Origin of the sequence: Pyxidicoccus trucidator (assembly GCF_010894435.1) — a bacterium.
In the GTDB taxonomy this organism is placed as follows: domain Bacteria; phylum Myxococcota; class Myxococcia; order Myxococcales; family Myxococcaceae; genus Myxococcus; species Myxococcus trucidator.
On sequence record NZ_JAAIXZ010000004.1, the window covers coordinates 166,353 to 224,023 of the forward strand.

The window sequence follows — 57,671 nt, forward strand, 5'->3', positions numbered from 1 at the left end:
ACACCAGCGCGCCCGCGACTCGTGCCAGTCGAGGGACTCCCGGGCCGGGGCTCCACCTGGAGCGCGTGACGGCTCCGGTCGCTGGAACGGTGACGACCCGGTCCAGCATCCTGCGGCGTATCTTGCGCAGGGCGCGGTGCTCCCAGGCCCGGTCCCGCTGGCGCATCCTCGCCTGATGCAGCGCCGCCTCCTGGCCCGGTGCCACCGGCCCTGGTGCCGCGCCCTCGCTCGTCGTGCGCGAGTCCAGGGCCGGCCCGCGGTACCACTCGAAGAGAGGCGCGTCCCACTCGGGTCCGGCTGCGGCCAGCCCCCGGCGCACCTCCAGAGCCAGCGCGTGGGCGCTCTCCGGTCGCGCCTCGGGAGTGAAGTCGAGCAGCCAGTGCACCCACCGCGCGAGGGGCTCGGGCACGCGGGGATTGAGCGCGTGCACCGTGGATGGACCTGCCTCCTCATCGCTGCCCACCGGTGCTTCGCTTAGTCGCAGGGGCGGGTACTGCTCCACCAGCAGCCGGTAGAAGGTGGCACCCACCGCGTACAGCTCGTCGGCCACCGTGTACTGATACGGCCCGACCAGCGGCTCGCGCTGCGCTTGGAGACACCACAGGATGGCCTGCGGGCTGCGGTAGGGCGACGTACCCGGAGGAAGCCTCGCCGCCGAGGTGAGTGGCGAGGCCTCCGGGTGCCAGCCAGCACCCCAGTCCAGCACCACCAGGCATCCCGCTCCATCCACTCGGACATTGTCGCCCTTGAAGTCACGGTGCAGCACGCGCTCGTGGTGGGCCTCGGCCAGTGCCTGGGCCGCCTGTTCCAGCAGCCCGGCTACCTGTCGCGCCGTGGGGTTGCGCCCCAGGGCCCAGTCATAGAGCGTGTCGCCTCGCACGTACTCCAGCAGCAGATAGGGGTAGCGCACAGGCCCGGTCTGCCAGGTGCCCTCGTCCAACAGGCGCACCACGCCCGAGTGCCGCACCAGGCGGAGCGCCTCCGCCTCGCGTGCGAAGCGCCGGTCGCCCGGAGCGTGGGCCAGCTTCAGCGCGTAGCTCGGGCCCCTGGGCCGCGAGCGCACCTCGTACACCGTGCCGTTGCCGCCACTGCCCACCCGGCGCTCCACGCGCCAGCGCCCCACCCGGGTGCCGGGCGGCAGAGCCCGCGGAGACAGCGCGGAGGACTGCGTCGGGGACTCGTCCGCTTCCACCTGCATCGCCGCTCCCTCCTGGCCTGTGTCCCGCCTACAGCTCCACCCGTGACCAGCGCACGCCCCGGCGGCCAGGCGCGTCCAGCACCTCCAGCGCCCAGGCAGTGGGCGCGCCGTCCACCCGTGCCCTCCACTGCACCACCGCCCGGGCGCTCTGCCCTGGCCGCAGCCGCGCCTCCGCCAACTGCACCGGCGCTTCGAGCACCTCGTTCGTGCGGCGCCCGTCCGCGTCCAGTCGCGTCAGCCGCGCCAGGCCGGGCACCCAGGTCTCCTGCCCTCGCCGGTTCTCCAGCTCCAGGGCGAGGGCCACCCACTCGCCGGAGCGGTAGGTGTCGAGCCTGAGGGCCTTCAGCCCTTGCCCGACGCCCAGGTTGTCCACCCACCGCCAGACGACGCTCCGGTGTCCGATGGCACCGGAGAGGATGGCAGCCGCGAGCCCCTCCTGGGGCACGGGCCTGCGCCCTGTGGCCAGCCGCGACTCCAGCGCCGCGCACTGACTGCGCAGTTCCACCAGCTCCGCCTCCAGTTGCTCCGCCGAGGCTGGCCGCCTGCGCACCTCCACCACCGCGTCCACCTCGTCGCCGTCCGTCGTGAGCTCCAGCACGAGGTGCGCAGGGGCCGCGCCATCCGTGAACCGCACCACCAGCGGAGGCACGCCCTTCTCCGGCATTGCGACGGCCGGCTTGAGCACCAGGTGGTCGGTCTCCAGCTCCAGGCGGGTGAACAGCCCGCGCAGGGCCTCCGGGTCCGCCACCTCCAGCACGACGTCCGAGTCGAAGAGCACCGTCGTCACCACCTGGGGCGCCAGCCGGAGCCGCTGGACGGACTCCGCGGTGCCCGCGCTCACGGACACGCTTCGCTCGACGCGCCTCCACCGCTTCGCGCCCTGCGGCTGCGCCAGGGCCGCCGTACCCAGCAGGAGCACCGCCGCCATCGTCCATGCGCCAGGGGAAAACACGCAGAGGCAATCTCCAGGGGCTCAGCCGGCCTCGGGGCGGGTCTGACTGCCGGCACGGAGGCGGCGGGATTGCTTCGCCATGAGCAGGTGACCCGCGAGCGGCGCACCCTAACATTCCGCTCAAAGTCGGTCTACCCGCGAGGTTCTCAATGAGGGGGACCACCTACCAGTGTGGTACTCCCTTCCGGGTCCGCTGCGAGGACTTGCTCAAGGACTTGCGGGCAAGCGAGCCGGAGGCGCATGCCCGGCGATGACCGGAAGGCAGAGACGCCGCGCACGATGAAGGCCCGACTCGTGACTCGCATTGCCCCGCCGCCCCATCGCGTGTCGAGCACCGGACAGGGTATAGGGTCCGGCTGCCCCACACGTGTCGAGGAGCCGCGGTTATGGAATCGCCCTCTCTGGAACTGGAGCTGTCGCCCGAGGTGCATGCGGGCCAGGCCGTGTACACGCGGTGGACGTTGCGGGTGCTCTATGACGTAGGCGTGCTGGGTTACTCCAACCGCTTCGTCTGGAAGTGCCCCACCGCGACGCAGCTGGAGTGGTACGACACGAACGTGTCCGCCAACCACCTCGACGTGGGCGTGGGCACCGGCTACTACACCGCGCGCTGCCGCTATCCCTCTCCCTCGCCGCGTCTGGCATTGATGGACCTCAATGCCAACAGCCTGGAGCACGCCGCCGGCCGCGCCGCGCGCTACTCGCCAGAGCTGTACCGGCGCAACGTGCTCGACCCCATCGACTTCGATGCTCCGCGCTTCGACTCCATCGGGCTGAACTGCCTGCTGCACTGCCTGCCCGGCTCGATGGACGAGAAGGCCGTCGTCTTCGACCACCTTCGCCTCCTGCTCAACCCTGGCGGCTGCGTCTTCGGTTCCACCCTGCTCCAGGGGGACGTGCCCCGGAGCGCCCAGGCCCGCTTCCTGATGCGCACCTACAACCGCAAGGGCATCTTCTCCAACGAGCAGGACACGCGGGAGTCACTGGAGCGCGCGCTCCGCAAGCGCTTCAAGGAATCCCACGTCACCGTGCAGGGCTGCATGGCCCTCTTCCGCGCTCGCGCCTGAGGCGCTCAGGGCGCCTTGACGCCTGTGGCCTCCACCTCGGCCCAGAGGCTGTCTCCCTCCAGCACGGCGTTGAGCGGGCCTCTCAGCTCGGCGACGCGCAGCAGGACGGCGGCGAGCTGCTCCAGATGGATGGGGCGCAGGTTCCGCAGCATGGGCAGTCGGGTGAAGAGGCGGAGGAGGGGAATCGGCTGGTGGTACTCGCCCTCGAAGGCGGGCGGGCGCAGCACCGTCCAGGGGATGCCGCTCTCTCGCACCAGCCGCTCCGCCTCCGCCTTGGCCTTGAGGTACGCGCCCACCGGCCGGCCCGCGCCCGTGGAGCTGAGCAGCACGAAGTGGTCCACGCTCGCGCGCTTCGCCGCCTCCACGAGCTGCGCCGTGGTGCCGATGTCGCTCGTCACGTAGGTGTCGCCCGCGTCGAAGCGCTTGCGCATGGTGCCGATGAGCTGGAGCACCGTGGTGTACCCGGCCATCGACTCAACCAGGGTCTTGGTGTCGGACAGCTCCACCACCGCCTTGAGCGGCCACTCCCGCGCCAGCTCGCTGTTCGCGCTCTTTGGCCGCACGTGCGCAATCACGGGCACTCCGCGCGCGAGCGCCTGTCGCATCACCGTGCGCCCTGTGGCTCCGGTGGCTCCTGCGACGAACAGGTGACGGGACGGCGTTTCCATGTGGCGCTCCGGTGAGGGGACGGCGGGACGCCGCCTCTTTCATCACACGGAGGGGAGCGTGCCCAGCACGGCGTGCGTCAAGGCTTCAGCTCGTGCCGGGTACAGGACGGGACTCCCGAGCCCCGACAGGCTCAGCGCGCCGCCCGCCCCGCGCCGACCTCCTTCGCGTGCTCCAGGTCTTCGAGAAAGAACGCCTCCATGCTCCGCGCGGCCTCGTCGTCCTCCAGCACGAGCGAGCCCTCTTCCAGCACGTTGAAGGACAGTGGGTCGTAGTTGATGGAGCCCACCAGCACGAGCCGGTCATCCACCAGCATCGTCTTCGCGTGCATCATCGTCGGCTGGTATTCCCAGATGCGCACGCCCGCCTCCAGCAACTCGTCATACGCCGCGCGCTGGGCCACGGTGATGACCCGCTGGTCATTCAAGTCCCCGGGAGCCAGCACCCGCACGTCCACTCCGGCCCGGGCTCGCTCCACCAACTGCTTCAACAGCGCATCGTTCGGCGTGAAGTACGACTGCGCTATCCACAGCCGCTTCTGCGCCGCGCGCACCATGAGCTGGGTGAGCCGCTCGGCGCGCGTCACCTCGGGATTCGCGGTGCTGCCCACGAAGGCGGCCCAGCCCTCGCCCGCGCCGTCCAGTCCAGGCGCCGGCTCGGAGAGTGTGGGGAAGTCGCTCGCGGGCAGCAATTCGCCGTTGGTCTCCTGCCAGTTCTCCGCGAAGGCCTGCTGCATCTGCGCCACCACGGGGCCCCGTACCCACGCGTTGGTGTCTCGCCACTCCTTCTCCTTCAGCCCTTCGCCCAACCACTCGTCCTGGATGGCCAGTCCGCCGGTAATCGCCACCCGGCCGTCGACGATGACCAGCTTGCGGTGGTTGCGCGCCAGGTTCTCGTCCGCGGGCAGCGGGCGGAACAGGTGCGCGCGGCAGCCGGCCGCCTCCAGCCGGGGCTTCAGCTGTGCCTCGAAGGTGGGGCTGCCCAGCGGATCCACCAGCACCCGGCACGCCACGCCGTCACGGGCCCGCTCCGTCAGTACCTTCAGCACCTGGTCCGACGCGCGCCCCGGCCTCCAGATGAACATCACGATGTTGATGGACGTCTTTGCCTGCTTCAGCTCGTCGGTGATGGCCTCGAAGACGGCGCCGTTGTTCGCCCACCGGATGTGATTGCCCGGCACCATCCGCACGCCCACCGTCTGGTAGAGCGCCACCGCGAGCCCCGGGCCGTGCGAGCCCACCGGCCCTGTCAGCTCGAACGGGCGGGACCGCTCCTTCGAGCAGCCGGCCGCGCATCCCGTCAGCACCGCCGCCGCCACCGCCACCGCCGCCCATCGCCGCATGCGCCCGACCCCCAGGCCTGGGAAGTAGGTACCCCCGGGGGGCGCGTCACCCTGTGGGACAGGGACACCGTCAACGGCTGAGCATCCCAACGGCCTGAAGCCACTGCGCCGGGGCCCGGACCGGGGGCGTCACTTCAGGATGCAGGCCGCGAGGACGCGCTGCACCTCGAGGATGTTCGAGTTCTTCCGGAACTGCTTGAGGATGGGCTCACCGCCGCCGGACACCCAGATGCGCAACTCCGCCTCCGCGTCGAACGTGCCGGCCGTCTCGATGGAGAAGCGCGTAATCGACTTGTAGGGCAGCGACAGGTACTCCGCCTTGGAGCCGGTGAGCCCCTGTTTGTCGACGAGGATGAGCCGCTTGTCGGTGAAGACCCACAAGTCCCTCACCACCTTGAAGGCCTTCTCCACGCGCTCGGTGGGGGCGAGGACCTGCCCTACCTCCTCCTGCAGCTTCGCGGCGTCCACTTCGGATGCGGTGCCCAGCATTGCGTCGAGAAGACCCATGGCGTGTTTCCTCCAGGAACGGGCGTGCCTTGCCCACACCGTACCAACCCCCAGGCGGGGCGGCGGAAGAAGGCGCCGCGGCCTGTCACCGGACCGCCAGGCCGCGACCTGTCGCCGGACTGCCCGTGCCAGCGTCCACGGAGGCGCGGCTCCCCGTCGGAGTGGCCCCCTGGCGCCCGGCCGCTCGCATGCCCCCACCGGGAGACTCCGGGGCGGAGTTCCCTGTTGGACTCTTCGGGGCGGGCGTGGAGGCCCGTCAGCCCTCCGTCCAGACTGTCCGGTGGGAGGGCGAGGAGGCGGTGTACGACATCGCGTGGACCTGAGCATGGGAGGACGGGCCGTGGTAGTCACTGGCGCCGCATGTCCACGCCCTCCTCCTCGACGCCCTCGTCCGCAGGCTTCTCGGACACCCAGGTCCAGCTCTCCTCCACGCTCCGCGCCCTGGCGGCGCGGCTGCCGGAGTCACTCACCGTCCGTGAGTTGATGCAGGCCTGTGGCGAGCAGGGGCTGCTGCTCTTCTGCTGCATCCTCACGTTCCCCTTCCTCCTGCCGGTGTCGATTCCGGGCGTGTCCACGGTGTTCGGCGCGCTCATCGTCCTCATCGGCGTGGGCGTGACGTTCAACCGGATGCCGTGGCTGCCGCGGAAGCTGCTGGAGAAGCCGCTCACGCGCGCGAGCCTCGGCCCCGCGCTGGACAAGGGCGCCGACGTCTTCTCCAAGTACGTGGACCGGCTGAGCAAGCCGCGCCTGCTGGCCCTCACCCATGGCTCCAGCACCAACCGCTTCAACGGCTTCATGCTCTTCGCGGCGGGCCTGCTGCTCATGGCGCCGTTCGGCTTCGTGCCGTTCAGCAACACGCTGCCCGCGCTCGCGGCCCTCTTCTTCGCCATCGGCATCCTGCAGCGCGACGGCTACTTCATCCTCATGGGCCACGGCATGACGCTGGGCACCGTCGTCTACTTCACCGCCCTCATCTACGGCGCCATCCAGGGCGGCCGGGGTCTGGCCAGCCTCATCGGCGGCTGAGCCTCCGCCCGGTTGCCAGAGGGGCCGCCACCGGCCCCCGCTCCGGGTGAGATTGTTTCTGAATCAATATGTTTCGCAGGTGTCGTGACGCGCTGGGTCCTTGATTCAACCCGCGCGGTTTCTCGCGTTATCGGTATCATGCGCGGCGGGCGGCCCCCCCATGCGTCAACCTCCTCTCGAACCCCAGCTCCGTCCGGAGGACCCGGTGCGTCGTCCCATGGACGGCGAGGTGGTGGGCGGCCGCTACCGCATCCTCGGCTTCCTCGGGCGGGGCGGAGCGGGCACCGTGTGGCGGGCGCAGGACCTGCTCGCCGGCCCCGTCGCCGTGAAGCGGCTGCACCGGACGCTGGAGGACCTGGCGCGGCTGCCGTCGGGGGCGAGCACCCCTTCCTTCGCCGCGCGCCATGAGATGGCGCTGTCGCTGGCGCACGAGTTCCAGACGCTCGCGTCGGTGCGTCACCCGCACGTCATCAGCGTGCTCGACTACGGCTTCGACGCCGAGCGCCGGCCGTACCTGGCCATGGACCTGCTGGAGGACGCCCAGCACCTGGTGCAGGCCGGCGCGGGCCAGCCGCTGGCCACGCAGGTGGACCTGCTGCTGCAGACGCTGAAGGCGCTCGCGTACCTGCACCGGCGCGGCATCATCCACCGCGACCTCAAGCCCGCCAATGTGCTGGTGGCCCACGGGCAGGTGAAGGTGCTGGACTTCGGGCTCGCGGTGGGTCGCGAGCATGTGCACCGCGCGCAGCCGGGAGGGACACCGGGCTACCTCGCGCCGGAGCTGTTCGAGGACCAGCCGCCCTCGGAGGTGACGGACCTCTTCAGCGTGGGCGCCATGGCGTGCCAGATGATGTTCCACCGGCTGCCGCACGCCGGGAAGGTGGAGGCCCCGCCGGGCTTCCCCCTCGCGCTCAAGGCGCTGCTGGAGCGGCTGGTGTCGCCGGACGCGAGGCTGCGGCCGCGCGGCGCGAACGAGGTGATTGCCGCGCTCTGCGCCGCCACCGGCCAGCCCCTGCCGCAGGAGTCCGCCGCCACGCGCGAGAGCTTCCTCCAGGCCGCGCGCTACGTGGGCCGCGCCCGGGAGCAGGTGCGGCTGTCGGGCGTGCTGGAGGACGCGCGCCGGGGCCACGGCGCCGCGTGGCTGGTGGGCGGGGAGAGTGGCGTCGGCAAGTCGCGGCTCCTGGAGGAGCTGCGCGCGCTGGCGCTGGTGCGGGGCGCGGTGGTGCTGCGCGGCCAGGCGGTGGCCGCCGGCAGCAGCCCGTACCAGGAGTGGCGTCCGGTGGTGCGCTGGCTGTCCATCCTCACGACGCTGGACGAGCGCGAGGCCAGCATCCTCAAGCCGCTGGTGCCGGACCTGGAGGCGCTGCTGGGCCACTCCGTGCCGGACCCGGCCGAGCTGGGCGCGGAGATGGCGCAGGCGCGACTGCTCCAGGTGGTGGAGGACGTCTTCGCGCGGCTGGAGCAGCCCACGGTGGTCATCCTGGAGGACCTGCAGTGGGCGCGCAGCGAGTCGCTGCACCTGCTCTCCCGCCTCGCCATGCGCGCGACGGGGCAGCGGCTGCTCCTGCTGGGCAGCTTCCGCGACGACGAGGCGCCCGCGCTGCCGTCCCAGCTCCCGGGCCTGGAGCTGCTGCGGCTGCCCCGGCTGGACGCGGTGGAGATTTCCATCCTCAGCCAGTCGATGATTGGCGCGCCCGGCGCGAGGCCGCACCTGGTGGAGCTGCTGCGCCGCGAGACGGAGGGCAATCCCTTCTTCCTCGTGGAGGTGGTGCGCGCCCTGGCGGAGGAGGCTGGTGGGCTCGACAGGCTGGGCGACATGTCGCTGCCGGAGCGGGTGGTCGCGGGAGGCGTGCGCCGGCTGGTGCAGCGCCGGTTGGAGAAGGTGCCCGCGCCGCACCGGGATTTGCTCCGCGTGGCCGCCACCCATGGCCGCCATGTGGACGTGGCGCTGCTGCGGAAGGCGGCGCCCAGGGTGGACGTGGAGCGCTGGCTGACGGACTGTGCGGCGGCGGCGGTGCTGGACGTCGCGGACGGCCGCTGGCGCTTCGCGCACGACAAGCTGCGCGAGGGTGTGCTGGAGGAGCTGCCCGCCACGGAGCGTCCCGGGCTGCACCGCCGCGTGGCGGAGGCGCTGGAGGCGTCGCACGGCGGCGGCTCGGAGTGGACAGCGGCGCTCTGCTACCACTGGGGCGCGGCGGGCGACGAGGTGCGCGAGGCGGAGTACGCGCGGCGCGCCGGAGAGGATGCGCTGCGGCTGGGCGCGTGCCGCGAGGCGGTGCCCTTCCTGACCCGTGCGCTGGAGCGGGTGTCCGCGCGGGGGGGAGACCCCATCGCCCTGGGCCACCTGGAGGCGCTGCTGGCCGAGGCCCGCTTCCAGCTCGGGGAGCTGCAGGCGTTCCGCACGCATGCGGAGCAGGCGCTGCGTCACTTCGGCTGGCGGGTGCCGTCCAGCCGCATGGGCTGGGCGCTGGCCACGCTGGGACAGGTGATGCTGCGGCTGGCGCAGAGCGCCCGGCCGGAGGCGTATGACGAGGAGTCGGAGGAGCGGCGTCGGATGCGGCGGGTGGCGGGCCGGTTGCTGATGCGGCTCACCGACGCGTTCATCTACGCGCAGGAGGCGCTGCCGGTGCTCTGGTCCGGCCTGCGCACGCTGAACCTGTGCGAGCCCGCGGGCGCGTCGTCGGAGCTGGCGCGCGGCTACACCAACATGGCGGTGGTGGCGGGCACGGTGCCGGTGCACCCGGTGGCGGAGGCGTGGGTGGACCGCGCGCGGGACGTGGCCGAGCGCGTGGGCAGCCCCGCGGACCTGGCCTACGTGCTGTGCCGCAACGCCGTGTATGGCGCGTACGTGGCGCGGTGGGCGGAGGTGGAGGCGGCGCTGGGGCGCGCCATCAGCATCGTCGACTCGGTGGGTGACTTGCGGTTGGCGGAGGAGTGCCGGGCGCTGCTGACGGTGACGTTCCTCTACCAGGGGAAGTTCTCCCAGGGCCTGCCGCTGATGGCGTGGCTGGAGGGCTCGGCGCGGCGGCGGGGGGCGCTCCAGACGCAGCACTGGGCGCTGCACTACCAGGCGCACATCCACCTGAGGTTGGGCCAGCAGGACAAGGCGCGCGCCGCGCTGGAGGAGACGCTGGCGTGGACGGAGGCGCAGGGCGGCCTCACGGACCGCATCATCGTGGACGCCACGCTGGCGCTGCTGCGGCTGCGCGAGGGCAATGCCCGCGGGGCCCGTGAGGCGGCGGAGAAGGCGCTGGCGAAGCTGTCGGCTGGCAAGCCGGTGGCGCACTTCGTCTACTTCGGCGTCATGGCCGTGGCGGAGGTGCTGCTGACGCTGTGGGAGCGCGACGGCGGGGTGGACGCCACGCTGGAGGGCAGCGCGAAGGCGGCCTGCAAGGCGGTGGACGCGTTCGCGAAGGTGTTCCCCTTCGGGAGGCCGGCGGCCCTGCTGTGGCGCGGGAACGAGGCGTGGGCGTCGGGGGACGCGCCGCGCGCGTGGGAGATGTGGCGACGGTGCATCACCGTGGCGGCGAAGAAGGGCACGACCTACGAGGAGGCGCGGGCGCGGCTCGAGCTGGCGCGGCACCTGCCTCCGGAGGACCCGGCGCGGCGGATGCATCTGCAGCGCGCGGTGGAGCTGTTCACGGAGCTCGGCACCCGGGATGAGCTGGCCTGGACGCGGGCGGAGGCGGTCCGGAGCGCATGACGGGAGTCTTCGTCCGGGAAGTCCCGCTGCTGACCTGTCCGGCCTGTGCCGGCACGCTGGTGTTCCACGGGCAGGAGCGCGACGGCCGCGTCTTCGACGGCGGGCTGCGCTGTGGCGGCTGCGGCGAGGCCTGGAAGGTGGAGCGTGGCCTGGCGCGGCTGTATCGCGAGGACGCGGTGCGCGGCACGGACCGGCTGATGCGCGTCATCTACGACGGGCTGCCGGTGCTGCATGACCCGCTGACGGCGGTGCTGACGCCGCTGCTCCAGTCTGTCACCGAGTCGCGGATGCGGGACAGGTACATGCGCCGGTTGGAGTTGGCGACGCTGACGCCTCGCGAGGACGGGCAGCCGGTGCGGGTGCTGGAGGTGGGGGTGGGCTCGGGGGCGAACCTGCCGCTCATCCGGAGGGAGCTGGCACACGGGCTGGACGTGGAGGTGTGGGGTGTGGACCTGAGCGAGGGGATGTTGAAGCACTGCCGGCGGCGGGTGCGGCGCGCGGCGTACTCGAATGTGCGGCTGATGATGGCGGACGCGCACGCGCTGCCCTTCCCGGATGGAATGTTCGACCGGGTGCTGCACGTGGGAGGGATTGGCGGGTACCGGCAGCCGGCCAGGGCGCTGGCGGAGATGGCGCGCGTGGCGCGGCGTGGGACTCCGCTGGTGGTGGTGGACGAGCAGTTGGACCCGGCCTTCCGCCCCTCGCTGCTCCAGCGCGCGGCGTTCCGGGCGATTACGTTCTACTCGAAGGACCCGCACTGTCCTCGGGAGCTGCTGCCACACGGCGCCGTGTCTGTGATTGAGGAGCAGGTGGCGCCGTTCTACTACTGCCTGTCGTTCCGGATGCCGGACGCGGGGGCGCAGCCGCCGGAGTCGCGTAGCGCCTGATTCAGGGCACGGGAGGACACTGCGCGGGCTCCTCCACCCCATCCCGGGGCCCAGAGCGGCTGGAACGACTGTTCCTTCCCCGCTCGTCGGTGGGAAGGGGGCGGCGGAAGGAACTCCGCGTGGGCGGCCGCTGCCCGGACGGCCGGCGCTCGTGCGTGGGCTCGCCGCAAGTTTCGGGTCGCCTCGGTGGTGCGGATGCGGCATCTCCCCTGGTGGGACTGACCTCGGAAGGGCGCACCGTCATGGATTCCACAGCGACGAGATCTGAGACAACACCGCGCAGGGTGGCCGCTGCCCTCCGCCGGAAGGCGCCCACCATCTCCGAGCGCGTGGCGGGACTCGACTGGGAGCGCATCGCAGTGGACCTGGACACACAGGGCTGCGCCACCGTGGGCTCGCTGCTTTCCCTCGCGGAGTGCACGGCGCTCGCGGAGACCTATGCCTCGGACACCGCGTTCCGCAGCCGTGTCGTCATGGCGCGGCACGGCTTCGGGCGTGGTGAGTACAAGTACTTTGCCTATCCGCTCCCCGACACGGTCTCCAGCCTCCGTGCGGCGCTGTATCCTCCGCTCTCGGGCATTGCCAATCGGTGGAACGAGACGATGGGAATCGACGTGCGCTACCCGGACGCGCATGCGGCCTTCCTCGCACGCTGTCATGACGCCGGGCAGACGCGGCCGACGCCGCTGCTCCTCCAATACGGTGAAGGCGACTACAACTGCCTCCACCAGGACCTCTACGGGGAGCACGTCTTCCCGCTCCAGGTCGCCTTCCTCCTCTCCGTTCCGGGACAGGACTTCACCGGCGGCGAGTTCGTGCTCACCGAGCAACGTCCCCGCATGCAGTCCCGCGCGGAGGTGGTGCCGCTGGGCCAGGGGGACGCCGTCATCTTCCCGGTGCATCACCGGCCCGTGAAGGGCACTCGTGGGTACTACCGCGTCAACCTGCGCCATGGCGTGAGTCGGCTGCGCTCTGGCCGCCGCCACACACTCGGCGTCATCTTCCACGATGCGAGCTGACGTGGCCGTGGTGGGGACTCCCGCCCTGGCACTCCAGCTCGGTCCAATCCAGCGGCGCCGTGCTGTTCCTGGAGGGTCCGCCTGGGAAGGACGGCAGTTGACAGTTCGCTCATACCCGAGGCTCCTTGGCGCGCTCGGACTCCGGGGCTGAATTCAGCGTGCGGTCCGTTTCGTGAGAGCCCGTCGTTGAGCAGTGGGGGGAGTGCCATGCCGATGCCGGAACAGTTTCAAGCTCCGAAGGTCCGCACCATTGACGTCCAGCTCAAGGCAGGCTTCGGAGAGGCTTGGCTCAGGCTGCAGGTCACCGAGCTCGGTGGGGCCGGGTGGAGCGTGTGCCCCGTCCCATTCAATCTCCAGTGTGACGAGTTCGACGTGGTGCCCGAGACGGACGTCGAGCCCGCCCGCGCCTGGGATTTCGCGCGCGAGCTCCGGGCCTGCGATGGCGTCGTGGATGCCGAGCCCACCTTCGAGGTGCTCTATGCGGAGCCGCGCGCGCAGGCGTTCACCGGGGTGGACCCCGACATCATCAGGTCCCCGCAGTTGCTCGAAAGCCTCGGTGGGCCCGCGGAGTCAGGGGGCGCCTACGACTGGAGCGTGAAGCTCGTCCAGGCGGAAGAGGCCTGGGAGCTCCCTGGCGGCGTGGCTCGCCAGGGGCAGGGCATCCGCATCGGCCACCCCGATAGCGGCTACGAGCAGCACGCGGAGCTCGGGACGCGGTTCAATCCGGTGCCTGGCTGGGACTTCATCGAGCAGGCGCGTCCGACGCAGAACCCGGGCGGTGACCACGGGCTTCGCACGGCGAGCGTCATCTCGAGCGCCGACAACCGCCCCCAGCCCTCGGTCACCGGCATCGCGCCAGGAGCCGAGGTCATCCCCCTGCGGGTGACGAAGCCACATGGATTCATTCCGGCGCCCGTGTTGTTCGAGACCGGCACGGACCGTCTCCGCGACGCCATCTGGTATGCGCTCGAGCATGGGTTCCATGTGCTCAGCATCAGCCTCGGGTGGCTGCCGAACGCAGGGCTGCACCGGGCCATTCAGGAGGCGGTGAAGGGCAACATCATCGTCATCTCGGCCGCGGGCAACCACACGGGACGCGTGGTCGTCTGGCCCGCGGCCTATCCCGAGGTCATCGCGATGGCGGCCTGCACCGCGCAGCGCACCCCGTGGCAGGGCTCGGCCCGAGGTCCCGCCGTCGATGCCACCGGCCCGGGAGAGGGCGTGTGGACCGCCGACATGGAGAAGTACGTGGCCCCCAGCAGTGGCACCTCGTACGCGGTGGCGACGGTCGCCGGCATCGCGGCGCTCTGGCTCGCGCACCACGGCCGCGACAACCTGCTCGCCCGGTACAAGGACGGTCCACGACTCTCCCAGGTGTTCAGGCACATGCTGCGGGCGAGCTGCCAGCCCTGGGAGCAGAGTGAGGCCCTCTGGGGCGCGGGCATCGTGAATGCCCTCGAGTGCCTCAAGACGCCGCTGCCGGAGTTTCCCGCGCCTGAGCGCGCAGGGACGATGGCGACGAGCAGGGCAGCCCTCACTGCGGAGCGGCTCGAGGACGCCTTCCCTGCCATTCCCGAGCCGAGGCTCCACCAGCACCTGGCCCGCGTGCTCGGCGTGGACGGCAAGGCAGTCCCGAAGCTGCTCGCCGAGCATGGGCGGGAGCTGCGCTTCTGGCTGTTGACGCAACCCGGCTTCCGCCGCGCACTCGCAGAGTCCTCCGTCCCCGCGCTGGAGACGTCCAGAGGGGCGGAGCGCCCGACGCTGCCGCGATTCTCGGACGGGCTGAGCAAAGCCCTGCGCGAGGCACGCCTCACGGATTGAGCACCCGTCCCTCCCATCGCGGCTAACATGCGCCGCCGAGGTGGACGGGCGCGCGATGGACTATCAGGCGATTCTCACCGAGGTGATGGCGGCGGTCCGGCCGGTGGTGGGGCAGGGACGGGTGGCCAACTACATCCCCGCGCTCGCGGCGGTGGACCCGGGCCGCTTCGGCATGGCGCTGGCCACCGTGGACGGCGAGGTGTTTGGCGTGGGCGACTGGCGCATGCCCTTCTCCATCCAGAGCATCTCCAAGGTCTTCACGCTGGCCCTCGCGCTGGCCCGGGATGGGGATGCCGTCTGGCGCCGCGTGGGCAAGGAGCCCTCGGGCAATCCCTTCAACTCGCTGGTCCAGCTCGAATACGAGCAGGGCGTCCCTCGCAACCCGTTCATCAACGCGGGGGCGCTAGTCATCACGGACCGGTTGCTCAGCCTCACCGGCGATGCCCGCGGCGTGCTGCGCGACTTCCTCCGCGCGGAGAGTGGCAACCCCACGCTGGACTTCGACCCCGGCGTCGCCGCCTCGGAGGCCGAGCACGGCCACCGCAACTCCGCCCTGGCCCACTTCATGGCCAGCTACGGCAACATGGAGAATCCCGTCGCCCGGGTGCTGGAGCACTACTTCTGGCAGTGCTCCCTGGCCGCGAGCTGCGCGGACCTCGCGCGCGCCTGCGGCTTCCTCGCCCGCCATGGCCAGCGCGCCAGCGGGGAACGGCTGCTCACCCGGAGCCAGGCCAAGCAGGTGAATGCGGTCATGCTCACCTGTGGCACGTATGACGCCGCCGGAGAGTTCGCCTACCGCGTCGGCCTGCCCGGAAAGAGCGGAGTGGGGGGCGGCATCATCGCCATCATTCCCAATCGCTGTGGCCTGTGCGTGTGGAGCCCCGGGCTCGACTCACGTGGAAACTCGATGGCCGGTGTGGAAGCGCTGGACCGCTTCACCACCCTCACCGGCCTCTCGGTGTTCTGACGTCAGGGATTGAGCACCAGGTCGATGAGCCTCAGCGTCATGCCACCCGTGAAGTCGATGGTGGCCCCGTTGAACCACGCCGCGTCCTCACCCGCGAGCACGGTGACGAAGCGGGCCACCTCCTCCACCGTGCACATGCGTCCGGCGGGGTTCATCCGCGAGTGCATGGCCTCCAGTCGCGCCAGCGCCTCCGGCGAGTACACATGCCGCAGCGCGGGCGTCATCACCGTGCCGAACTTGAGCAGGTTGACGCGGTGCCCGAGCGGCCCCAGCTCCACCGCGAGGTGGCGCACGTACATCTCCAGCGCCGCCTTCGACGCGCTGACGAGGCCCGTGTTGGACAGGTGCGTCTCGTCCAGCGGGTTCTGCAAGCCGAGCAGCCGCGCCTCGGGTGCCAGCATGTCCGCCGCCACCAGCGCCTGCGCCCAGTACACGAACGAGTGCGCCATGGTGTCGAAGGTGCGGCGGATGCGCCGCGCGTGCAGCCGGTCCTCACCCTCGGACAGGAACTGTCCCACCGAGGCCCCGGCAATCGAGTGGACGAACAGCTTCACGCTGCGCGTCCCCGCCACCCGCCGCAGCGCCTCCACGCCCGCCTCCGCTGCCTCGGGCGTGGACGCGTCCGCCTGCGACATCACCGCGCGGCGCCCGGCCTCCTGGACTACCTGCTCCACCCGCGCCGCGCTGTCCGCGTAGCGCCCCCGGTGCACACCGAACACGTCCAGCCCGGGGCTGCGCGCTACCGCTTCCGCGATGGCAGCTCCCGTGCCGGAAGAGGCTCCCAGTACAAGTGCCCATTGGGAGCTGCCTGTCTCCTCCTCGTCCTCCATGCTGCTCACGTCCTTCTGCCTTGCCTGCCCCCCGCCGCGCTCAGCTGGCTTGCTCGCGCGCCGTGTCCAAGAGGGCCTGCACCGCGCCCGCGACCTCATGATGAACCGCCAGCATCGACGCCCTGTCGCTCGCGTCGAAGCCCGGCTCCAGGTGGCGCGTCAGCGGCTCGCCCACCCATTGCCTCATCTTCACTGGGAAAGGCAGCGAGAAGGGCCAGACGCCCGTGGCTCCAATGCCCAGCCACAACGGCAGCCGTGCCGGCATTCCCAGCCGGCGTCCTAACGCATATCCATCATTGAGGCCCACGTACGCATCGTCCATTCCACTGCCACCCACAGGCACAATGGGCAGTCGGTAACGCACCGCGAGGCGCAGGTAACCCAGGCGCTCGCCCCAGTCCACGCGGTAGCGCTGGCGGAAGCTCCGGCAGCCCTCGCGCGTGCCACCGGGTTGCAATAGTATATGCTCGCCGCGCGCTACCGCCTCCGCCAGTCGCGGGTCATCCCCGGTGACGAAGCCCAGCCCGTCCGCCACCGCGCGCATGCCAGGAATCCGGTCGAACGCGCCATGCGCCACGCCATGCGGCAGGTAGCCCAGGCGCTCGTGGAGCGTCACCGTCAGCATGCACAGGTCCATGGCCAGCGGCCGCCCGTGGTAGCCGACGATGAGCTTGGCGCCGGGCCGCAGCAGCGGCTCCAGGTTCACCACCTCATAGCGGTGGTAGCGGCGCAGCAGCCGGAAGGCGGCCAGCCACGTGGCCAGCGGCAGCCCGCCCGCGCGCTTCATCCCCCCACCCGGTACAGCACCGCGCCGTGCGCCACGCCCGCGCCCACCCCCACCATGAGAATCCTGTCCCCGGGCTTCACCGGCCGCGTGCGCAGCAGCCTGTCCAACCCCAACCCCAGCGACGCCGAGCCCACGCTGCCCACCGTGTCCACCACGCGCACGCCACGCTCCGGTGCCACGTCCATGGCCCCGAGGATGGCCTCCAGCATGCTCCCGTTGGGCTGGTGCGTGAGCACCCACTCCACGTCGCCGAGCGCCACACCCGCCTCGTCCAGCACCGTGCGCGAGGCCCGCAGCAGCGCGTCCAGCGCCACGCGCGTCATCTCCTTGCTGGGCGTGAGGAAGCGCATCCGCTCCAGCTTCCCGGTGACGTGGGGGTTCTCCAGCACCACGTCCGTCGGGAAGGTGCCGTCGTTGCCCAGGGCCACGCCCAGCACGCCCTCGCCGGGCCGCGCCGCGCCCAGCACCGCCGCCGCCGCCGCGTCGCCCAGCACCAGGTACGGGCGCGGGTCCTCCGGGGTGGTGGTGCGCGACAGCAACTCCACCGAGACGATGCCCACCGGCCCCAGCCCCGTCGCCACCGAGCGGGCCGCCAGGTCGAAGGCGCTCAGGAAGCCCATGCACGCGTTGCTCAGGTCCATGGCGTCACAGCTCCCCGCCAGCCCCAGCCCCGCCGCCACCCGGTTGGCCGTGGCGGGCGTGGTGACGTCGCCGCCCATGGAGGTGACGCAGAGGATGCGGCGCAGCGCCTTCGCCTCCAGCCCCGCCGCCTCCAGCGCGCCGCGCAGCGCCGCCACCGCCACGTCCGCCGCCTTCGTGCCCGGAGGCGCGAAGTGTCGGGTCCGGATGCCCGTCTTGCGCTCCACCTCCGCGGCGTCGCGCCCCACGCGCGCGCACAGCTCCGCCGTCGTTACCGCCTGCCCGGGGAGGACACTCGACGTGCCCAGGATGCGAACGGGAATCATGCGGCCTGTTGTCCGTCGGAGCGCGGCTTCAGGCAAGAGGCGCGCGTCTTTACCTGGCACCAGTGCGCCTTCAGCTCCTCCAGCTTCCGCGCCAGGGCCGCGTCCCCGGCCGCGCGCTCGAGGATGTCCCGCGCGCGGGTGAAGTCCATGGCCGTGAGCAGCGGCATCTCCGCCGAGTCGATGTCGTAGCTGACGTCCGCGAGCAGCGCCTCCGAGTCTCCGCTGCGGTGCAGCAGCAGCACGCCGCTGGCCATCAGGTCCAGCGCCCGTGACAGTGGATTGAGGCCCGCCAGGAAGCGGCCCAGGCCCGTGCGGGGCATGCGCGCCGACTCCCGGACGCCGAAGGGGAAGATGTTGCTGGAGAAGATGACGTCCGCCCCCGCGCCCAGCAGCACGTTGGCCGGCACCATGCTGGTGAAGGCGCCGTCCACGTACCGCGCGGGTGGCACCAGCGTGGGCCCGAAGACGCCCGGCGCCGACCCGCTGGCGCGCACGCCCAGCGCCACCGGCCCCTGCTCCAGCGCCACGCAGTCCCCCGTGGTCAGGTCCGTCGCCACCGGGAGGAAGCGGATGGCCAGCTCCTCCAGCGAGGTGCTTCGCAAGTCCTGCGCCACGAAGCGCTCCAGCGAGTACGACGTCACCATCGCCGCCGTGGTCGCCATGGAGAGCTGGCGATTCATGGCCCGCTCCTCCAGCCGCAGCAGCCCCTCCAGGCCACTCTTCCCGTCCAGCGCGGTGCCGCAGAAGTACGCCCCCACCAGCGAGCCCATGCTGGCCCCGCTGATGATGTCGATGGGGATGCCCTGGCCCACCAGCCAGCGCAGGATGTGCACGTGGTAGAAGCCCCACACGCCGCCACCGCTGAGCGCCAGCCCCACGCGCCGATGCGTCAGCGCCCTCCCCCAGCGTGACAGCGCGTCCAGCTCCGCGTCGGTCAGCTCCAATTCCTCCAGCGTCCGCTCGTCCACCGGCAGCCGCGCCAGCCGCGCCACGTCCAGCCGCAGCCAGCAGGCCGGCAGCACATGCGTGTCCGCCGCCGTCCCTTCCCGCTGTGGCTGGCCGCCGAGCACCGCGCCGCGCGACGGACGCTCGGGGTCGATGACCACCGTGGGCAGCACGCGAGCACCGCCGGTGAGCGGGGGCCGCGCCCGCGAGGGGCCGGAGACCAGCCGCACCGTCTTGCCCAGCTGCACCGCGTCGGTGACGTGGCAGCCGTCCAAAAAGACGTAGTGCGCGCCACACCGCCGCGCGAGTCGGTGGAGCACCTCCGCGTCCACCCGGCCCGGTGCGCCAGGGAGCGTGGCACGCAGGACGCCGTCCGCGCCCAGGGACACCGAGTCGTCCCTCGCGCCCGAGCCCGCCTCCGTGCGCAGCACCAGCACCCGGTCCCCGAAGTCGTGGGCGATGGCCTTGGCCACCAGCGAGATGAGCGTGGACAGCGGCGCGTCCCGCGAATCACTCTCGAAGGCCACCACCTCCGCCTGGGAGCGGAGGTCCTCCGGCACCGACAGGTGGGTGTCCACGGGGCCCACGTCCTGCCGTGGCTCCTCGTGGGCGTGCACCAGCGATGTGACTGCGTCCCGGGGGAAGAAGAGGCCACTCGAATGCGAGACGGCGCGCGCGGTGACGGCATACCTCCCGCCCACCGTCTCGAAGCCCAGCGGTGTGCCGGGGCGCAGCGTCAGCAGCGGCTCGCCGCCCCGGCACACGTCCAGCTCGCCATCCAGCAGCAGGAAGCAGCCCTCGGCGTCCCGGTCCTCCTCGCAGAGCACCGTGCCCTGCTTCCAGGTGGCCGCCCGCCCCTGCTCCAGCAACCGCAGCAGGACGGTGTTGCTGGTGTGCCGCAGCGCGGGCGAGCGCTTGAGCGCGTAGAGCCGTCTGCGCTGGACATCGAGGCGTGTGGAGTTTGCCATTGAGGTTTCAAAGAATAACGAAACCTCTCCAGCGCCGCATACGGGTCGCAAGTGCCCCGTGTCTCTTTCACTCGGGCCTCGCGTGGTTTCCGTGTTTCACGCGGACTGCGGCTCGGGCGGGGTGGTGGGAGGTGTTGAGCGTGTGCGCAAGCCCTTCACCAGCACATACAGCACGGGGATGAAGATGAGGTTGACAAAGGTGGACAGCAGCATGCCCCCGAAGACAGTGGTGCCCAATGACTTGCGCGCGGAGGCGCCCGCGCCAGTGGCCAGCACCAGCGGCACCACGCCCATGAGAAAGGCGAAGGAAGTCATGAGGATGGGGCGCAGGCGCGTCTGCGCGGAGTGGATGGCGGCCTCCACCACGCTGCGTCCTTCCTGGCGGAGCTGCTCGGCGAACTCGACGATGAGGATGGCATTCTTGCTGGACAGGCCCACCAGCATGACGAGTCCCACCTGGCAGAACACGTCGTTCTGCAGGCCGCGCAAATTTTGCAGGCCCAGCGCGCCCAGCATGGCCACCGGCACGCCCAGGAGGATGACGGCGGGCAGGGTGAAGCTCTCGTACTGCGCCGACAGCACGAGGAACACGAAGATGATGCCCAGGCCGAAGATGAGCAGCACGCTGCTGCCGGCCTGCTTCTGCTCCTGGGACAGGCCCGTCCACTCGAAGGTGTAGCCCGCCGGCAGGGACTCGCGGGCCACCCGCTCCATGGCGTCCAGCGCCTGCCCGGTGCTGGAGCCTGGCGCCGCCTGTCCATTCAGCCCCGCGGAGCGATAGAGGTTGTAGTGCTGGATGTTCTGCGCGCTGGTAATCGGCCGCACCTTCACCAGGGACTCCAGCGGCACCATCTGCCCGGCCGACGAGCGCACGTAGAGCGCGTCGATGTCCTTCGGCTCGTTGCGGAACGGGACGGCCGCCTGCACGTAGACGCGGTACACGCGGCTGGCGAAGGTGAAGTCATTGACGTACTGGCTGCCCAGGTAGACCTGCATCGTGGAGAACACCGCGTCCAGCGGCACGCCCAGCGCCAGCGCCTTCTCGCGGTCCACCTCCACGTCCAGCAGCGGCGTGTTGGCGGTGAAGGAGGAGAAGACGCCCCGCAGCCCCGGGTCCTGGCTGGCGCGCGACACCAGGGCCTCCGTCGTCTGCGCCAATTCCGCCAGCGAGCGACCGCCCTGCTGGTCCTCGAGGACGAACTCGAAGCCGCCCACGCTGCCCACGCCGCGGATGGCGGGGGGCTCGAAGGGCAGCACCCGCGCGCCGCCAATGCCAATCAGCGGGCCGCGCAGTCGCTCCACGATGCCGGCCACGCTCTGCTCCTGCTCCTCGCGCTCGTCCCACGGGCGCAGGTTGACGAAGAGGGTGCCGTAGTTGGCGCCGGTGCCCAGCAGCGAGAAGCCGCCCACGGTGAAGATGTCCGCCACCTCCGGCTGCTGGCGCAGCACGTCCTCCGCCTGGAGGAGCACCTGACGTGTGTAGTCCAGCGAGGTGCCTTCCGGGCCCTGCACGGCGACGATGAGGTAGCCCTGGTCCTCGCCTGGGATGAAGCCGGCGGGCGTGAGCCGGTAGACGACGAGGGTGCCAACGAGGCACACCACGAAGGCGATGGTGACGGGCCACTTCAGCGGCCCGGTGAGCCGGACGAGCAGCCGCCCGTACGCGTCGCGGAACCTGTCCAGCGCCCGGTCGAACAGGCGGAACACCTTCCACTTCTGGCCCTCGTGCGGCTTGAGGAGCAGCGCGCACAGGGCAGGGGACAGCGTGAGGGCCACCAGCGCGGACAGGCAGATGGAGAAGGCGAGGGTGAGCGCGAACTGCCGGTAGATGATGCCCGTGGTGCCGGGGAAGAAGGACACCGGGACGAACACCGCGGACAGCACGAGGGCAATCGCCACCAGCGCGCCGGCCACCTGCTTCATGCCCCGGTGCGTGGCCTCGCGAGCGTCCACGTTGTCATGCTCCATGGTGCGCTCGACGTTCTCGATGACGATGATGGCGTCGTCCACCACGAGGCCGGTGGCCAGCGTGAGGCCGAACAGCGTCAGCGTGTTGATGGAGAAGCCGAAGGCGCTGACGAAGAGGAAGGTGCCCACCAGCGACACCGGCAGCGTGGTGGCCACCACCAGCACGCTGCGCCAGCCGTGCAGGAAGATGAAGACGACGAGCACCACCAGGAGGATGGCCTCTCCCAGCGTGACGAGGACCTCTTCAATGGACGCCTCCACCGCCGCCGTGGTGTCGAAGGCGCGCTCGTACGTCATGCCCGGTGGGAAGCTGGCCTTGAGTCGCTCCAGCTCCGCCACCACGCCGTCGCGTACCTCCAGCGCGTTGGAGCCGGGGAGCTGGAAGATGCCCAGGCCCACCGCGTCGCGGCCGTTGAAGCGCAGCAGCTGCCCGTAGTTCTCCGCCCCCAGCTCCGCGCGGCCCACGTCCTTGATTCGCACCAGTGAGCCGTCCTGCCCGCGCTGCACGACGATGTTCCCGAACTGCTCCGCCGTGGTGAGCTGCCCCTGCACGCGCACGGTGAACTGGAACGTCTGTCCTGGCGGGGCGGGCTGCTGGCCCACCTGGCCCGCGCCCACCTGCACGTTCTGCGTGCGCAGCGCGTTCACCACGTCCGTCGCGGCCAGGCCCCGGCGCGCCAGCTCCGTGGGGTCCAGCCACAGGCGCATGGCGAAGCGCCGCTCGCCGAAGATGCGCACGTCGCCCACGCCGCTCACGCGCAGCAGCGCGTCCCGGATGAAGACGTCCGCGTAGTTGCTCAGGAAGCCGACGTCGTAGCGGCCCTCCTGGTCGAACAGGCCGAAGGCCATGAGCAGCTGCGTCTGCGACTTGTTGACGGTGATGCCCAGCGCGTTCACCTCGGCGGGCAGCTGCGCGGACGCGGTGGACACCCGGTTCTGCACGTCCACCGCGGCGAGGTCCAGGTCCCGCCCCGGGTCGAAGGTGACGTTGATGTTGGCCTGCCCGGTGTTGCTGCTGGTGGAGGAGATGTAGCGCATCCCCTGCACGCCGTTGAGCTGGCGCTCCAGCACCGTGGTGACGGCGCTCTCCACCGTCTCCGCGGACGCGCCGATGTAGGTCGCCGACACCTGCACCACGGGCAGCGACAGGTCCGGGTACTGCTCGACGGCGAGCGAGGGGATGGAGATGGCCCCCACCAGCGTGATGATGATGGACACCACGCTGGAGAAGACGGGGCGGCGGATGAAGAAGTCCGTGAACATGCCTTCTCCTCACTGCGCCGGAGTCGTGCCGCCGTCCGAGCCCTGGGGTTGTCCGGGCCCGCTGCCGCCTACGCCCGGAGGGGCGCCCTGCGCCGTCTTCGCGGGGGTGGGTTGAATCGGCTGGCCGTCGCGCAGGAGCTGGATGCCGCTGACCACCACCTGGGTGCCCGCGTCCAGGCCGCCCGTCACCTCGTAGTTGTTGCCGGAGACCTGTCCCACCTTCACCGGAGCGCGCTGCGCCACCGTGCCTCCGTCGGACTGGCCCACCACGTAGACGAAGGACTGGCTGCTGATGCGCGTCACCGCGAAGGTGGGGACCTGCAGGGCCTCGCGTGTGTCGTACACCACGCGTGCGCGCACGAGCTGCCCGGCCCGCAGGCCCACCGTGTTCTCGAAGGCGGCCTTCACCTCGACGAGCTGGGTGGCGGCCGAGGGCGTCGGCGCGATGAAGAAGACGGGGGCGGACACCACCACCTCGCCGTCCGCGTCCAGCACCTCCACCGGCGTGGTGCCGACCTGGAGGTCCCGGACACGCTCCACCGGCAGCCCCACGGACACCTCCAGCGCGCGGCTCTGGTCCAATTGGGTGAGCGCCGTCTGCGGCGTGACGAAGTCGCCCACCTTCACCGGGTAGTTGCCCACCACGCCCGCGAAGGGTGCGTTCACCTTGTAGAAGCCGAGCTGCACCTCCTGGGACTGGACCTGGGCTTCGATGGCGCGCGCGCTGGCCTCGGCCTGCTCCGCCTGGGCCACCGTCTGGTCATAGTCCTGGCGGCTCAGCAGCCCTTCCTTGAGGAGCTGCTCGCTGCGCTTGCGGGTGCTCTGGGCGAACTGTCGCTGGGCCACCGCGGCGGCCTGCTGGGCCTGGGTGGCGCGCAGCCCCGCGCGCTCGCGCCGGGGGTCCACCACCAGCAGCACGTCGCCCTGCTTCACCCGCGCGCCGGGCCGGAGGGGAATCTGCTGCACGTAGCCGGCGACCTGCGGGTAGACGGTGATGCTGCGGCGGGAGATGAGCGCGGCCACGTACTCGCCGGTGTCTCGCACCGGGCCCGGCTCCAGCGGCTGCACCTGCACGGGCATGGCCCGGCCCGCGGCCCCCTGTCCACCCTGGGGGCCGTCCTCCGCCCCGGAGCCCTTGCACCCCGCCGCCAGCGCCAGGGCCACGAGCGCCGCGCCCCATGTGCTCACCACTCGCATGCCGCCTCCGCAAGGAATGCCTCGACTCGGGCCTGCTCCAGCCGGAACTCGCGCACCACGAGCTGCAGCTCCGCCTGCCGCAGCGCCGCGGCCGTCTGGATGAGCTCCAGGCTGGTGCCGGTGCCGACCTCGAAGCTGCGCCGGGTGAGCCGGTCGTTCTCCTCAGCCAGCTCGCGCTCGCGCGAGGCGATGTCGCGGGACGCCGCCGCCACGTCCACCCCGCGCCGCGCCTGCGCCACCGCCACGGTGACGGTGCGCTGGAGTTCGACTACGTCCTGCCGTGCAATCTCCGCCTCGGCGCGTGTCTGCCGCAGCCGGCCCTCGCGCGCGCCGCCCTCCCAGAAGGGGAAGACGAGGCTGGCGCCGATGTTCCATGCAGGCACCCGCGCGAAGCCGTCCTCCACCGTGAGGGCCACCGCGGTGCTGTCCAGCGTCAGCGTGGGGGCATACTGCGCCTTCACCTCCGTCACCTGCCGCTCGGCCACGATGAGTCGCGAGCGCGCCGCCGCGAGGTCCGCCCGGCTGTCCACGTCCTCCAGCCGCTGGCAGTCCCGCCGCGCGCTCCGGAGCAGCGTCTCGAGCTGGACGCCGCGCGCCAGCCCCACCGCGCCGGGAGTGCCCAGCGCCAGGCCCAGCGACTCGCGCGCCTGCCGCAGTTGCTCGTCACCCGTCACCACCAGGGCGCGGGCGTTCTCCGCGTCCTGCTGCACCCGCACCACGTCCAGCCGGGTGCCCGCGCCCAATTCAAGGCGGCGCTGGGCCAGGGCCAGCCGCTCCAGCGCGGAGCGGAGGTTGACGCGGTTGACGTCGGCCAGCCGCTCCTGCGCGGACACCTGCACCAGCGCCTGCGCGAGCAGCCCGGTGAGCTGGCGCCGCGTCTCCGCCAGGGACAGCGCGGCGGTGCGCTGGGCCTCGCGCGCGGTGCCCAGCGCGGTGATGGCCTGGAGGTTGAACACCGCCACCGACGCGCTCAGGGAGCCCACGAAGGGTGGCGAGGTGGGGCGCAGCTCCCCGTCTCCCCCGGTGCCCGTGCCTCCGCCGATGCCACCCGCGCCCCCGCCGAGGAAGGTCGTCGCATCGGGGTTGAGCAGGTTGGATTGGACGGACACCACGCCGGTGAGGCTGGGGAGCAGGGACGCGAGCGCGATGCGCCGCAGCCCGGCGGCGGACTCCACCTGGGCCAGCGCGGTGCGCAGGTCCGTGGAGCGCTGGCGCAGCAACTCGAGCGCCTCGCGCCACGAGGACACCTCCACGGGCGCGGGCGGCACGGGCTCCAGCAGCGGGTCCGAGACCTGGACCTGCATGGGCGGCTCGATGGCGGGTGCGGGAGCGTCGGGTATCGGCTGCTGCACGGCGCCGGGCGCTGCCTGTGCGAGCAGCAGGCCGGGCAGGAAGCCGGAGTGCGAGAGCAGGGCTGCGAGCAGCAGGGCATTCATGGGGGCGCGCACAGAGGTACGAGGCAGGCCCTACCCGGACCACGTCCCGGAGGGCCGCCCTGCGTCTGGTGGACAAATGAAGCGCGCCCGCTGCTCAGCAGTGGATGAAGGGACGGGCGGCAGGGCCCGTGCCATGAACAGGAAGGGAAACAGTGTTGCGGATGCAACGCCGCCGCCCTGGGGGGAGGGCGTGGAGGGAGAGCCTCAATTCCGTCCGCGGCTCAGCGCCCCTGGCGGAGCATGGTGAGCCGTTGCTTCGCGGCGCGGCTCTGCGGGTCGAAGCGCAGGGCCTCTTCCAGCCGCTCCTGGCCGCGCTGCGTCTGGCCCTGGACGATGTAGAGGTCGGCCAGCCGCACGAGGGCGTCGGGGTTGTAGGGCTGGAGGTCCAGCGCGCGCTCGAACTCGCGCGTGGCGGTGGCCACGTCCTTGCGGCGCATGGCGAGCTGGCCGAGCACGAGATGCGGCTGCACCAGTCCGGAAGTCTCGGGCCGGGAGGCCAGGGTCTCCAGCGCGGCAGGGCCCCGCGCGTCGCCCAGCGTCGTGAGCGTCAGCGCGGCGGCCTGGCGCACCCACAGGGAGCCATCCGCGAGCAGCGGCACCAGGTCCTCCGCGGCCGCGCGCGCGCCCGTGAAGCCCAGGGCGTCGATGACGTCCGTGCGCAGCGAGTTGTCCGTGGTGCCCTTCAGTGTCGCGCGCAGGGCGGGGGCGGCCTCGTGCTTGAAGCGGCGGGCCAGCAGCCTCGCGGCGGCGCCTCGCAGGGACGGGGCCTCCGTGGAGTCCGCGAGCACGGCCTCCAGCGCGGGGCGGCTGGTGGCGGCCGTCTTGTCATCGAACGCGTCGGCGAGGCGCAGGCGGCGCTGCTGGCGTCCGGCGGCCTGGGGCCACCACTTCGTGAGCGCCTGGGACATGGACTCGGGGGTGGCCTTGGCGTGGCAGGTGTTGCAGGCGTTGGGGACGCCGTGGCGCGTGGTGTTGTCCGGGGCGGGCACGTCCATCGCATGGTCGGCGAACTTGTCGAGCACGCCGGAGACGACGGGCGGCATGTGACAGGACAGGCAGTCCTGCGCGGCGCGCGCGGTGTGATGGGTGTGGCGCTGGCCCTGCGCGAAGACGTCCGCGTGGCACTGCTGGCAGGTGGAGGCGCCGACGGAGACGTGGGCCGCGGTCTGCTCCGGCTTGGGCGGGCGGACCTCGTTGGCGGCGTGGGGCTCGTGGGGCGCGGTGTGGCAGGTGAGGCAGGTGGCGCCGCCCTGGGTGTGGCAGCGGGACTGGAGGAGGGCCTGGTACTCGAAGCTGGAGGTGCTCGGGCGGCCATCGGTGAAGTAGTCCCCCGAGCGCTCGTTGCCCACGAAGAGGACGATGGGCATGTAGTGGTCGTCGTAGCGCTGGCCGGGCTGGAAGCGGTGGGCGGCGTCCAGGATGGGGAAGAGCGGGCGGCGCGGCCCATGGCACTGCGCGCACACCGCGAGGCCCTGCTCGGGAGACAGCTTGTCCGGCTGGACGATGTCCTTCGGCTCCTGCGTGTCGGCGTGGCGGGCACCGGGGCCGTGGCAGCTCTCGCAGGCAACACCGGCGTCGGTGAACTTCGTGGACCAGATGTGTGAGGCGCGCTCATAGCGCGCGTCGAGCCCGGTGACGTGACAGTCCAGGCAGGCGTGCTGGGCGCTGCGGCGGAAGTTGGTCCAGAAGAAGGGGTGGTCCGGCGTGAGGGCGCCCTGCTTCGTCTCCGAGTAGTCCACCCACTCGCCCTTGCCGGTGACGTGGAAGTACACGGGCAGCACCTGCCAGCGGCCGTCGGCCAGCGTGGTGACGGGGTCCTGCATGCGCTTGCCGCCGATGACCCACTGCACGGGGAACTCGGCGAGCTGCCCGTCCGCACCCCTGGTGCGCATGTGGTGGTGCTCGCCGTCGCGGCGCATCCACGCCTCGCTGGAGTCACCCTTGAAGTGCGTCTTGCGGAAGTCTCCGACGACGAACTTCGACGTGGCCGGAGAGAGCGCACGGGAGTGCCAGCCCTTGCCCCACGCGGCGTGCTCGTCCTCGTGACACTCGCCGCAGACGGCGGAGCCGGCGTAGGCGCCCGCGGGAGGGTGGCCGTCCTTCACGGGGGCGGGGCTCGCGGGGGCGCTGGCCGTGACGGTGGGGGCGGGCGCGGTGGCGGCCGGCGTGGACGGCGGCACGGGCTCCGGAGGGGAGCGCAGCGCGGCGGTGATTCCCGCGGCGACACCCAACACGGCGAGGACGACGGGGATGAGCAGGGCGGGGCGAGGAGCGGGCATCGGAGTTGTAGGTGCAATGCTGCCTGGGGGGCTGTCGCGAAACAAGCCGGGCTCCCGGTCCCTGCACCCATCCATTCGCGGGACTGTGGGTCTCCCATGCTGGACCCGGGCGTCGAAGCTCGCGGTGAGGCCACGAGGAAGGCGCATGGCCCCACGGTGTCCCGTGAGTGGTCAGTCCCTTGCACAGGAGTGCCCCTGTTCCTTCCCAGGACTCTCGTGAGGGGCTCCACCCGCCCGCCAGGGTCTCTGCAACCGCCTATGTCGCGGCAAAGATTACCGCGCATATGAATGAGAGTAAGGCGGAGCCTGGGGCTCCGGCAGCCGAACCGGCAGATAGCTCTAATGGCCAAAAAACTGGCAAACTGCCGGTTCCGCTTACGCCTGAAGGAATGACCCCGCCAGAATTTGGCGAAGCTCTTGGTTGGCCGACGGGACGCGCGGGACAACCCAGCCCGGCAGTTGGAAACCCTCCGTCTCTGGAGGAGTTAGACAATCTCGGGGTCGATGAGGTGATGGCTGAGGATTGGCGAGGCTTCTATGAGTATGAGGCCAACAAGAATCGAAGCAACCCTTCAGCGGGTCCACGACGTGATTTTTTGATAAGATACTGGAAGTGCTCAGAAACCGTGGGCGTGTACCCTAGCGAGGTGTGATCATGATTGGTGTGAAGATTCGTGTGCGGAATGTGTTGACCCATGCAATGACGCTAACGCTTGAGCCTTGGGGAGATGTCGAAGAGATTCAAAGTGGAAATTATGTCGACATCGTCGCGGAGGGGCCGGACTCCAGTGAGCGGAGCGATGGTGGACTTATTCAGATTGACAGGACCGACAAAGGGGTCAATGTGTGGGGTTGGACAGGCTCCAGGTGTGAGGTTGTTCGTAAGGCAGGTGGATGAGAGTGCTCTTCAGGGCCTTCCTCACCGGATGGTCATTGGTGATGCGCTTGATGTTGTTTTCGGTTGTGCTTGAGGTGGCGGCGTCTCTCGCGTGCGCAAGTGGTGGACAGCGACGGGGTGAGGACGGGCGACTGCTGTGTCGTGTTGATTCGGATTGCCCTGAGGGAAGGGTTTGCACGGACAACGTTACAATTGAGGATGACGACCCAAGGACTTGCGAGATTCCATGTCGACAGAATGAGCAGGGTGATTTCTACTGTGACCGTGGAATGGTGTGTAGAAACGAGTCGCATGGACTTGTTGGATTTCGGTGTGTGCCCGATTGATCCTGAGCGATCCCCGGAGCTCTTGGCTCCAAGGTGGTGCGGCCATGACACGTGATGCGCGAGGCCCGCTTATGGGCTTGGGGATGTCGGCATCTGTCAGGACGAGGATGCACACAGAGCGTTGTATGGACCGGCTTGTTGAGTGGATCGGACCCATTGGTCTGAGTGTGCTGCCGGCGGGCGAGAACAGCGAGCGTCCATACTTTGGGGTGAGAAGGAAGAACGGGGCGATTGTTAAGCGTAAGCAGAGCCTTCCGTATTCATTCTCCTTTACCTGGCTCAACGTGAAGTCTGCGATCATTCTTGTCTCGGAGCGCGAAGTGCGCTTGGTGACGAGTCTTACGGCGCGAGCCCTCTTTGGGTATGTTTTTGGTGCTGCAGGGGCCCTCCTATGCGCGCTCAGCTTGATGCCCGGCATCTTGTTGAAGATTGTGGCGGTCTTGATCTTGGGTGCGACGTTATTTGTATTGTTGGCATACAACCGGACGTGCATTGTTCGTGAGTCCGAATTGTTGCGTCGTGCGCTGGAAGAGATCGACGGCGACAATATGAAGGGCTGAGGCCATTCATTACGGAGCTGGAAGGTGTCGAAGCCCTGGTGGAGGCGTTGGGCCGCTGGTTGAGCGGCGGTCTCAAGGGGGAAGAGGGATTCGCGCTCGGCATCGGCGGTGGCGACAGCGGGCTGAACTTGGAAGTGGGGACACTGGCGGAGTTCATCTGCCGGCCCGGCAGGCCTGCGTTCCGCCTTCGCTATGCCAGCTCAGGGGTTCGCGTCGAGGTGGGCTTCGTGGTTGGCCACTCATGCTTGAATGAGCTGGCGGTGGACTTGGAGCGGATTCTCGCGCTTGCCAGGGCGGTGTGAAACCGATGCGACTGCTGATGGTCGAGAACCATGTGACGTTCGCGGAGATTGTCCGCCGGCAGATCCTGGGCGAGCACGAGGTGCTCATCGTTCCAAGCCTCGCTGCTGCCCGGGAGCGGCTGAGGGAGGTTCGGTTCGACGCAGTGTTGGTCGACTTCGACCTGGACGATGGGAAGAGAGATGGCCTCGTTCGAGAGCTGAAGAGCGTGGGCTACCCGGGGCGCATCGTGGCAATTTCGTCTCACGAGCAGGGGAATGCCGAGCTGCTGGCTGCCGGGGCACATTCAACCTGCGCCAGGTCCGAATTCGCGCGCATTGTCAAACACCTGCAGCCTATGTCCGAGAGCGACGCGTAGGCCCTGAATGAGAGCTGTCAGTTGGCGGGCCAAGGCCGTTCGAGTCGCAATCTTCCTGGCCATTCCGGTTCTTGGCGCCGGTCTGATATACCTGCTCAGGCCGCTCGATGGGTATGACGGATGGTTCCTGAGCCAGCTCGCGCTGAAGGAGGACACCGTTTATGCACCCGGTTACTCGGACGAAGCATTCCGAATGGTCAGAGTCGGGATGTCGCAGCTGGAAGTCAGGAGCCTGCTTGGCGAGCCACTCGATGTCTATGGCCCAGGTGCCAGGAGAGACGATGTCGTGGGGTGGCGCTATTCGAAGAGTGCGGGAGGGGCAAGCTATCGGATTCGCACGGTGCATTTCCAATCGGAAAGAGTCGTCCGTGTCTCAAGTCGCTTCTATCTGGATTGACGCACGGATGCGGCGAGAGGGGCTCGAATCCGAGGACTGGAGAAGTGGGGGCGTCAGGGCGGCGACTTTTTCTGACGGGTTCCGAGAATTCTGGCCGTCACTCCGAGGCGTTCAACGCGGCATTGCGTGCATCGGCCGCGGCGCGTGCCAGGCGCGAGCCGACCGCGATGTAGTCGGGGTGGCGGACGTAGTCCGGCAGCATGTCTTCCGAGGTGCGCTCATGGTGCATGTTCAGAGGGTAGAGGCCCTCCGCCGCCAGCTCGAGCACCCGTGGGCGCAGCTCCTTCGTGTAGGGCTGTCCGAACCCCTGCTTGTAGTCCTTCCGCCGCTCCTTCAGTGACGCCTCACGCTGCGCCGCGAGCCGCTCCCGGAAGCGGGGTTCCGTGTCCGTGAGCAGGTCCAGCGCCTTGCGTCCCATCGCCTCGTAGGCAACTGCCGTCGAGTCGTCATGCGGGACCTTGCCCTCGAGGAACCGGACGTAGCCCCGCGTCGCCTCCAGCAGCTCGCGCTCCCGGCGTCTCTAGACGGAATGGCGAACCGCCGCGTCTCCTCCACCGTGACGAAGGACGGCTCGAAGTCGCCCTCCCACTCGAAGCCCCGGAAGACGTCAGGGCTCCGGCCGAACGCCCCGGCCCCGGGCTCGTCAATCACCAGGGCTCGCAGCTCCAGCCCCCGGAGCCGGGCGTTTCCGACGATGGCCAGCTGCGGGACGTAGACATTCACCGGGATGGGCATGGGGTCCGGCGCTCTTTCAGTTACTAGCGAAACATCGAGGCCCGCCGGAAAGGAATCGAGGGCTCAAGGCGACGGGGCGTGGGTTGACGCTGAGGCGCTCCGAGAGGAGTCTCGCGGAGAATGCTCAAGCTCCAGTGGCTCCAGGTCCACCAGTTTCGCTCCGTGCGGCCCGGGACGCGGCTGTCGTTCAGCCCTTCCTTCAACGTGCTCCTGGGTGAGAACGGCACCGGCAAGACGACGCTGCTGGAGCTCGTGGCCGCTGTCGCCAGCTCCGACTTCAGCGCCCTCCGGCAGGAGGCCTTCGACCTCGAATACGCGCTGGCCTCCGACACCGGCCGCATCACCGTGCGCGTCCGGAATGCGCCCTCGGACTCCGAGGCCATGGAGCTCGGCATGGACATCACCGTCGCGCCCCGGGACATGGCGTGGCCGCTCTCCATCCGCCGCGAGGGGCAGCAAGTCACAGTGTCCCGCCAGGACGACGCCTCGGACGTCGTCCACGAGCGCATCGCCCCCGAGGTGGGCGGTCGCCTGTGGCTCGTCCTCATGTCCGGCGGCATCGCCTGGGTGGAGAAGACGGGCGAGGGCACCGCCGCCGTCGAGCCCCTGCTCGCCATGGCCCGCGAAGTCTCGGCCCAGGCCGGCCTGGGCCGCTTCGACGAGGGGCTCGCCTACTTCGACCAGCTCTACCAGGTCGAGCTGCGCCTCTCCCGCCGCGCCGAGGGCGTGCTCGCCACCGGCACCGGGCTCGCCTCCGAGGACCTCCTCGACGGGCTGCGCAAGGTCGCCGCCTCGCAGTGGGGCTCCCCCCGGTTCGTCCTCCCCGCCGAGAGCATCCCCTTCCTCCGCGACTCCGCCCGGCTGCTCGGCTTCGCCTCCGCCGAGGCGCTCCTCTCGCCGCTGCCCTCCCAGGCCCAGGGGAAGTACGAGACGCTGTCGCTCGGCCACCTGGAGCTCGTCTTCGCCGGCTCCGGCGGGCAGCGCGTCTCCGCCCGGGAGCTGGGCTACGGCCAGAAGCGCCTCGTGGCCTTCCAGCACTACCTCGCCCATGCGCGCGCCGTCGTGGTGGCCGACGAGCTGGCCCATGCCCTCCACCCCCGCCAACTGCGCGCCTGCGTCGCGGAGCTCGGGACGCGGCAGTCCTTCCTCACCAGTCAGAGCCCCCTCTTCCTCGACAGCCTCACCTTCGACTCGCCCGAGCAGGTGAGCTCCACCTTCGCCCTCTGCCGCCGCGAGGAGGACACCGGCCTCCTGGTGTGGGAGGACCTCTCCCCCGAGGCCGCCGAGGAGTTCTTCACCGCCTGGCGCGCGGCCCCCCAGCGTGTGGGTGAGCTGCTCCAGGCCCGCGGGTTCTGGTAGCGCCCCGGGACGTGCCCCTCCGGATGGGCGCGACGTCTGCCGGATAACGGACAGAGCGCCCCGGATGCCACAACGCGTCACCGCCTGGCCTATCCTTCCTCGCGGGGAGGGAACCGCCAATGCCCATGCTGTCAGTGAATGGAACCGAGTTGCACTACGAGGACACGGGAGGCGCCGGACAGCCCGTGGTCTTCAGCCATGGCCTGCTGTGGAGCACCCGGCTGTATGACCCGCAGGTGGACGCGCTGCGCGGCCGCTACCGCTGCATCGCCTATGACCACCGGGGCCAGGGCCGCAGCGCGGTGCCGCCGGAGAGCGTCATTGACATGGAGACGCTGTACCTGGACGCGGTGGCGCTCATCGAGAAGCTCGGCGCGGGGCCGTGCCACTTCGTGGGCCTGTCCATGGGAGGCTTCATCGGCATGCGGCTGGCCGCGCGGCGGCCGGACCTGCTGCGCTCGCTGGTGCTGATGGAGACGTCCGGCGACCCCGAGCCCGTCGCCAACGTGCCGCGCTACACGCTGCTCAACCTCATTGCCCGGCTCGCCGGCGTGAGGCCGGTGGCGGACCCGGTGATGCGCCTCATGTTCGGCAAGAGCTTCCTGAACGACCCGAACCGCGCCGAGGAGCGTGCCCTGTGGCGCGCGCGCCTCCTGGAGAACCGCCGGGACATCTGGCGTGCCGTCAACGGCGTCATCAAGCGGCGCGGGGTGGCGCACGAGCTGCCCAGCATCCGCGTGCCCACCCTCATCGTCGTGGGCGAGGAGGACGTGGCCACCGTCCCCGCGAAGGCCGAGCGCCTCCACGAGCTCATCCCCGGCTCGCGCCTGGTGCGCCTGCCGCGCGGGGGCCACTCGGCCACCGTGGAGGAGCCCGCCCTTGTCAACGCCACCCTGGGCACCTTCCTCGACGCGCAGGCCCGGCAGGCCGCCGCGCAGGTGGGATGAGCGACACGCCTGCCGTGCTCCGGACTGGGGCACGGCGGGGAGCGCCTCCCGGTGGCGCCGCCGCGAGAGTGTCACCGGGAGACGGGCTCGCGCGCGGAAAAGCCGCAGGCCGAGCGGAACAGGTTGATAGGCATTGGAAGGCGGCCCTAGCCTTCCTGACATGACAAACCTGACGAGCTTCCTGTGGCGCGGTGCGGTCGCGAGTGTCCTGCTGGGCCTGTCCGCCTGTGGCGGCGGCGAGGCGGCCCCGGCGGACGAGTCCAGGGTGGAGGGGCTGGTCTCCTCCGAGTCCCAGTTGGCGTGCACCACCTGCGGCACCACGCGTTACAGCGACATCGAAGGGGGCTTCGGGTGGACGTGCTCCGAGGCTCGCAGCACCGCTGTCAGCTATCTCAACCAGGACATGCAGTGGCAGTGTCCGGCGGGAAGCTGCAACGTGGTGTGGACGCATGGGCGGTGCACGCCCGTGGGGCCCAACCGGGATGACGGCTTCGAGATGGACGTCACCGCGACGTACTCCTGCTGCCAGTAGTGTCGGGTTCCTCGCGCCCGGGCCCACCCGGGCCGTGGAGCGCCTGACAGGCCGGGCGGCGGGACGTGCTTCCTCCCGTGCGGCCCCTCGCGCCCGCCGTTAAAGCCGCCCGGAGTTCCAGAAGGAGAACGGTCATGCCTGTCGCGAAGTGGAACGGTGTGGTGATTGCCGAGAGCGCACGCTGCGAGAAGGTGGAGGGCAACTGGTACTTCCCGGCCGAGGCCATCCGCCGTGAGTACTTCCGCCCCAGCGACACGCACTCCGTCTGCGGGTGGAAGGGGACGGCCAGCTACTACGATGTCGTCGTCAACGGGCAGGTGAACAAGGACGCCGCCTGGTACTACCCGGAGCCGATGGCCGCCGCCTCCAACATCGCCGGCCACGTGGCCTTCTGGCGCGGCGTCACCGTGGAGGGCTGAGCCGCACGCTCCGTGCTGCTCCTGCCCGCTCCCCCGGGCCCGCCGGCGCTCGCCCACGCCCTATATAATGATGCGGGCAAAGCCTCTCGCCGTGTGGGACGCAGTGTCTGGGATGGGCTGGCCAGACGTTGCGCCGCCGCTTCCGCATGGCGCCCTGACGCCACCGACTGGCGCCTGGATGAAAGGGGTTTTCGAAGCTTCTTGATTTACCTGATGGCGTGGCCGTGTTAGACGGCCCGCACGGGGCCGAGGCCTGGGGCCGCCTCGGCCCCGAATGGACTCAACCGATAGAACCTTGCAGTAGCGCGCTGAGCTGAGTGGGCCGGGGAGGAGCCGCGGGAACCGCGTCTCTTGCCGTAACGCTCGCGCGCCGAGTGCCTCCAAAAACCCATGTTCGTGGTGCGTGGAAGGCGGCCTGTCGGGCGCTCCGCCACGCGTGTCATCAGTCCAGGTCCTTGCATCCGGGAATGCGCCGAGGACGGCCGGGGTGTGTCCTGCCGCCGCGCCAGCCCGCGAGGTCCGGGTGTGCATTTGACAGGTCTGGCGCCTCCGCGCTCGACCTGAACGCTAGAGGTGTGGATGTTCGCGCAAAGTAGACGTCTGGTATTCGCAGCAGTCCTGTCCCTGTGGGCCGCGGCCTGCGGCACGCCGCCGGAAGCCCCGCTGGAGCCCGAGCTCGCCGAGGCCACGGGAGAGCTGAACACGCAGAGCTTCTGTGGCGCGCCGCAAGTCGTTGCACAGCTCGCCGATGGAAGCCTGCCCCCGCGCGAGGACGTGCGGTGCGAGGGGCCGTGGGAGTACAGCAACTACAAGGCGTGCTACGTCGACAAGGCCGACGCGAGCTGTCCCTGGACGGGGCGTTACAACCAGACGACCTGTCGCGAGGTCTACTCGTGCCGGCACCCCGACTTCGGGCTCGCCTCCCGCTACAACAAGACGGTGACGACGACTGTCGGTGGCACCCTCAAGGGAGGGAAGCGCTGCGAGACGGACGAGTACGGCAACGTCTCCTGCGAGACCTATCACTTCCTCGACTTCACCCCGAACTGCCGCATGGCCGCCAACGCGGCGAAGTACGCGGTGGATGACCGCTACGAGGCGGGAGTCACCGTCGTCAGCTCGTACGCCGACCCGTCCCAGTCGGAGTGGGATGAGAGCTCGACGTGCACGTACACCCTCAGTGGTTACCCCGAGTACAACCTGACGCAGAACCTGCTGTGTGGCTACCGCGATTACAATTGCGACGACACGACCAGCAAAATCTATGAGTCGTGCCGCCACCCGGACCATGGCCAGACGGCGAACCCGGGGGAGTGCCACGAAAAGAGCCTCCCCAACACGCTGGACTCCGTGCGCCTCTACTCCTCGCCGAACCTGACGCTCAACGAGCTTCGGGGCTCGGGCGCTCCGCTCGCGGTGACGAAGGACCTGGCGGGCTACGCAGCCCGCTGCACGACGACGGATGAGATGCCCATCACCACCGAGGCGCAGGTGCGCTCGAAGTACGGCGCGCTGAAGACGCAGCTGCAGACGGTGAAGGGCTGGCAGAGCACGGGCACCGGCCCCACCAACGTCGACAAGGCGCAGCTGCGCCGGCAGCTGGTGCGCAAGTCCAAGGTCCTCTTCGAGCTGAAGGGCGGCCACTTCGAGGACACCCAGGTCACCGACGTCGTGCAGGTCTACAAGGACCACACCGAGGGCGGCAACCGCGTCCTGTCGCGGGTGGACCCCAGGGTGGGCTTCGACTGGGTCCTGGGCTCGCCCGCGGTGCAGGTGCCCGTGGACCAGTTCTCCGTGCGCTGGACGGGGAAGGTCATCCCCCGCTACTCGGAGGTCTACACCTTCTACACCACCAGCGATGACGGCGTGCGGCTGTGGGTGGACGGCAAGCTGCTCATCGACAACTGGACCCCGCATGGCCCCACCGAGAACCTGGGGACCATCATGGTGCCGCTGGTGGCGGACCAGGAGTACGACCTCCGCATGGAGTTCTTCGAGGCGGGCGGCGGCGCCGTGGCCCAGCTGTCCTGGTGGAGCCTCAGCCAGGCCAAGGAGCTCATTCCCGCGGACCGGCTGAAGACGCCGGCCGGCGGCCAGGGCCTGCTGGGCGAGTACTTCGAGAACGAGCAGGGAGGCGACTGCATCAACCCCTGGATTGCCCCGGTGGCGGACGCGATGTGCCCGGAGGCCTCGGAGGTGAATGCCCTCTTCGCCATGTGCCGGCGGATGACGCTGGACCACGTGCCCGCGTCCACCGTGCAGCGGGTGATGGAGCGCTGCATCGACGTGATTGAGACGGCCGAGGCCACCACCTGCACGCGCGAGAAGTACCGGGAGGTCCATGATGAGCTCATCCCCGCGCTCCTCAAGGAGCAGCTCTCCCAGGTACACGCGACGACGGAGGCGGGCCGCACCGCGGCGCTGCGCCGCAAGCTGGGCTACCTGGACCGCTGGTACGGCAAGGTCCGTGGCCCCCTCTACGGCGGGGACCGGACGTCGACGGCGCTCAACGAGCGCACCAGTGAGCTGCTGGGCGAGTTCTGGCGGGGCGCGTACACCTCCGACTTCCCCATTGGCATGAAGCCCGGCGGCGACGAGCCGGCGGCCCTGCCGGTGTCGGTGGATGGCATCCCCGCCCTCTCGGACACCTACCTGAAGGTGGACCGCGAGGTGCTCAAGGCGGCCTTCCCCGAGTCCTCGGCCATCACCGCGCCGATGACGTCCACCCCGCTGACCCTGGTGGTGAACGACGCGCTGCGCGGCCTGGAGCAGCGGCTCGACAGCTCCTCGGACGCGCATGACCTGGGCTGCCGCTTCCGTGGCTGCTCGGCCGGGAAGATTTCCACCGAGGTGAGCCACCTCTGGAAGTACCTCGGCACCCTGCACGACGTGGTGGCGCTGGGCGCCATGGTGGATGCTCCCACCCAGCTGGTGGACGCGGACTGGAAGCCCGTCTTCGCCCGGATGCGGCTGCGGCACGACGTGCTGGCCAGCGCGCTGAAGGACGCGGCGGGGCTGGACACGTACTCGCCCCTGAAGCTGGAGGCGGCGCCCCAGGAGAGCGTGGCCCCTGTTGCGTATGGCCTGCTGGAGCTGATGCGCGAGGCCCGCGCCCGCACGAGCAGCTACGAGAAGTTCGGCGCCTTCGACGCGACGCTGCGCTACTCGCTGCACACGGGCATGAACAACGACTCGCAGGAGGTCATCGCCAGCCTGGTGAACGCGCAGCTGGGCAACCTCCAGGCGGCCATCGACTCGTACCAGACGCACCGCGCCACCTACCTCCAGACGTACCTGGAGGAGATGCGTGGCGTCCGCCTGGCGGCGCGCACCGCCGCGGACCTCCAGCTGATGCTCCAGCAGGTGGTGAATCTGGAGACGGACCTCCAGGGCATGAGCCACAACGCGCGCATCGCCTCGGCGCGGCACGCGGACTACTTCGCCCGCACGTTCCAGGAGATGCTGAGCAACCCGCAGGTTGCCGACTACCTCGTGTCCCAGGGGCCGGTGACGCCGCTGTCCGTCTCGGCCGCGGATGCGAAGTACACGGGCGTCTTCCCGCAGCTCACGGACGACATCGCGGCGCTGTCCGCCACGGGGAAGGTCATCCCGGATGGCGCGGGCGCGGGCGACCTGCTCCACATCACCGTCACTGGCGAGTGGGCGCCGGTCTGCGCGCTGGGCTCGCCCATTGCCCGGATGACGATTCCCGGAGACGCCAGCCCGACGGACATCGCCACCAGCGGCGTCACCACGGGGCCGGAGGGCTTCACCGTGGTGCTGACCTCGAGCGGCTTCAAGGCCAGTGCCATCGCCGATGTGAAGCAGAACGGCAGCTACGACACCGTCGCCGGGACGGCGGACGTGTGCATCGGCGTGAAGACGAAGGCGGGCACCCCCTTCGCGGACCTGCTGGGCAGCAGCGTCGAGGTCTACGCCCAGGCCGAGGCTTGCCTCAGCTACAGCCACTCGAACACGTGGTCGGACATCCATAGCGAAACGACGACGACGGGCTCGGACTCGCGCAGCACGGCGGCCTTCACCGCGGGCCTGCGGGTGCCGGGCACGCCGTTCCCGCACCTGCCGGTGGGCAGCCTCCTGCTGGTGGAGATGAAGAAGGGGAGCACCCAGCGCAAGGACATCCAGCAGATTCACGTGCTGCACCGCCCGGCGAACAGCTTCCTCATCCCGGCGCGCACGGACGTGAATGCGGTGGACCTGTACCTGGTCGTCAACGACAGGATGGGCTGCTCCGGCCTGAACACCGCGTCGCTGAGCCTCATGGTGAGCCGCGCCAGCCGCGTGGGCTCTGGCCAGTACGCCGAGAAGCTGCTGGGCGCCCTGGCGACGACGAAGGCCGCGGTGGACGCGGAGGGTCGCAACGCGCTGAAGGAGGGGCGCGTCAGCGCGACGACCCTGGCGAGCATCCGCTCGGGCGCGTACGTGACGCTGGAGAACGCGTGCAGCCAGTGCGGAACCAGCCAGCTGCCCAGCCAGCTGCAGGGCCTCTACAGCGCCTGGGTGGACCATGAGCTGGCCGCGCTGGCGCGGCAGGCGGACATGATTGCGGCGGAGCGGCAGATGCACCTGCTGTCGCTGGAGCTGAAGGCGCTCGGCGCGGACCTGGCGCGGCAGGAGGGTGAGTCGCGCCTGGCCCGGCAGCTGCCGCTGTGGGCGCTGCGGGATTTGGAGGGCACGGAGCTGTCCGACAAGACGCGGGCCGTCACGGACGTGGTGAACCGCTACCTCATGCCCATCCTGGAGCTGCGCTACCCGGAGGTGCTGGTCGCGATGCGCACGGACGCGACGGCCCGGAACGAGCTGCTCGCGCTCACCGACGGCGTGGTGCCCGGGGCGGCGGGGGCCTCGAATGCCACCCACTGGACGCGCTCGCGTCTGGAGACGGCGAAGCAGCTGAAGAGCTTCGTGGCGCGGGTGATGACGACGCTGGGGCCCCTGCGCGGCCCGTCCAGCGGCGCCACGCAGTACCCCTTCGTGGCCGTCAGCTTCCCCCGGCCGGGGCATGCGGCGGGCTGGCAGTCGTACTACCGGACCGCGGATGACATCCGCTCCGCGCAGGTGTGGAACCAGTTCGAGAACGGCAGGACGGTGTCCTTCACCGTCCGTCCGGAGGACCTCTACTCGTACAACGGGCACAAGGGCCTGCCGTGCACCGAGGGCACCATGGTCATCCGCGCCATGGGCCTGTACCTGGCCATCCCCGGCACGTACGACGTGGCGCCGAACATGAACAACCTGCTCCTGTATCCGCCCGCCACGGTGGACAAGTCGCTGACGTTCGTGACGAAGGACGGCCCAGAGGTCTACCAGCAGCTCAACTCGAAGTGGCTGTCGCCGTGGGTGCGCCCCACCTTCGGAGACTCGTTCCAGGCGGAGACGTGGTTCGACAAGGTGCGGGGCCTGCGCAAGGGCAACGGCCTGTCGCCCTTCACCACCTTCGAGTTCGACCTGTCGGGCCTGCACGGAGTGACTATCGAGGCCAAGAACCTCGTCGACGACACGGACGAGCTCGTCCTCGTCTTCGAGGTGGAGACGGAGCCGCTGGCCGAAGAGATGACGTGGATCACGTCGTGCGTGAGGCCGCCTGCCTCGCTGCAGGCGCCGGTGGAAGTGTCGGAGCTGTAGTCCGGCGGTAGGAGTCTGGGCCGGGGGCCACCTCGCCAGGAGCGGGGTGGCCCCTCGGCCCTCTTCGTCGTCGCTTTCTTCACATGGATGGCCGTGGGCGCGGGGACGGCGGATTCGTCCGCCCGCATCGCGCCCGGCTGTCCTCGACCTGGAGTCAGTCGTGTTTCGAATGGAAGAGTGGTTGAGGACCGCGGCATGCGCGGTGTTGCTGGGAGGCGTGCCCGCGCTGGCGCAGACGGGCACCTCGTTGGATGCGCGGGTGCAGGCGCCGGTACTGGGCTCGCCCGAGCGGGGCTCGCTGGCGGGGCAGTTCGCCGCGACGGTGTTCGGCGTGGGCGACGTCAGCCGGGGTGGGTTCCGCCTGCCGTGGGCGGACGCGCTGCCTCGGGAGCGGGGCGCGTCGCTGGTGGACGCCCTGCCTTCGTACTCGCCGGAGAGTGGCTTGAGCGAGTGGGGCCTGGGCTGGAACACGGGGCTGGCGCTGACGCGGTGGCGCGAGACGGGAGACCTGGACTTCGCCACGGACGAGCTGACAGGGCCCTTCGGGCGGCTGGTGGCCGGCGCGGACGGGGCTTTGTATCCGGTGGGCCTGGGGCAGAAGGTGCGGGTGCTCGCGGTGGCGGACGGCTGGGTGGCGCACCTGCCGGACGGCAGCCGGTGGACCTTCGGTGGCGCGAACCGGGTGGTGACGTCCCGGGGGACGTACGCCTGGTACCTGACGGAGGTGGTGACACCGACGCAGCGCAAGACACGGGTGGAGTACGAGGCGAACGCGTCCGGACGTCTGTTCGTGAAGGCGCTGCACCACGGTGGCGTGGGCGATGACTTCCAGTACCGCGTGGACTTCCAGTACGAGCCGGTGTCGAAGCCGACGGTGGACCTGCGCTCCGGGCAGGCCCTGGTGCTGGACCAGCGGGTGAAGACGGTGGTGGCCAACGTGCGCAACGCCACCAGCGGCGTCTTCGAGGCGCGGTGGCGGGAGCACCTGACGTACGAGGAAGAGGGGGTGGGGCCGGCGTACTACCTGACGGCGGCGCAGCGGGTGTTCGCCTCGGGTGAGAGCGCGCCCGTGGTGAGCTACGGCTACGAGCGCCTGGGCACACACCTGACGGCGGCGGCGGTGCGCCACAACCCCAAGCTGGACGCGGTGCTGGCGTCACGCGGCACCGACGCCGTCCACGCCAACCGCGCGGCCTTCCTGGACGTGAACCTGGACGGACGGGTGGACTTCGAGTCCGCGAGTGACAACACGCTGTTCATCCAGGATGACGAGGGCTTCCTCGCGGAACCTCTTCCGCCGGCGACCCCGGACGTGTCGCCGCTGTGCCGGAGCACCAGCACCGGCTCCACCGTGGCGCGCGTGCTGGCGCAGATGCGCGCGTCGGAATCGACGTACCAGGTGGTGGGCGTGCGGGCCGACAGCTTCGGCAACAGCACGCAGGTGGCGGTGTGCAACCGCGAGGGCGTGCCGTTCACCACCCTGACGGTGGCGGCCAACTGGACGCTCACCAGCAACGTGCGCCTGGCGGACGTCAACCGGGACCGCCAGCCGGACCTGGTGAAGGTGGCGTCTGGTCGCTACACCATCATCCCCAACACCAGCAACGCCTCGGGCTTCAGCTTCGGCGCGCCGGTGACGGGGACGCTGAGCCCCAGCATCACCCCCAACACCTCGTGGCTGCAGGACGTGAATGGAGACGGGCTGGCGGACATCGCCGTGCGCTCCAGCAGCGCCACGCTGTGGGTGTGGCTGGGCAAGGGCAACCTCGGCTTCGAGTCGACGGCTCGCACCTTCCCCTTCCGCAACCTCTCGGGCGTCAACTACTCCAGCCTGACGGGCTTCCAGCTCCACTTCGTGGACGTCAACAAGGATGGGCTGGCGGATGCGCTCTTGACGCGCACCACGGGCACCGGCTCGTTCCTGCACCTCAACACCGGCAGCGCCTTCCAGCAGGTGGCCGTGGACGCGCTGAGCGGCATGGCGGGCTCCGCGGTGGTGGGGGACTTCTCGGGGACGGGGGAGACGGAGGTGTCCTTCACCGGCTCCGGCGAGGCGAGGGCCGTGACGCTGGGCGCGCCGCGCGTGGCGCTGCTGCGCAGCGCGGATGACGGCCGGGGCAACGTGCTGCGCTTCGAGTACGCGCGCAGCTCGGCGGTGGCGGGCGCCCACGCCCGGCAGGTGGTGCTGTCCGCGCTGGAGGTGCAGTCCTCCGGCCTGGAGACGGTCCGCTACGGGTACACCTATGGCGAGCCCACCGTGCACAGCGTGAGCCGCGCCCTGGTGGGGTTCGGCAGCGTGACGCGCACGGCGCCGGGCGTGCTGGAGGACGCGCGCTTCCTCAACGGGGACCGCTACTCCGGGCTGCCGGTGTCCTCCACGCGGCATGACACCCTGAGCCCGGGCGTCCATGCCTACGCGTACCAGCAATACGAGGACGCGCTGTACCAGGGCCTCGCCTGGAAGCGCCTGAAGGAGGTGGGCAGCGGCTGGGCCCAGGTGGACGGCACGGCGGTGGGCGAGCGGACGGAGTTCCCGCTGTACGCGGCGGGGGTGTGCCCGTCGAAGGCGGTGCGGCACACGCTGCACGGCACCCTCACGTCGGAGACGTCGCGCGCGACGCTGGCGGCCTTCGCCGAGTCGCTGCACTGCCTGGAGTCGGGCACGCGCCTGACGGGCCAGCACACGGACGCGGCGCTGGACTTCCAGAACGAGGTGCGCCTGACGCGCAACGCGGCGGGACAGGTGACGAAGGTGGAGGACCTCGCCAGCAATGGAGACGCCCTCACCGTGCAGGACGTCGTCTACCGGCCGGACGCGCTCATCGAGAGCGTCTCCGCGCCCGGCCGGGGCACCACCACCTTCGAGTGGCGGCCCGGCACGCTGCAGCTGGCGCGGGTGTGGGCTCCGGACGGGGTGGCGATGGAGACCACCACGGTGGACCCGGTGACGGACTCGGTGCTCCAGCTCTCCACGTGGCGAGGCTCGCGGAGCTTCCGCCAGCACTTCCGCTTCGACGGGCAGGAGCGGCTGGTGAAGTCCTGGGACGACCTGGGCGGCGCCAGCGAGACGAACCCCCAGGTGTTGCTGGCCTACCGCTACGCGACGGCCACCCAGCCGGGCAGCGTCTCCACCCTGGCGCTGGCGGATGCCCTGACGGGCTCGAAGCGCGAGCAGGTGGAGTGGCAGACGGCCGCCGGTGAGACGCTGGGCAAGGCGACGCGCTTCCCCCAGGGCTGGGCGGTGGTGGGCCTCACCACGCGCAACCCGCTGCTGCTGGAGCAGAAGACGCACGTGCGCTCGCCGCTCGGCGTGGGAGCGGACCCGCTGACGGTGGACTACGCCACCCTGCTGGCGGGAACGGACGTGGTGGGCACCGTGACGTCCTCGGGCCTGGGCTTCGACGCCACGGCCCTCACGCGCCTGCATGCCAACGTGCAGCGGCAGGTGGTGTCGCACGTCCGGCTCCAGGACGGCCTGCTGGTGCAGGACGGCGTCGAGAACGGCACGCACGCCATCCACCACTTCCTCGACAGCGAGAAGCGCATCGTGGCGTACGAGGACGAGGCGGGCACGCTCTACACCTACCGCTATGACGCCCTCGGCCGGCTGCGGGGCGTGGACCTGGAGGACGGCAAGCAGCACCGCGTGCAGTTCGACGGGCACGGGCGCGTGTCGCGGGTGGTGATGGATGGCACGGCCTCCGTGGCCTATGCCTACGCGAGCGGCACCGGGCTGCTGTCCTCGAAGACCTTCCTGTCCGCCACCGGCACGGCCGAGCGCGAGGAGAGCTACGGCTACGACAGCATCGGCCGCAAGCTGATGGACCTGCACACGGACGTGGCCGGAGGGCTGTCCCAGGCGTACCACTACTTCCATGACGGCTCGACGCCGACCTCCCCCGCGAACGCGGACTCCGTGGGCCTGCTGACGGCGGTGCAGGGCGACGGGTACACCAAGCTGTTCGAGTACCGGGCCGACGGCAAGCTGACGCGCAAGACGCTGGTGCTCGACGGGTGGCGCACGGTGGATGCGCGGGTGGCGTACCGCGAGGATGGCAGCATCCGCTCGGAGGAGCTGTGCCTGAGCGGCGCGACGGGCACCTCGCTGGGGTGCACGACGCTCTCCACCGTCCTGGACGTGCATGGCCGCACGGCGTCCGTCGTCCTCGACAGCACGCTGCTGGCGGCCCTGACGTACGACGCCGAGGGCCTGCTGGGGGGCGCCTCGCTGGCCGGAGGGCGCTGGGCGGCCTTCACGCATGATGGCCTGACGCGCGCCACCGTGGGCTTCAGCCAGGGAGGGCCGGGACTCCAGGCCTCTACTTCGTGGCGCTACGGCGCGCGCGGGCTGGTGGAGACGGAGACGTTCCAGGTGGGGAGCCAGAGCCTGACGCGCACGCATGGCTACTCGGCCCAGCGCTTCCTCACCTCGTCCACGGATGCCCAGTCGGCCTATACGTACGCGTATGACGCCCTGGGCCTGCCCTCAGCGGTGACGGTGAATGGCGTCACCCGGCAGGTGAAGGCGGAGCAGGGGCGGGTGAAGCTGGGCACCACCGTCCACACGCTCGACGCGCTGGGACGCACGGTGTCGCGCGGAGACCTGGTGCTCGCGTATGGCCCCCACGGGCACATCGCGCGCGCCACCCGGGGCACGGAGACCTTCGAGTTCGTCTATGACGAGGCGGGCCTGCGCCTGCTGAAGAAGAAGGACGGCGCAGCGGTGGCGGCGTACCTGGAGGAGGGCGCGTACCTCGACGCCACGGGGGTGACGCGGCCCTTCAAGCTGGGCGGTCACCTGCTGGGCGTCATCCAGGGCGGTGTCCTCCACGGGCTGGCCGCGGACCGGCGCGGCACGGTGCTGTCGGACCGGGACGGGACGCCCCGCTTCGCCTCTCCGTACGGCACCCGGAGCACTGCTCCCGAGGACTCCGCGGTGATGGACTTCGTCGAGCGCAGCTACGACGCGGACCTGGGCCTGGTGCGCATGGGCGTGCGGGACTACGACCCGGAGCTCAACCGCTTCCTCTCTCCGGACCCGCTCTACCTGGAGAGCCTGGAGACGTGCGCGGCGAAGCCCGTCGAGTGCAACCTGTACGGGTATGCGCGCAACGCGCCGCTGGACTTCATCGACCCGTCAGGGCTGGACACGCTGGTGCTGCACGGTGGCTTCTTCGGAGCCGCCAGCGGCGTGGAGCCGCTGCGGAAGACGGCGGAGGCGCTCTTCCCGGGCGTGAAGGCGGTGGCCCCGGACGGCGTCCATGGCGACACGCTGCTCCGGAATGATGCCGAGAATGCCCGGAGGCTGGCCAGCACGTACCGTCATGACCCGATGTCGTCCCAGAAGAACCTCGTGGGCTTCAGCCTGGGCGGCGATGCGGCCATGCGCGCCGCCGCGTATGGCGGCCCCGAAGGAGGGGGGAAGTGGAACACCGTCGTCGTCTTCGCGGCGCGGGTCGACGGCATCATGGACCACCTCGAGGCCGCCGCGAAGAACGCGGAGCACCTCGTCATCGTCAGTCTCTACGACGACCAGTACACCTTCTCCGAGACGGTGGGCCGGGAGTTTGGCGACCGGCGGATGGAGACGCTCATGCTGTCCATCATCGCCCGGTACGGCTCGCTGGAGGACTTCTCCAAGCAGTTCCCGAACGTGACGATTGGCAGCGCGGAGGGTGAGCACGGTGGCGCGGGCAAGGAGGCCAGCTCCCAGACGGCGATTCGCCGGGCCGTCGAGGCGTCTCGAGAAGTGTCTGGGAAGAACACCATCCAGCCGCACGTAGAGGTCATCAAGCCGCTCTGGTGAGGGCTGAATCCATGAGAGAGACTCCCGCGATGAATGACCCTGCCAGCCCCATTGCACCTGCCTGGAATGCCCGCCGGGTGGCCGTGCGTGCGGTGGTCGTGAATGCTCTCGTGCACCTGTGGTTCCTGTCGGCCGAGATGCTCGCGGCGGGCGGGAGCTCTCTCATGGAGCGGGCGCGCATCTTCACGGACGAGGTGCCCGCGCCACTCAATCCATGGTCCACCGGGTTCCATCTTCCCGCATGGCTCGCGGCTGGATTCACGCTCCGGGGCATCGATGACCGGAGCTCGCTCCTGGCGCTGGTCCTGCCGCAGCTGGCCTTCCTGGTCGTGTCCTCCGCCCAGATGGCGCTGGTGGCGGCGGGCCTCTTCCACGTCTGGGACTGGGGCCGCACCCGGCTCCGCCGGAACCGCACGCGCACGGGTGGCTGAGCAGGGCTCCCGCGTGAGCGTCACCCCCCACGAGGGGTGGCGCTCACGACGGGCCGCTGGGGGCTACGCCTTCACTCCCAGCACCTTCTTCGCCGTGCGGGACAGCGTCTTGTCCGCGGCCACCGCGGGCAGGTTCAGCAGCGCCGTGGCCACCGGCTTCCCGGCGCCGTGCGCGTTCTCCGCCGCGAGCTTCAGGTACACGCCGCATCGGGCGAGAAACTCCGGGTGCTCGCGCGACGCTTCCACCCGCTGGAGCAGCAGCTCCGCCAGCGCGTCAGCGGGAAACTTCTCGAACAGGTTGCGCAGCGCCTGGCGCTCCACCGCCTCCGGGCGGACTTCCGCCAGCCGCACCGCCGGGCCCAGCATGGCGAGGCCACAGGCCTTCAGCGACTCGGACACCACGCCCGGCTTCCAGCCGTCCACGAAGGCCGCCAGCAGCGTCTCCGCCCCGCGCACGTCGCCCAGGACGCCCAGCGCGTACGTCGCCGTCTTCGCCTCCTCGTCGTCTCCGGACCGCGCCTCCACGCTGCCGACGAAGCGGTCCATCACCTCCGAGTCCCCCAGCCACGCCAGCGCCATGGCCGCGCGGCGCCGCACGTCGCGAGACGGGTCCCCGTACAGCACCTGCCGCAGCACCGGCCACGCCACCGTCAGGCCCAGCGCCTCCAACTGGTCCACCGCGCCCACCCGCGCTTCCTTCGTCGACTCCGTCAGCGCGCGCTGCGCGTGCGGATGGATGCGCTCCCGGCGCGTCTTCAGCAGCGCCGCCACGGCCTCCGGGCCCGCCTCGCGGGCGCGCACGTCCTCCAGCACCTCGCGCGAGTACAGCCGCAGGCCCGCGTCGTGCCCCTTGCGCGTGAGCGCGTCCAGCAACTGCCTCGCCTCCGAGCCGCCCAGCATGCCCAGCACGCGAATCGCCGTGCGGCGCACCATGCGACTGTGGTGCTCGGCGAGCGCGGACTTCGCCACCGCCAGCGCCTTCTCGCGCGAGCCCGCCGCCACCGCCCTTGCCACGAAGGCGCTCGCCGCGCCGTCGCTCCAGGCCGGGTACAGCTCACCCAGCAGCGCGTCCGGGTTCATGCTCGCGTAGTAGTGCGCCGCGTGGGCCGCCGCCTCGTAGCGCGTCAGCTCGCCGCGCGCCCGCTTCAGCAGCGCCTCACCCGGGGCAAGCGGCACCTCGGGCTTGCGCACGTGGATGCTCGGGTGCGTGGGCACCGGCTGCAGCGCGCCGCCGTCCACCTGCACCGCGCCCGCCAGCCGCACCAGGGCGATGCCCAGCACCTGGTACACCTTGATGAAGTCGTCCAGCCGCTCCGCCGCGTCGGGCCGTCCCGCCAGCGCCTCCAGCAGCGCCGCCGGCTTCTCCAGCCCCAGCTCCCGCAGCCGCGCCACCAGCGGCTCCATCGCGCGCGAGGACAGCGCGGGAAGCCCGTTGGCGAACTTCTCCGCCAGCTCGTCCCGCACCTCCGCCAGGGCAATGGCCGCGCGCGACGCCCCCGCCGCCCGCGCGGCGTCCGACCAGCCGCTCCGGGGCACCGCCACCGGCGCCGCTGGCCGCGAGCCTCCTCGCCTGCGCGACTTGAAGGCCTCGCCCTCCAGCTTGCCCAGGCCGCGCAATTCCAGGCCCTCCGGTGTCTCCACCACCACCGCCAGGGGGAACAGCGTGGGCAGCGCCGCCTCCAGTCCCACGTCTCCCAGCACCACCTTGAGCTTCGCGCCCTCCAGCGCCGCCGACAGGGGCTCCTCCAGCGTCGCGTCCGCCGGGAGGAACAGGCCCCGGTCTCCGGAATCCACAAGTTGCGAGCGCTGCCCGCTCGCCAGCAGCGTCTCCACCTTCAGCGTCACCGGGAGCAGGTCCGGCGCGAAGACGTCCTTGCGGTGCTCCTGGAAGGCCGTCAGCGCAGCGCCCACGTCCGGCAGCGCCACCTCCACCAGCAGGCGCAGCGCGGACTCCTCCAGCGGGAGCTTCTGCATTTCCGCGTCGAGGTCCAGCCGGTGCGGCGCGAAGCCCGGGTACTGGCCGCCCTTCGCGCCCTCCAGCACCCACCCCGCGTGGCTCTTCTTCGGCTCCACGCTCTTGAGGAAGGCGGGGAGAATCTGCTTCTCCGCGTAGTGCTTCCCGGACGCCAGGTCCACGAAGCGGCTCTCGCGCACGAGGAAGTTGTCTGGCGTGGTGCGCGTGGTGAACGCGTACTCCACCAGCGACAGCCCCTCCACCGGCGCGCGGTCCTTCTTCGTCCACGTCTTCCCAATCAGCTCCTCGACGTAGCGGTCCTCCAGCGCCTCGCCGCCCAGGTGCTTCTCCACCTTGCGCACGGTGAGCAGCATGTCCGCCACCAGGTCCGCGTACACCGGCGCCTCGAAGGTGCCCGTGCGCGCCACCGCCTGGTCCAGCAGCCCCGCCACCTGCACCGTGCTGGCCGACAGGCGCCGCAAGCCGTTGGCCCGCAGCGCCTCGCCGAGCTGGCGCACCTGCTCCGGCCGGTCCGCGCCCAGCGACACCACGCCCGACAGGCCCAGCTCCCGCACCAGCGTGGACACCTGCGCCACGCCCGCCTTCATCAAGTCCGCGGTCTCCGTCTTGCCCTTCTTGACGCTCTTCTTCTTCGCTCCGTCCGTACCGCCCGCGGGCGCCGAGTCCGTGGTGACGAACGCCTCCGGCGCCCGGGCCCACGCCACCAGCAGCGCCGCCGCGTGCTTGCAGAAGGGCCGCGAGCGCGCGGCCATGCACGAGCAGCGCCCCTTCACCTCTCGCCCGTCGCCGAACACCAGCGACACCTTGTACGGCGAGGCTCCCGAGCCCATCGCATCCGCGAAGAGCCGGTTCTCGTACCGTGACAGGTTGGACAACTGCTTGCCGTCGAAGAGCTGCGCGCCCTTGGCCAGCTCCGCGCGGTCGCTGATGATTTCCGTCAGCGCCCCGAGTCCCCCCGACAGCTTCCGCACCTCAGCCATGGCGCGCCTCCTTGTCGGCCGCCAGCAGCGGCCCCAGGTCCTGGTTGCGCATCACCCGCTCCACCACGTCCACCAGCTTGCGCGGGGTACACCCGAAGCACGGAATCCCGAGCGCGGTGAGCTGCTCCGCCATGGCGTGGTCGTACGAGGGCTTGCCTCCGTCCGACAGCGCCAGCAGGCACAGCACCTTCGCCCGCGAGTCCACCAACTGCCGCAGCCGAGCCACCAGCTCCTCGGCGTTGCCGCCCTCGTACAGGTCGGTAATCAGGATGAAGAGCGTCTTCTCCGGCCGCTGGACGTGGTTGGCCTGCGCGTACGCCACCGCGCGGTTGATGTCCGTGCCGCCGCCGAGCTGCGCCGTGAAGAGCACCTCCACCGGGTCCGCCAGCATGGGCGTCATGTCCACCACCTCCGTGTCGAACAGGACGAGGCTGGTGCGCAGCACGTCCAGCGACGCGAAGATGGCCGCCATGACCGAGCTGTACACCACGCTCTCCGCCATGGAGCCGGACTGGTCCACCACCAGCGTCACGTCCCACTCGTGGTGCCGCCGCTGGTTGGGCCAGAAGTAGAAGCGCTCCGGAATCAGCCGCTTGCGCTCCGCGTCCCAGCCCTTCAGGTTCTGCCGAATCGTGCGCTTCCAGTCCATGTTGCGCGCAATCGGCAGCGGGCTCGTGCTGTTCCTCTTCAGCGCGCCGAAGACCGCCGTGCGGACGGAGGACTCCAGCTTCTTGCGGAGGTCATCCACCACCTCGCGGACAATCTGCCGGGCGATGTCCTTCGCCTGGTCCGGAATCAGCCCACGCGCGCTGACCAGCGTGGTGACCAGCTCCACGTTCTTGTCCAGGAAGGGCAGCGTCTCCGGCTCGAAGAGGAGCTGCGTCAGCCCCTTCTTCTCAATCGCATCCTTCTGGACGAGCGCAATCACGTCGTCGCGGAAGAAGCTGCGCAGCGCGCCCAGCCACTTGGGGATGTACGGCCGCGAGCCCGCGGAGTTCGCGCTCTTCTCGCCGTAGACGAAGGAGAGCGCGTCATCCAGCTCCTCCAGGTCTCCCTCGCCCACACCCACCGCGCCCGCTCCGCCCGCGAGCCCGTGCAGCGAGGGACACGCGCCCGTCTTCTCCGCCGCCGGGCCCAGCGCCAGCCGCCAGCGCAGGAGCGCATCCCGGTCCTTCTCCGACAAGTCCTTGGGGTCCACGCTCATAGCAGGTCGTCCAGGTCATCGAGCGCCTTGCCCAGCTCGGCGCTCATGTCCTTGAGCTTCTCCTTGTCCTTCTCTTCGAGGACGCCCTTCGCCGCCTGCCCCTTGGCTCCGAGCTGGCGCACCGCCACCACGTTCTCCATCAGGTAGCGGCGCTCCGTGGAACCCAGCGGGCCCAGTGCTCTTCTCAATACCGGCAGGGTCTGACGGAAGCGCTCGGCCTCCACGCTGGAGAGGAAGTCGTCCAGCGCCTTCACCACCTCACGGCTCTTCACCAGCACCAGCGCGTTCACCTGGAGGAAGCCCTCCAGGTACGCCGCGCCCGCCTCCGGCTCCACCGCCAGGGACAGCCGCCGCCCCACCTCCAGCGCCACGTCCGACTCGGACAATTCCTGCGCCAGGTACAGCAGGCCCGTGGCGAGCCCCGAGGTCGCCGGATGCACCGCGTGGCTCTCCATCAGCCCATGCGCCTCCGTCAGCCAGCCGGCCTTGTCCGCGCGGGGCTGTGCGAAGGCCACCTCGTGCAGCGTGCGCAGCGCCTCCAGCACCGGGCCCACCGCTTCCGGCCCGCAGGTGCTGGCGTCATGCACCCGCAGCAGTGCGCGGCCGAAGGTCTTCTCGCACAGCACCGCCACCGCTTCGTCGCCCACGTCCGCGTGCGCGCGGGACGTGCCGTACGCCACCAGCCCGGACAGGGCCCGCGCCGCGGAGGCGAGGGACGGCAGGTCCGAGTCCGTGGCCGCGTGCGCGTCACACGCCCGCAGCGCCGCCGCCACCGTCTGGGGGCAGCCGGTAATCACCGACTCCAGCAGCACCTCCGCCGCCGCGGCCGTGGCCTTCGCCGCGGCCAGTCGCTCCTGGAGGACTCGCGTGGTCACCGCCTCCAGCGTGTCGCCGAGGACAATCTTCTCCACCAGCGCCACGTCCGTGGACGGCGTCCACTGTGCCTGCCAGGACTCACGCACCCGGGTGAGCGCGGCGTAGCCCCCGGCCTCCTTGGGCGGCGCACCCCGCTGCTGCCCCGCGCCCTGGAGAGACGCGTACGGAATCTCCGCCACGCGCAGCCGGTGCAGGAACACCGAGGAGCCCACCTCCACGTCGTTGTTCAGCCGCAGGGAGAAGGTCTCCGGGCTGTCCGTGCGAGGCAGGCGGCGTGCTTCCACCTCGCGCCAGAACTCGGCCTGCAGGGAGTTCTGGCCGATGCGGCTCGCCACCCGTCCCACCTGGTGGCCGATGACGCTCTTCCACAGGAAGCCGTCCACGTGCGTGGCGTCTCCCCGGCACAGCACGGCCACCGTGGCCTCGCGCAATTCGTCCAGACCCGGGGCGCTCTTCTCCCTCAGGTCCGCCAGCGTCAGCGCCAGCCGGTATGCCTCCAGCACGTCCGCCAGCGACGCGGTGAAGCCTCGCGTGCGCAGGTGCCCCGCGAAGTCGATGAGCACCTCCAGCGTCGCGCGCCGGAAGTCGCACTTCGCCTCATGGGCCTTCTGGTAGAAGTGCGGCGCCCGGTTGCCCGCGCCATACCCGAGCTGCTCCGCCAGCCGGGGGAAGCTGTACGGAATCACCGTCACCGCGCAGGGCACGCCCTTCGGCAGCTTCGCCTCCAGCGCCGCGTCCACGTCCCCGGCGAGGAAGGCCGCCACGTGCGCCGCGCCCGCCACCACCGCCACCTTCTCCGGAGGCACCCCGCTCGCCACCACCTCCAGCACCTTGCGCGCCATGAAGGCGTCACGCCAGCGGTGGTACTCGCGTCGGGGGCCCGCGTTCAGCACGTCCGCCCAGGCCAGCAGCACCGGACGGAAGCCCTCGGGCGTCCAGTCCGGCGCCTCGAAGAGGGCCTCCCACAGCTCCTCGAAGGAACGGTAGCCGCGCTCCTTCGCGAAGCGCTCCGAGATGGGCTCCTCCCATTCGGACTCGGCGGGGGCTCCGTGCGTGGCGGCGGACTCGGTTTCGTCCTCCTCGACTCCGGGCTCCTCGCCTTCCTCGTCGCGGTCCACTTCCAGGCTGACGCCGACGGGGATGTCGATGAACTCCGCGCGGGCCTTGTTCGCCTTCGCCCACTGCAGCGCCGCGTACTCCGGCGAGTACGCCGCGAAGGGCCACAGCGCCGAGCGTGGCGTGCCGTCCGTCCGGTAGCCCAGAATCGCCACCGGCGGCTTCGTCGCCTCGTCGCACAGCACGTCCACCAGGCCCGAGGCATCACACGGGCCTTCCACCAGGATGACTTCCGGCCGGACACGTTCCAGCCACCGGCCCAGCACCGACGTGGTGCGCGGCGAGTGGTGGCGCACCGGGAACAGGTGCACCCGGGAGAGCAGGGCGAGGTCCATCAGCCCCTCAGCAGCTTCTTGCTCGCGGTGTACAGCTCCTTCCACGCGCCCGTGCGGCTCTTGGCCACCGTCTCCATGTACTCGCGCAGGGCCTTCACGTCGTCCTCCTGCTCCTTCACCACCGCGCCCATCAGCGACGCCGCCAGCTCATGCGCCGTCACCTTCCCGCCGCCGAACTGCTCCGCGAGGATGGAGCTGTTGAAGAGCACGCTGATGGCCTCCGCCGTGGACAGCACCGCGCCCGGCGTGCGCACCTTCGTCTTTCCGTCCTTCGTCACGCCCTTGCGCAGCTCCTGGAAGAGCGTCAGCAGCATGCGCGACAGCTCCTCCGGCGGCGGCACGCCCACCTGGTAGTCATTGCGCAGCTCGGCCTCGCGCTTGGTGACGATTTGAATCTCCTGCTCCAGGTCCTCCACCACCGGCACGGTGACGAAGTTGAAGCGGCGCTTGAGCGCGGCGCTCATCTCATTCACCCCGCGGTCCCGCGTGTTGGCGGTGGCAATGAGGTTGAAGCCCCGCTGCGCGCTCACCACCTCGCCCAGCTCGGGGATGGAGACCTGCTTCTCCGAGAGGAGGGAGATGAGCGCGTCCTGAATCTCAGGCGAGGTGCGCGTCACCTCCTCGAAGCGGGCGAACTTGCCCGACTTCATCGCGCGCAGCACGGGGGAGGGGACCAGCGCCTCCGGTGATGGGCCCTGCGCTAGCAGCAGCGCGTAGTTCCACGAGTACTTGAGGTGGTCCTCGCTGGTGCCCGCGGTGCCCTGGACGATGAGCGCCGAGGTGCCGCTGACGGCCGCGGACAGGTGCTCCGACAGCCAGCTCTTCGCGGTGCCGGGCTCACCCACCAGCATCAGCGCGCGGTCCGAGGCCAGCGTGGCGATGCACACCTGGATGAGGCTCTTGTCGCCGATGTACTTGGGCGTAATCGGCACGCCCCCCACGGGCTTGGGGCTTCCGAGGATGTAGGTCTCCACGGCGCGAGGTGACAGCGCCCAACCTGGTGGGCGGGGCTTGTCGTCCTGGGCGACGAGGGCTTCCAGCTCGGTCTTGTACTTCGCTTCGGCGGGCAGGCGGATGTCCGGCATGCAGAGGAAGCTATCCCCTCGGTCTGACACGCGGCAAACGGCGCGAGGGCTTCGTGAGTCGTCATCGATACAACCCGGGAAGTGACCTCACGGGTGTCCGGTTCACGGCCCGTGGCAAGGTGGGTGGAGCGCGCTCCGTTGCCGGTCCGTCAGGCCCGGGGCGCCACCACCGTCAGCCGCTGCCCGCTGAAGGATATGAACCCCGTCGAAGGAGGTCTCCTTGCCCCTGATGATGGATGTGTTCCACGTGCTGCGTCCCACGAAGGCGCTGGTTGAGTGGCTGAAGGAGCGGGACGTCCCCGCGTGGATGGACCTGTACCGGCCGCACGTCTGGAGCGAGATGGGGTTCCACGGGGACCATGACTACGTGGGCCAGGGCGAGGACGGGGTGACGTTCCTCAAGCTCGCCGTCCTCGCGAACTTCCTGGACCGGTTGGAGAGCGCCACGTTGGCTTCCTCGCGAGAGCTGGAGGCCCACGACGCGGTGACACGGCGGGTGCTCACGGAGCTGCTCGGGCCACCGCCGCTGACCGTGGAGACCTTCGACCGCTGGTGGGTCCTGGAGTGCGCGGAGGGGCTGCACTCGGTGGAGTCCACGCTGGCGCACACCCCGGTCCGCACGCTGCGCCAGGTGCGCGGCCCGGAGCAGCGCAGTCCCACCGTGGAGGCCCATCGGTCCTCCTATGCGGCGATTGCCATCAGTGGCGGGCCGCGCCCTGTCGGCGCGTGGTGGGACGACGCCATTCGAGCGCGTGACGAGGACGCGCCGCGACTCCAGTGCGCCGTGAGCTGGGTGCTGGAGCGACTGGCGGAGAAGACGCCCCACCGCACCTGCTCCGTGTGGACCCGCGCCTTCTCCCTCGATGTCCCCGTCGAGGACGTCCTCCACGTCCCGGGCTGGACGCTGCATGGCCGGGACCTCGCCCGTCACGAGGGCATCCAGCTCACCCTCGAGAACTTCGAGTGGGGACTCGAGACGTGGACCTTCGCGTACCAGGTCTACGCGGGGGCGCGCAGGGCGGCCCTGTCTGGAGCCGCGTACCTCGAACTCGAAAAAGATGAGCACGGCTGGAAGGTCCGCTCTGGGAGCCTGAAGCCCTGACGAATGCATGTGGCGAGCGAGGGCCACCCGGCACAAGCTGTCGGCCATGCTTCAGGCTTTTGAGAGCACGACGACCGAGCGGCTCTTGCTCCGCCGCATCCGTGAGAGCGACCTGGAGGCGCTGTTCGCCCTCCACTCGGACCCGGAGACGAACCGGTACAGCCCGTCGCCCATGCGCACGCTGGACGACGCCCGGACGCGGATGGCGCTGTGGCTGGCCGACTGGTCGCAACACGGCGTGGGGTACTGGCTGGTGGAGCGGCGCGAGGCCCCCGGAGCCGTCGTGGGACTCGGGGGCGTGCGCTACAAGGAGTTCGAAGGCCAGAAGGTGCTGAACCTCGCCTACCGCTTCACGCCCCAGGCATGGGGCACCGGGTATGCGACGGAGGTGTCGCGCGTCGCCCTGGAGCTGGCCCGGAAGCACCTTCCGGACGTCCCCGTGGTGGCCATCATCAGCCAGGAGAATGCGCCGTCCATCCGCGTAGCGGAGCGGCTCGGGCTGCGGCTCGACCGCGTCATCCAGTACGAAGGCATCCCGAGCGGGGTGTACGTGGTCGGGTGACGGCGCTCAGGGGTGCGGCGCGGCGATGCCGAAGCGGGCGGAGAGCCAGCGGGCGATATCGTCCTTGCCGCGGATGAACCGGCGGCCCTCGTGGCTTCCCGTCGCGCAACCGTGGTCGTCCGAGCCGTCGCCGAGCACCACCAGGGGCAGAGACTGGTGCTGCTCTCCGACCAGCGCCACCACCTCGGCGCGAGGGCGCTGCCAGGCGATGCGCCGCACCTCCAGCCCGCGCGCGACCTGGGGGAAGTAGCCGAGCACACCTTCAAATTGCGCGCAGTGCTCGCAGTAGAAGCGCGTGCCCGGATACGCCGGGTCCTCGAAGCCGGGAGCGAGCAGGAACAGGATGTCGGAAGGCATGGAGGGCACCTGACCTTTCGGCGGGTAGAGCGCCGGGGGGAGGGTTGTGAGGCTTCAAGGGGCGGCGGGCGCATCGTCCGATTCTACCCACCCGTGCCCGTGGCCCTCCCCGCCATGCCGACGTCGCGGCGGGGTTGGTTCTGTTATGTCGCGGTAAGCCTGGATTTCTGTTCTGAAGTCCCTGGCTGCATCGACACCCCAAGAGGAGGACACGAGCGATGACTCGCGCGAAGAGCTGGGAGCGGACCCTGTTGCTTCATGCCGTGCTGCTGTGTGGGCTCACCGGGAGCGCCGGTGCGGTGACGCCGACGGGGGTGACGAAGGTGTCTCGCGTCACCGGCGCGACGCCCGCTGGAGAGTTCATTCCGAATCCGAACCAGACGCATACGAACCACGAGGTGTACGGGACGGACCTCGGCATCGTCTGGGACAAGGGCGGGGGCGAGGTCTTCGTGCTGTTCGGCGACACGTTCGGCGTGGGTTGGTGCGGCAACGGCGGCTGTGGCGGGGGCTGGCGCAGCAACGTGCTCGCCCGGTCCTCCGACACGACGCTGTCGAACGGACTCACGTTCTCCACGATGATTCAGGACTCCGCGCGGCACGCGAAGGAAATCCTGCCGTCGAAGAAGGTCAATTACGACGAGATGACGGTCATCCCCACGGCGGGAGTCACCGTGGGCTCGCGGCACTACATCCATTATATGTCCGTCCACCACTGGGGGGACCCGGGGATGTGGTCCACGAACTACGCGGGCATCGCGTACTCGGACGACAACGGGCAGAACTGGGTGAAGCACCCGAGCGCGCGGTGGCAGAACAACGCCTCGTGGACGAACAACTTCCAGATGGCCGCCTTCGTGAAGAACGGCGGGTTCGTCTACATGTACGCGACGCCGAACGGCCGCTACGGCAACGTCCACCTGGCGCGAGTGCCCGAGGGCTCGCTCCTGGACATCAACGCGTACCGCTACTGGGATGGGAATGGCTGGTCCACGTCCCAGGCGGCGGCGCGGCCTGTCGCCATCGGCATCGCGGGAGAGCTGTCCGTCTCCTACAACGCGGCGCTGGGCCGGTTCATCATGACGTACCTGAACGAGTACCGGCAGGGCGCGGTGATGCGCGATGCGCCCACGCCGACGGGCCCGTGGAGCGGTGAGAAGATGCTCGCCAGGTCGAGCGTGTTCCCCGGCCTCTACAACGCGTTCATCCACCCCTGGGGGAACACCGCCACCGAGCTGTACTTCGTCATGTCCCAGTGGACGCCCTACAACACCTTCCTGATGCGGGCGACGCTGGTGGGCGACACGCAGGGGAGCAACCTGCTCTCCGAGCCCGGCTTCGAGACCCAGGAGGCGACGCCGGTGATGGCGCCCTGGTCCCTGCAGGGCGGCGGCGGCGTGGACCGCAACCTCGGCACCGCGCGGACGGGACAGGACAACGGCTTCGTGCGCGCGAGCAGCGGCTGGAATGCGCTGAAGCAGAGCGTCGTCGTCCAGCCGCATACCGACTACACGCTGCGGGGCTGGGTGCGCACGTCCGGCAACAGCACGGAGGGGTACTTGGGGGTGAGGG

40 protein-coding genes (2 of these 40 cut by a window edge) are annotated in these 57,671 nt (G+C 70.3%); 21 read left to right on the forward strand and 19 right to left on the reverse strand.

Going from position 1 to position 57,671, the window contains the following annotated elements:
• A protein-coding gene (locus G4D85_RS14050; RefSeq protein WP_164012077.1) for a serine/threonine protein kinase crosses the window boundary here: on the reverse strand, nt 1-1,198 show its 5' portion. 671 nt of this gene lie to the left of the window's left edge; only the first 1,198 of its 1,869 coding nucleotides appear in the window; its start codon is at nt 1,196-1,198; the stop codon falls past the left edge of the window.
• 28 nt (nt 1,199-1,226) lie between these two features.
• Entirely contained in the window at nt 1,227-2,150 is a 924-nt protein-coding gene (locus G4D85_RS14055) for a DUF2381 family protein (RefSeq protein ID WP_164012078.1), read from the reverse strand.
• Between the two features lie 386 nt (nt 2,151-2,536).
• Between G4D85_RS14055 and G4D85_RS14060 the strand changes: the two genes are divergently transcribed.
• The gene (locus tag G4D85_RS14060) at nt 2,537-3,217 is read left to right on the forward strand and encodes a class I SAM-dependent methyltransferase (RefSeq protein ID WP_164012080.1); all 681 of its coding nucleotides are present in this window, start codon (nt 2,537-2,539) and stop codon (nt 3,215-3,217) included.
• Nucleotides 3,218-3,222: 5 nt separating this feature from the next.
• Here G4D85_RS14060 and G4D85_RS14065 read toward each other — a convergent pair whose 3' ends face one another.
• From G4D85_RS14065 to G4D85_RS14075, 3 genes are all read right to left on the reverse strand, one after another.
• Nucleotides 3,223-3,885 carry an SDR family oxidoreductase gene (locus G4D85_RS14065; RefSeq protein WP_164012082.1) on the reverse strand — a complete coding sequence of 221 codons (663 nt, stop codon included), beginning with the start codon at nt 3,883-3,885 and terminating at the stop codon, nt 3,223-3,225.
• Nucleotides 3,886-4,016: 131 nt separating this feature from the next.
• Nucleotides 4,017-5,225: a phospholipase D-like domain-containing protein gene (locus G4D85_RS14070; RefSeq protein ID WP_240359256.1), complete on the reverse strand. Its 1,209-nt coding sequence runs from the start codon at nt 5,223-5,225 to the stop codon at nt 4,017-4,019.
• Between the two features lie 129 nt (nt 5,226-5,354).
• A complete protein-coding gene (locus G4D85_RS14075; protein WP_164012084.1) occupies nt 5,355-5,732 on the reverse strand; it encodes a PH domain-containing protein in 378 nt (125 codons plus the stop codon).
• A 360-nt stretch (nt 5,733-6,092) separates the two neighbouring features.
• Here G4D85_RS14075 and G4D85_RS14080 point away from each other — a divergent pair, with 360 nt between their 5' ends.
• The 6 genes from G4D85_RS14080 (at nt 6,093) to G4D85_RS14105 (ending at nt 15,155) form a co-directional block, all read left to right on the forward strand.
• Nucleotides 6,093-6,758, forward strand: coding sequence for an exopolysaccharide biosynthesis protein (locus G4D85_RS14080; RefSeq protein WP_164012086.1), 666 nt, complete (start codon nt 6,093-6,095; stop codon nt 6,756-6,758).
• 160 nt (nt 6,759-6,918) lie between these two features.
• Nucleotides 6,919-10,461: a serine/threonine-protein kinase gene (locus tag G4D85_RS14085; RefSeq protein WP_164012088.1), complete on the forward strand. Its 3,543-nt coding sequence runs from the start codon at nt 6,919-6,921 to the stop codon at nt 10,459-10,461.
• Entirely contained in the window at nt 10,458-11,348 is an 891-nt protein-coding gene (locus G4D85_RS14090) for a class I SAM-dependent methyltransferase (protein WP_164012090.1), read from the forward strand. The genes G4D85_RS14085 and G4D85_RS14090 overlap by 4 nt, the downstream gene beginning before the upstream one ends.
• A 284-nt stretch (nt 11,349-11,632) precedes the next feature.
• On the forward strand, nt 11,633-12,367 hold the full coding sequence (locus G4D85_RS14095) for a 2OG-Fe(II) oxygenase (RefSeq protein ID WP_240359257.1): 735 nt from the start codon (nt 11,633-11,635) through the stop codon (nt 12,365-12,367).
• A gap of 207 nt (nt 12,368-12,574) precedes the next feature.
• A complete protein-coding gene (locus tag G4D85_RS14100) occupies nt 12,575-14,188 on the forward strand; it encodes a S8 family peptidase (RefSeq protein ID WP_164012094.1) in 1,614 nt (537 codons plus the stop codon).
• A gap of 55 nt (nt 14,189-14,243) precedes the next feature.
• Nucleotides 14,244-15,155: a glutaminase gene (locus G4D85_RS14105; RefSeq protein WP_164012096.1), complete on the forward strand. Its 912-nt coding sequence runs from the start codon at nt 14,244-14,246 to the stop codon at nt 15,153-15,155.
• 2 nt (nt 15,156-15,157) lie between these two features.
• On the opposite strand, the gene G4D85_RS14110 is transcribed toward G4D85_RS14105, so the two are convergent.
• The 8 genes from G4D85_RS14110 to G4D85_RS14145 form a co-directional block, all read right to left on the reverse strand.
• On the reverse strand, nt 15,158-15,985 hold the full coding sequence (locus G4D85_RS14110) for an SDR family NAD(P)-dependent oxidoreductase (RefSeq protein WP_164012747.1): 828 nt from the start codon (nt 15,983-15,985) through the stop codon (nt 15,158-15,160).
• Between the two features lie 40 nt (nt 15,986-16,025).
• Nucleotides 16,026-16,772, reverse strand: coding sequence for a lysophospholipid acyltransferase family protein (locus G4D85_RS14115; protein WP_164012098.1), 747 nt, complete (start codon nt 16,770-16,772; stop codon nt 16,026-16,028).
• Entirely contained in the window at nt 16,769-17,737 is a 969-nt protein-coding gene (locus tag G4D85_RS14120; protein WP_164012100.1) for a 3-oxoacyl-ACP synthase III family protein, read from the reverse strand. Before G4D85_RS14120 ends, G4D85_RS14115 begins: the two co-directional genes overlap by 4 nt.
• Nucleotides 17,734-19,650: a patatin-like phospholipase family protein gene (locus G4D85_RS14125; protein WP_164012102.1), complete on the reverse strand. Its 1,917-nt coding sequence runs from the start codon at nt 19,648-19,650 to the stop codon at nt 17,734-17,736. The genes G4D85_RS14120 and G4D85_RS14125 overlap by 4 nt, the downstream gene beginning before the upstream one ends.
• Before the next feature lie 96 nt (nt 19,651-19,746).
• A complete protein-coding gene (locus G4D85_RS14130; RefSeq protein ID WP_164012104.1) occupies nt 19,747-22,881 on the reverse strand; it encodes an efflux RND transporter permease subunit in 3,135 nt (1,044 codons plus the stop codon).
• A gap of 9 nt (nt 22,882-22,890) precedes the next feature.
• Nucleotides 22,891-24,078, reverse strand: coding sequence for an efflux RND transporter periplasmic adaptor subunit (locus tag G4D85_RS14135; protein WP_164012106.1), 1,188 nt, complete (start codon nt 24,076-24,078; stop codon nt 22,891-22,893).
• Complete coding sequence (locus G4D85_RS14140) at nt 24,066-25,514, reverse strand: TolC family protein (RefSeq protein ID WP_164012107.1); 1,449 nt, start codon at nt 25,512-25,514, stop codon at nt 24,066-24,068. The genes G4D85_RS14135 and G4D85_RS14140 overlap by 13 nt, the downstream gene beginning before the upstream one ends.
• Nucleotides 25,515-25,735: 221 nt before the next feature.
• Nucleotides 25,736-27,793 carry a HEAT repeat domain-containing protein gene (locus G4D85_RS14145; protein WP_164012108.1) on the reverse strand — a complete coding sequence of 686 codons (2,058 nt, stop codon included), beginning with the start codon at nt 27,791-27,793 and terminating at the stop codon, nt 25,736-25,738.
• 284 nt (nt 27,794-28,077) lie between these two features.
• Here G4D85_RS14145 and G4D85_RS50730 point away from each other — a divergent pair, with 284 nt between their 5' ends.
• The 4 genes from G4D85_RS50730 to G4D85_RS14160 all read left to right on the forward strand — a co-directional run bounded on the left by G4D85_RS50730 (nt 28,078) and on the right by G4D85_RS14160 (nt 30,235).
• Complete coding sequence (locus G4D85_RS50730) at nt 28,078-28,446, forward strand: DUF4951 domain-containing protein (protein ID WP_420821706.1); 369 nt, start codon at nt 28,078-28,080, stop codon at nt 28,444-28,446.
• Nucleotides 28,447-29,142: 696 nt separating this feature from the next.
• Nucleotides 29,143-29,577: a hypothetical protein gene (locus G4D85_RS14150; RefSeq protein ID WP_164012109.1), complete on the forward strand. Its 435-nt coding sequence runs from the start codon at nt 29,143-29,145 to the stop codon at nt 29,575-29,577.
• A gap of 59 nt (nt 29,578-29,636) precedes the next feature.
• Complete coding sequence (locus tag G4D85_RS14155) at nt 29,637-29,879, forward strand: hypothetical protein (RefSeq protein ID WP_164012110.1); 243 nt, start codon at nt 29,637-29,639, stop codon at nt 29,877-29,879.
• 5 nt (nt 29,880-29,884) lie between these two features.
• Nucleotides 29,885-30,235, forward strand: coding sequence for a response regulator (locus G4D85_RS14160; RefSeq protein ID WP_164012111.1), 351 nt, complete (start codon nt 29,885-29,887; stop codon nt 30,233-30,235).
• A 494-nt stretch (nt 30,236-30,729) separates the two neighbouring features.
• Here G4D85_RS14160 and G4D85_RS14165 read toward each other — a convergent pair whose 3' ends face one another.
• A complete protein-coding gene (locus G4D85_RS14165) occupies nt 30,730-31,050 on the reverse strand; it encodes a hypothetical protein (protein WP_164012112.1) in 321 nt (106 codons plus the stop codon).
• 437 nt (nt 31,051-31,487) lie between these two features.
• Here G4D85_RS14165 and G4D85_RS14170 point away from each other — a divergent pair, with 437 nt between their 5' ends.
• From G4D85_RS14170 to G4D85_RS14200, 7 genes are all read left to right on the forward strand, one after another.
• Nucleotides 31,488-32,726, forward strand: a complete 1,239-nt coding sequence (locus G4D85_RS14170; protein ID WP_164012113.1) for an AAA family ATPase — start codon at nt 31,488-31,490, stop codon at nt 32,724-32,726.
• Nucleotides 32,727-32,845: 119 nt separating this feature from the next.
• Nucleotides 32,846-33,673 carry an alpha/beta fold hydrolase gene (locus G4D85_RS14175; RefSeq protein WP_164012114.1) on the forward strand — a complete coding sequence of 276 codons (828 nt, stop codon included), beginning with the start codon at nt 32,846-32,848 and terminating at the stop codon, nt 33,671-33,673.
• Nucleotides 33,674-33,833: 160 nt separating this feature from the next.
• Nucleotides 33,834-34,205, forward strand: coding sequence for a hypothetical protein (locus G4D85_RS14180; RefSeq protein WP_164012115.1), 372 nt, complete (start codon nt 33,834-33,836; stop codon nt 34,203-34,205).
• A 134-nt stretch (nt 34,206-34,339) separates the two neighbouring features.
• Nucleotides 34,340-34,624: a DUF427 domain-containing protein gene (locus tag G4D85_RS14185; RefSeq protein ID WP_164012117.1), complete on the forward strand. Its 285-nt coding sequence runs from the start codon at nt 34,340-34,342 to the stop codon at nt 34,622-34,624.
• A 579-nt stretch (nt 34,625-35,203) separates the two neighbouring features.
• Nucleotides 35,204-40,270 (forward strand): PA14 domain-containing protein, encoded by a 5,067-nt coding sequence (locus G4D85_RS14190; protein WP_164012120.1) that lies wholly within the window; start codon nt 35,204-35,206, stop codon nt 40,268-40,270.
• Nucleotides 40,271-40,451: 181 nt separating this feature from the next.
• On the forward strand, nt 40,452-46,076 hold the full coding sequence (locus G4D85_RS14195) for an RHS repeat-associated core domain-containing protein (protein ID WP_205525547.1): 5,625 nt from the start codon (nt 40,452-40,454) through the stop codon (nt 46,074-46,076).
• 11 nt (nt 46,077-46,087) lie between these two features.
• The gene (locus G4D85_RS14200) at nt 46,088-46,507 is read left to right on the forward strand and encodes a hypothetical protein (protein ID WP_164012124.1); all 420 of its coding nucleotides are present in this window, start codon (nt 46,088-46,090) and stop codon (nt 46,505-46,507) included.
• Between the two features lie 63 nt (nt 46,508-46,570).
• Here G4D85_RS14200 and G4D85_RS50285 read toward each other — a convergent pair whose 3' ends face one another.
• From G4D85_RS50285 to G4D85_RS14220, 4 genes are read right to left on the reverse strand one after another with little or no spacing between them, the layout of a single operon-like run.
• Nucleotides 46,571-49,462, reverse strand: coding sequence for a HEAT repeat domain-containing protein (locus tag G4D85_RS50285; protein WP_164012126.1), 2,892 nt, complete (start codon nt 49,460-49,462; stop codon nt 46,571-46,573).
• Nucleotides 49,455-50,666, reverse strand: a complete 1,212-nt coding sequence (locus tag G4D85_RS14210) for a VWA domain-containing protein (RefSeq protein ID WP_164012127.1) — start codon at nt 50,664-50,666, stop codon at nt 49,455-49,457. Before G4D85_RS14210 ends, G4D85_RS50285 begins: the two co-directional genes overlap by 8 nt.
• A complete protein-coding gene (locus G4D85_RS14215; protein ID WP_164012129.1) occupies nt 50,663-52,993 on the reverse strand; it encodes a DUF5682 family protein in 2,331 nt (776 codons plus the stop codon). Before G4D85_RS14215 ends, G4D85_RS14210 begins: the two co-directional genes overlap by 4 nt.
• A complete protein-coding gene (locus G4D85_RS14220; RefSeq protein ID WP_164012131.1) occupies nt 52,993-54,078 on the reverse strand; it encodes an ATP-binding protein in 1,086 nt (361 codons plus the stop codon). Before G4D85_RS14220 ends, G4D85_RS14215 begins: the two co-directional genes overlap by 1 nt.
• A gap of 229 nt (nt 54,079-54,307) precedes the next feature.
• Between G4D85_RS14220 and G4D85_RS14225 the strand changes: the two genes are divergently transcribed.
• Entirely contained in the window at nt 54,308-55,180 is an 873-nt protein-coding gene (locus G4D85_RS14225) for a hypothetical protein (protein WP_240359258.1), read from the forward strand.
• Nucleotides 55,181-55,226: 46 nt separating this feature from the next.
• Nucleotides 55,227-55,742: a GNAT family N-acetyltransferase gene (locus G4D85_RS14230; RefSeq protein ID WP_164012133.1), complete on the forward strand. Its 516-nt coding sequence runs from the start codon at nt 55,227-55,229 to the stop codon at nt 55,740-55,742.
• Between the two features lie 6 nt (nt 55,743-55,748).
• Here the strand turns inward: G4D85_RS14230 and G4D85_RS14235 are convergent, their stop codons facing one another.
• On the reverse strand, nt 55,749-56,099 hold the full coding sequence (locus G4D85_RS14235) for a DUF3088 domain-containing protein (protein WP_164012135.1): 351 nt from the start codon (nt 56,097-56,099) through the stop codon (nt 55,749-55,751).
• Nucleotides 56,100-56,317: 218 nt separating this feature from the next.
• Between G4D85_RS14235 and G4D85_RS14240 the strand changes: the two genes are divergently transcribed.
• Nucleotides 56,318-57,671 carry the 5' portion of a DUF4185 domain-containing protein gene (locus tag G4D85_RS14240; RefSeq protein ID WP_164012138.1) on the forward strand. Its footprint extends 614 nt past the window's final position, so the window shows 1,354 of its 1,968 coding nt (coding positions 1-1,354); the start codon lies at nt 56,318-56,320; the stop codon falls past the right edge of the window.

Coding starts and splice junctions, on each gene's coding strand:
- G4D85_RS14060 (WP_164012080.1), top strand. CDS start 2,537: ATGGAATCGCCCTCTCTGGAACTGGAGCTGTCGCCCGAGGTGCATGCG.
- G4D85_RS14065 (WP_164012082.1), bottom strand. CDS start 3,885: ATGGAAACGCCGTCCCGTCACCTGTTCGTCGCAGGAGCCACCGGAGCC.
- G4D85_RS14070 (WP_240359256.1), bottom strand. CDS start 5,225: ATGCGGCGATGGGCGGCGGTGGCGGTGGCGGCGGCGGTGCTGACGGGA.
- G4D85_RS14075 (WP_164012084.1), bottom strand. CDS start 5,732: ATGGGTCTTCTCGACGCAATGCTGGGCACCGCATCCGAAGTGGACGCC.
- G4D85_RS14080 (WP_164012086.1), top strand. CDS start 6,093: ATGTCCACGCCCTCCTCCTCGACGCCCTCGTCCGCAGGCTTCTCGGAC.
- G4D85_RS14085 (WP_164012088.1), top strand. CDS start 6,919: ATGCGTCAACCTCCTCTCGAACCCCAGCTCCGTCCGGAGGACCCGGTG.
- G4D85_RS14090 (WP_164012090.1), top strand. CDS start 10,458: ATGACGGGAGTCTTCGTCCGGGAAGTCCCGCTGCTGACCTGTCCGGCC.
- G4D85_RS14100 (WP_164012094.1), top strand. CDS start 12,575: ATGCCGATGCCGGAACAGTTTCAAGCTCCGAAGGTCCGCACCATTGAC.
- G4D85_RS14105 (WP_164012096.1), top strand. CDS start 14,244: ATGGACTATCAGGCGATTCTCACCGAGGTGATGGCGGCGGTCCGGCCG.
- G4D85_RS14110 (WP_164012747.1), bottom strand. CDS start 15,985: ATGGAGGACGAGGAGGAGACAGGCAGCTCCCAATGGGCACTTGTACTG.
- G4D85_RS14115 (WP_164012098.1), bottom strand. CDS start 16,772: ATGAAGCGCGCGGGCGGGCTGCCGCTGGCCACGTGGCTGGCCGCCTTC.
- G4D85_RS14120 (WP_164012100.1), bottom strand. CDS start 17,737: ATGATTCCCGTTCGCATCCTGGGCACGTCGAGTGTCCTCCCCGGGCAG.
- G4D85_RS14125 (WP_164012102.1), bottom strand. CDS start 19,650: ATGGCAAACTCCACACGCCTCGATGTCCAGCGCAGACGGCTCTACGCG.
- G4D85_RS14130 (WP_164012104.1), bottom strand. CDS start 22,881: ATGTTCACGGACTTCTTCATCCGCCGCCCCGTCTTCTCCAGCGTGGTG.
- G4D85_RS14135 (WP_164012106.1), bottom strand. CDS start 24,078: ATGCGAGTGGTGAGCACATGGGGCGCGGCGCTCGTGGCCCTGGCGCTG.
- G4D85_RS14140 (WP_164012107.1), bottom strand. CDS start 25,514: ATGAATGCCCTGCTGCTCGCAGCCCTGCTCTCGCACTCCGGCTTCCTG.
- G4D85_RS14145 (WP_164012108.1), bottom strand. CDS start 27,793: ATGCCCGCTCCTCGCCCCGCCCTGCTCATCCCCGTCGTCCTCGCCGTG.
- G4D85_RS50730 (WP_420821706.1), top strand. CDS start 28,078: ATGAATGAGAGTAAGGCGGAGCCTGGGGCTCCGGCAGCCGAACCGGCA.
- G4D85_RS14150 (WP_164012109.1), top strand. CDS start 29,143: ATGGACCGGCTTGTTGAGTGGATCGGACCCATTGGTCTGAGTGTGCTG.
- G4D85_RS14160 (WP_164012111.1), top strand. CDS start 29,885: ATGCGACTGCTGATGGTCGAGAACCATGTGACGTTCGCGGAGATTGTC.
- G4D85_RS14165 (WP_164012112.1), bottom strand. CDS start 31,050: ATGGGACGCAAGGCGCTGGACCTGCTCACGGACACGGAACCCCGCTTC.
- G4D85_RS14170 (WP_164012113.1), top strand. CDS start 31,488: ATGCTCAAGCTCCAGTGGCTCCAGGTCCACCAGTTTCGCTCCGTGCGG.
- G4D85_RS14175 (WP_164012114.1), top strand. CDS start 32,846: ATGCCCATGCTGTCAGTGAATGGAACCGAGTTGCACTACGAGGACACG.
- G4D85_RS14180 (WP_164012115.1), top strand. CDS start 33,834: ATGACAAACCTGACGAGCTTCCTGTGGCGCGGTGCGGTCGCGAGTGTC.
- G4D85_RS14185 (WP_164012117.1), top strand. CDS start 34,340: ATGCCTGTCGCGAAGTGGAACGGTGTGGTGATTGCCGAGAGCGCACGC.
- G4D85_RS14190 (WP_164012120.1), top strand. CDS start 35,204: ATGTTCGCGCAAAGTAGACGTCTGGTATTCGCAGCAGTCCTGTCCCTG.
- G4D85_RS14200 (WP_164012124.1), top strand. CDS start 46,088: ATGAGAGAGACTCCCGCGATGAATGACCCTGCCAGCCCCATTGCACCT.
- G4D85_RS50285 (WP_164012126.1), bottom strand. CDS start 49,462: ATGGCTGAGGTGCGGAAGCTGTCGGGGGGACTCGGGGCGCTGACGGAA.
- G4D85_RS14210 (WP_164012127.1), bottom strand. CDS start 50,666: ATGAGCGTGGACCCCAAGGACTTGTCGGAGAAGGACCGGGATGCGCTC.
- G4D85_RS14215 (WP_164012129.1), bottom strand. CDS start 52,993: ATGGACCTCGCCCTGCTCTCCCGGGTGCACCTGTTCCCGGTGCGCCAC.
- G4D85_RS14220 (WP_164012131.1), bottom strand. CDS start 54,078: ATGCCGGACATCCGCCTGCCCGCCGAAGCGAAGTACAAGACCGAGCTG.
- G4D85_RS14225 (WP_240359258.1), top strand. CDS start 54,308: ATGATGGATGTGTTCCACGTGCTGCGTCCCACGAAGGCGCTGGTTGAG.
- G4D85_RS14230 (WP_164012133.1), top strand. CDS start 55,227: ATGCTTCAGGCTTTTGAGAGCACGACGACCGAGCGGCTCTTGCTCCGC.
- G4D85_RS14235 (WP_164012135.1), bottom strand. CDS start 56,099: ATGCCTTCCGACATCCTGTTCCTGCTCGCTCCCGGCTTCGAGGACCCG.